Source organism: Amycolatopsis sp. NPDC003731, assembly GCF_053586895.1.
In genome coordinates this window covers 1-55,865 of record NZ_JBSFNC010000022.1, presented here as the reverse complement: position 1 = coordinate 55,865, position 55,865 = coordinate 1, and the positions used below count along the sequence as shown (strand labels likewise).

General features: G+C 69.0%; 56 protein-coding genes and 1 tRNA gene (1 of these 57 running past the window's edge). 31 read left to right on the top strand and 26 right to left on the bottom strand.

Annotation, left to right across the window (positions count from 1 at the left end):
* The 8 genes from ACWDN5_RS12195 to ACWDN5_RS12160 all read right to left on the bottom strand — a co-directional run.
* On the bottom strand, positions 1–1,023 hold the 5' portion of the coding sequence (locus ACWDN5_RS12195) for a toxic anion resistance protein (RefSeq protein WP_449676278.1). Its footprint begins 105 nt before the window's first position; only the first 1,023 of its 1,128 coding nucleotides appear in the window; it begins with the start codon at positions 1,021–1,023; its stop codon lies off the left edge, out of view.
* A 1-nt stretch (position 1,024) separates the two neighbouring features.
* A complete protein-coding gene (locus ACWDN5_RS12190) occupies positions 1,025–2,098 on the bottom strand; it encodes a hypothetical protein (RefSeq protein WP_449676276.1) in 1,074 nt (357 codons plus the stop codon).
* Between the two features lie 81 nt (positions 2,099–2,179).
* A complete protein-coding gene (locus tag ACWDN5_RS12185; RefSeq protein ID WP_449676275.1) occupies positions 2,180–3,673 on the bottom strand; it encodes a carboxylesterase/lipase family protein in 1,494 nt (497 codons plus the stop codon).
* Positions 3,673–5,094 (bottom strand): ATP-binding protein, encoded by a 1,422-nt coding sequence (locus tag ACWDN5_RS12180; RefSeq protein WP_449676273.1) that lies wholly within the window; start codon positions 5,092–5,094, stop codon positions 3,673–3,675. The genes ACWDN5_RS12185 and ACWDN5_RS12180 overlap by 1 nt, the downstream gene beginning before the upstream one ends.
* A complete protein-coding gene (locus tag ACWDN5_RS12175; protein WP_310975997.1) occupies positions 5,091–6,743 on the bottom strand; it encodes an FAD-dependent oxidoreductase in 1,653 nt (550 codons plus the stop codon). The genes ACWDN5_RS12180 and ACWDN5_RS12175 overlap by 4 nt, the downstream gene beginning before the upstream one ends.
* A 10-nt stretch (positions 6,744–6,753) precedes the next feature.
* A complete protein-coding gene (locus tag ACWDN5_RS12170; RefSeq protein ID WP_310975996.1) occupies positions 6,754–7,680 on the bottom strand; it encodes a ribonuclease Z in 927 nt (308 codons plus the stop codon).
* A gap of 13 nt (positions 7,681–7,693) precedes the next feature.
* Complete coding sequence (locus ACWDN5_RS12165) at positions 7,694–8,263, bottom strand: HdeD family acid-resistance protein (protein ID WP_449676272.1); 570 nt, start codon at positions 8,261–8,263, stop codon at positions 7,694–7,696.
* Positions 8,264–8,395: 132 nt separating this feature from the next.
* The gene (locus ACWDN5_RS12160; protein ID WP_449676270.1) at positions 8,396–10,573 is read right to left on the bottom strand and encodes an RICIN domain-containing protein; all 2,178 of its coding nucleotides are present in this window, start codon (positions 10,571–10,573) and stop codon (positions 8,396–8,398) included.
* A gap of 259 nt (positions 10,574–10,832) precedes the next feature.
* Here ACWDN5_RS12160 and ACWDN5_RS12155 point away from each other — a divergent pair.
* A tRNA-Ala gene (locus ACWDN5_RS12155) sits at positions 10,833–10,905 on the top strand.
* Positions 10,906–11,184: 279 nt separating this feature from the next.
* Here the strand turns inward: ACWDN5_RS12155 and ACWDN5_RS12150 are convergent.
* The 3 genes from ACWDN5_RS12150 to ACWDN5_RS12140 all read right to left on the bottom strand — a co-directional run bounded on the left by ACWDN5_RS12150 (position 11,185) and on the right by ACWDN5_RS12140 (position 13,323).
* The gene (locus tag ACWDN5_RS12150; RefSeq protein ID WP_449676269.1) at positions 11,185–11,502 is read right to left on the bottom strand and encodes an amidase family protein; all 318 of its coding nucleotides are present in this window, start codon (positions 11,500–11,502) and stop codon (positions 11,185–11,187) included.
* 227 nt (positions 11,503–11,729) lie between these two features.
* Positions 11,730–12,758 carry a hypothetical protein gene (locus ACWDN5_RS12145; protein ID WP_449676267.1) on the bottom strand — a complete coding sequence of 343 codons (1,029 nt, stop codon included), beginning with the start codon at positions 12,756–12,758 and terminating at the stop codon, positions 11,730–11,732.
* Positions 12,759–12,768: 10 nt separating this feature from the next.
* Positions 12,769–13,323 (bottom strand): RNA polymerase sigma factor, encoded by a 555-nt coding sequence (locus ACWDN5_RS12140; protein WP_449676265.1) that lies wholly within the window; start codon positions 13,321–13,323, stop codon positions 12,769–12,771.
* A 170-nt stretch (positions 13,324–13,493) separates the two neighbouring features.
* Here ACWDN5_RS12140 and biuH point away from each other — a divergent pair, with 170 nt between their 5' ends.
* From biuH to hpxZ, 4 genes are read left to right on the top strand one after another with little or no spacing between them, the layout of a single operon-like run.
* A complete protein-coding gene (gene biuH, locus ACWDN5_RS12135; protein ID WP_449676263.1) occupies positions 13,494–14,192 on the top strand; it encodes a biuret amidohydrolase in 699 nt (232 codons plus the stop codon).
* Between the two features lie 25 nt (positions 14,193–14,217).
* Positions 14,218–14,910, top strand: a complete 693-nt coding sequence (locus ACWDN5_RS12130) for a cysteine hydrolase family protein (protein ID WP_449676262.1) — start codon at positions 14,218–14,220, stop codon at positions 14,908–14,910.
* A gap of 22 nt (positions 14,911–14,932) precedes the next feature.
* On the top strand, positions 14,933–16,534 hold the full coding sequence (locus ACWDN5_RS12125) for a regulator (RefSeq protein ID WP_449676260.1): 1,602 nt from the start codon (positions 14,933–14,935) through the stop codon (positions 16,532–16,534).
* A complete protein-coding gene (gene hpxZ, locus ACWDN5_RS12120; protein WP_449676258.1) occupies positions 16,531–16,947 on the top strand; it encodes an oxalurate catabolism protein HpxZ in 417 nt (138 codons plus the stop codon). The genes ACWDN5_RS12125 and hpxZ overlap by 4 nt, the downstream gene beginning before the upstream one ends.
* A 31-nt stretch (positions 16,948–16,978) precedes the next feature.
* On the opposite strand, the gene ACWDN5_RS12115 is transcribed toward hpxZ, so the two are convergent.
* Together ACWDN5_RS12115 and ACWDN5_RS12110 are read right to left on the bottom strand one after the other, a co-directional pair.
* Entirely contained in the window at positions 16,979–18,130 is a 1,152-nt protein-coding gene (locus tag ACWDN5_RS12115; protein WP_449676257.1) for a 4-hydroxybenzoate 3-monooxygenase, read from the bottom strand.
* A 77-nt stretch (positions 18,131–18,207) separates the two neighbouring features.
* Complete coding sequence (locus ACWDN5_RS12110) at positions 18,208–18,984, bottom strand: helix-turn-helix domain-containing protein (protein WP_449676256.1); 777 nt, start codon at positions 18,982–18,984, stop codon at positions 18,208–18,210.
* Between the two features lie 584 nt (positions 18,985–19,568).
* Here ACWDN5_RS12110 and ACWDN5_RS12105 point away from each other — a divergent pair.
* Positions 19,569–19,724 carry a hypothetical protein gene (locus ACWDN5_RS12105; RefSeq protein WP_310975985.1) on the top strand — a complete coding sequence of 52 codons (156 nt, stop codon included), beginning with the start codon at positions 19,569–19,571 and terminating at the stop codon, positions 19,722–19,724.
* Between the two features lie 1,357 nt (positions 19,725–21,081).
* On the opposite strand, the gene ACWDN5_RS12100 is transcribed toward ACWDN5_RS12105, so the two are convergent.
* From ACWDN5_RS12100 to ACWDN5_RS12075, 6 genes are read right to left on the bottom strand one after another with little or no spacing between them, the layout of a single operon-like run.
* On the bottom strand, positions 21,082–22,164 hold the full coding sequence (locus tag ACWDN5_RS12100; RefSeq protein ID WP_449676254.1) for an aminotransferase class I/II-fold pyridoxal phosphate-dependent enzyme: 1,083 nt from the start codon (positions 22,162–22,164) through the stop codon (positions 21,082–21,084).
* The gene (locus ACWDN5_RS12095; RefSeq protein WP_310975983.1) at positions 22,161–22,904 is read right to left on the bottom strand and encodes a tyrosine-protein phosphatase; all 744 of its coding nucleotides are present in this window, start codon (positions 22,902–22,904) and stop codon (positions 22,161–22,163) included. The genes ACWDN5_RS12100 and ACWDN5_RS12095 overlap by 4 nt, the downstream gene beginning before the upstream one ends.
* A complete protein-coding gene (locus ACWDN5_RS12090; RefSeq protein ID WP_449676253.1) occupies positions 22,905–24,218 on the bottom strand; it encodes a SidA/IucD/PvdA family monooxygenase in 1,314 nt (437 codons plus the stop codon).
* Entirely contained in the window at positions 24,218–25,558 is a 1,341-nt protein-coding gene (locus tag ACWDN5_RS12085; RefSeq protein WP_449676251.1) for a B12-binding domain-containing radical SAM protein, read from the bottom strand. Before ACWDN5_RS12085 ends, ACWDN5_RS12090 begins: the two co-directional genes overlap by 1 nt.
* Before the next feature lie 24 nt (positions 25,559–25,582).
* A complete protein-coding gene (locus ACWDN5_RS12080; RefSeq protein ID WP_310975980.1) occupies positions 25,583–26,236 on the bottom strand; it encodes a P-loop NTPase family protein in 654 nt (217 codons plus the stop codon).
* Positions 26,233–26,637 (bottom strand): 2OG-Fe(II) oxygenase family protein, encoded by a 405-nt coding sequence (locus ACWDN5_RS12075; protein WP_310975979.1) that lies wholly within the window; start codon positions 26,635–26,637, stop codon positions 26,233–26,235. The genes ACWDN5_RS12080 and ACWDN5_RS12075 overlap by 4 nt, the downstream gene beginning before the upstream one ends.
* 544 nt (positions 26,638–27,181) lie before the next feature.
* Here ACWDN5_RS12075 and ACWDN5_RS12070 point away from each other — a divergent pair.
* The 16 genes from ACWDN5_RS12070 (at position 27,182) to ACWDN5_RS11995 (ending at position 43,643) form a co-directional block, all read left to right on the top strand.
* Positions 27,182–28,615 carry a hypothetical protein gene (locus ACWDN5_RS12070; protein ID WP_310975978.1) on the top strand — a complete coding sequence of 478 codons (1,434 nt, stop codon included), beginning with the start codon at positions 27,182–27,184 and terminating at the stop codon, positions 28,613–28,615.
* A 3-nt stretch (positions 28,616–28,618) separates the two neighbouring features.
* Positions 28,619–29,641, top strand: coding sequence for a tRNA pseudouridine(13) synthase TruD (truD, locus tag ACWDN5_RS12065; RefSeq protein ID WP_449676249.1), 1,023 nt, complete (start codon positions 28,619–28,621; stop codon positions 29,639–29,641).
* Positions 29,642–29,696: 55 nt separating this feature from the next.
* A complete protein-coding gene (locus ACWDN5_RS12060; protein WP_449676248.1) occupies positions 29,697–30,338 on the top strand; it encodes a 2OG-Fe(II) oxygenase in 642 nt (213 codons plus the stop codon).
* Positions 30,338–31,699, top strand: coding sequence for a diaminobutyrate--2-oxoglutarate transaminase family protein (locus ACWDN5_RS12055; protein ID WP_449676247.1), 1,362 nt, complete (start codon positions 30,338–30,340; stop codon positions 31,697–31,699). Before ACWDN5_RS12060 ends, ACWDN5_RS12055 begins: the two co-directional genes overlap by 1 nt.
* Entirely contained in the window at positions 31,696–32,541 is an 846-nt protein-coding gene (locus ACWDN5_RS12050; protein WP_310975974.1) for a hypothetical protein, read from the top strand. The genes ACWDN5_RS12055 and ACWDN5_RS12050 overlap by 4 nt, the downstream gene beginning before the upstream one ends.
* Before the next feature lie 26 nt (positions 32,542–32,567).
* Positions 32,568–33,122 carry an adenylyl-sulfate kinase gene (gene cysC / locus ACWDN5_RS12045; RefSeq protein WP_449676246.1) on the top strand — a complete coding sequence of 185 codons (555 nt, stop codon included), beginning with the start codon at positions 32,568–32,570 and terminating at the stop codon, positions 33,120–33,122.
* Complete coding sequence (locus ACWDN5_RS12040; RefSeq protein WP_449676244.1) at positions 33,119–33,943, top strand: phytanoyl-CoA dioxygenase family protein; 825 nt, start codon at positions 33,119–33,121, stop codon at positions 33,941–33,943. The genes cysC and ACWDN5_RS12040 overlap by 4 nt, the downstream gene beginning before the upstream one ends.
* A 251-nt stretch (positions 33,944–34,194) precedes the next feature.
* The gene (locus ACWDN5_RS12035; RefSeq protein WP_310975971.1) at positions 34,195–35,040 is read left to right on the top strand and encodes a TauD/TfdA family dioxygenase; all 846 of its coding nucleotides are present in this window, start codon (positions 34,195–34,197) and stop codon (positions 35,038–35,040) included.
* A gap of 104 nt (positions 35,041–35,144) precedes the next feature.
* Positions 35,145–37,133 (top strand): carbamoyltransferase C-terminal domain-containing protein, encoded by a 1,989-nt coding sequence (locus tag ACWDN5_RS12030; RefSeq protein ID WP_449676243.1) that lies wholly within the window; start codon positions 35,145–35,147, stop codon positions 37,131–37,133.
* Positions 37,134–37,140: 7 nt separating this feature from the next.
* Positions 37,141–38,178 carry a bis-aminopropyl spermidine synthase family protein gene (locus ACWDN5_RS12025; RefSeq protein WP_310975969.1) on the top strand — a complete coding sequence of 346 codons (1,038 nt, stop codon included), beginning with the start codon at positions 37,141–37,143 and terminating at the stop codon, positions 38,176–38,178.
* Positions 38,179–38,208: 30 nt separating this feature from the next.
* Positions 38,209–38,598: an adenosylmethionine decarboxylase gene (gene speD / locus ACWDN5_RS12020; RefSeq protein WP_310975968.1), complete on the top strand. Its 390-nt coding sequence runs from the start codon at positions 38,209–38,211 to the stop codon at positions 38,596–38,598.
* Positions 38,598–39,188 carry a (d)CMP kinase gene (locus ACWDN5_RS12015; protein WP_449676241.1) on the top strand — a complete coding sequence of 197 codons (591 nt, stop codon included), beginning with the start codon at positions 38,598–38,600 and terminating at the stop codon, positions 39,186–39,188. Before speD ends, ACWDN5_RS12015 begins: the two co-directional genes overlap by 1 nt.
* 34 nt (positions 39,189–39,222) lie before the next feature.
* Positions 39,223–40,470 (top strand): MFS transporter, encoded by a 1,248-nt coding sequence (locus tag ACWDN5_RS12010; RefSeq protein ID WP_310975966.1) that lies wholly within the window; start codon positions 39,223–39,225, stop codon positions 40,468–40,470.
* A 29-nt stretch (positions 40,471–40,499) separates the two neighbouring features.
* Positions 40,500–41,126, top strand: coding sequence for a 2OG-Fe(II) oxygenase (locus ACWDN5_RS12005; RefSeq protein ID WP_449676239.1), 627 nt, complete (start codon positions 40,500–40,502; stop codon positions 41,124–41,126).
* Positions 41,126–42,433, top strand: a complete 1,308-nt coding sequence (locus ACWDN5_RS12000) for an ATP-grasp domain-containing protein (RefSeq protein WP_449676238.1) — start codon at positions 41,126–41,128, stop codon at positions 42,431–42,433. Before ACWDN5_RS12005 ends, ACWDN5_RS12000 begins: the two co-directional genes overlap by 1 nt.
* A 43-nt stretch (positions 42,434–42,476) precedes the next feature.
* A complete protein-coding gene (locus tag ACWDN5_RS11995) occupies positions 42,477–43,643 on the top strand; it encodes an argininosuccinate synthase-related protein (protein ID WP_449676237.1) in 1,167 nt (388 codons plus the stop codon).
* A gap of 243 nt (positions 43,644–43,886) precedes the next feature.
* On the opposite strand, the gene ACWDN5_RS11990 is transcribed toward ACWDN5_RS11995, so the two are convergent.
* From ACWDN5_RS11990 to ACWDN5_RS11980, 3 genes are all read right to left on the bottom strand, one after another.
* Complete coding sequence (locus ACWDN5_RS11990) at positions 43,887–44,222, bottom strand: hypothetical protein (RefSeq protein WP_449676235.1); 336 nt, start codon at positions 44,220–44,222, stop codon at positions 43,887–43,889.
* A 518-nt stretch (positions 44,223–44,740) separates the two neighbouring features.
* A complete protein-coding gene (locus tag ACWDN5_RS11985) occupies positions 44,741–45,571 on the bottom strand; it encodes an SDR family NAD(P)-dependent oxidoreductase (protein ID WP_449676234.1) in 831 nt (276 codons plus the stop codon).
* 25 nt (positions 45,572–45,596) lie between these two features.
* Positions 45,597–45,947: a nuclear transport factor 2 family protein gene (locus ACWDN5_RS11980; RefSeq protein WP_449676232.1), complete on the bottom strand. Its 351-nt coding sequence runs from the start codon at positions 45,945–45,947 to the stop codon at positions 45,597–45,599.
* 78 nt (positions 45,948–46,025) lie between these two features.
* On the opposite strand from ACWDN5_RS11980, the gene ACWDN5_RS11975 reads away from it, so the two are divergent.
* Positions 46,026–46,820: a MerR family transcriptional regulator gene (locus ACWDN5_RS11975; RefSeq protein ID WP_449676230.1), complete on the top strand. Its 795-nt coding sequence runs from the start codon at positions 46,026–46,028 to the stop codon at positions 46,818–46,820.
* Between the two features lie 25 nt (positions 46,821–46,845).
* On the opposite strand, the gene ACWDN5_RS11970 is transcribed toward ACWDN5_RS11975, so the two are convergent.
* Together ACWDN5_RS11970 and ACWDN5_RS11965 are read right to left on the bottom strand one after the other, a co-directional pair.
* Positions 46,846–47,226 carry a DUF1304 family protein gene (locus ACWDN5_RS11970; protein ID WP_449676228.1) on the bottom strand — a complete coding sequence of 127 codons (381 nt, stop codon included), beginning with the start codon at positions 47,224–47,226 and terminating at the stop codon, positions 46,846–46,848.
* On the bottom strand, positions 47,223–47,708 hold the full coding sequence (locus tag ACWDN5_RS11965) for an SRPBCC family protein (RefSeq protein WP_449676227.1): 486 nt from the start codon (positions 47,706–47,708) through the stop codon (positions 47,223–47,225). The genes ACWDN5_RS11970 and ACWDN5_RS11965 overlap by 4 nt, the downstream gene beginning before the upstream one ends.
* 75 nt (positions 47,709–47,783) lie before the next feature.
* Between ACWDN5_RS11965 and ACWDN5_RS11960 the strand changes: the two genes are divergently transcribed.
* The 6 genes from ACWDN5_RS11960 (at position 47,784) to ACWDN5_RS11935 (ending at position 51,497) form a co-directional block, all read left to right on the top strand.
* Positions 47,784–48,470 (top strand): TetR family transcriptional regulator, encoded by a 687-nt coding sequence (locus tag ACWDN5_RS11960; RefSeq protein ID WP_449676225.1) that lies wholly within the window; start codon positions 47,784–47,786, stop codon positions 48,468–48,470.
* 115 nt (positions 48,471–48,585) lie between these two features.
* Positions 48,586–48,960 (top strand): YciI family protein, encoded by a 375-nt coding sequence (locus tag ACWDN5_RS11955; RefSeq protein ID WP_449676223.1) that lies wholly within the window; start codon positions 48,586–48,588, stop codon positions 48,958–48,960.
* Complete coding sequence (locus ACWDN5_RS11950; protein WP_449676221.1) at positions 48,957–50,189, top strand: RNA polymerase sigma factor; 1,233 nt, start codon at positions 48,957–48,959, stop codon at positions 50,187–50,189. Before ACWDN5_RS11955 ends, ACWDN5_RS11950 begins: the two co-directional genes overlap by 4 nt.
* Positions 50,190–50,298: 109 nt before the next feature.
* Positions 50,299–50,538 (top strand): hypothetical protein, encoded by a 240-nt coding sequence (locus ACWDN5_RS11945; protein ID WP_449676219.1) that lies wholly within the window; start codon positions 50,299–50,301, stop codon positions 50,536–50,538.
* Positions 50,539–50,590: 52 nt separating this feature from the next.
* A complete protein-coding gene (locus ACWDN5_RS11940; RefSeq protein WP_449676218.1) occupies positions 50,591–50,929 on the top strand; it encodes a hypothetical protein in 339 nt (112 codons plus the stop codon).
* A complete protein-coding gene (locus ACWDN5_RS11935; RefSeq protein ID WP_310975951.1) occupies positions 50,916–51,497 on the top strand; it encodes a carboxymuconolactone decarboxylase family protein in 582 nt (193 codons plus the stop codon). Before ACWDN5_RS11940 ends, ACWDN5_RS11935 begins: the two co-directional genes overlap by 14 nt.
* A 15-nt stretch (positions 51,498–51,512) precedes the next feature.
* Here the strand turns inward: ACWDN5_RS11935 and ACWDN5_RS11930 are convergent, their stop codons facing one another.
* Together ACWDN5_RS11930 and ACWDN5_RS11925 are read right to left on the bottom strand one after the other, a co-directional pair.
* Positions 51,513–52,358, bottom strand: coding sequence for a hypothetical protein (locus tag ACWDN5_RS11930; protein ID WP_449676216.1), 846 nt, complete (start codon positions 52,356–52,358; stop codon positions 51,513–51,515).
* A gap of 71 nt (positions 52,359–52,429) precedes the next feature.
* Positions 52,430–53,308: an AraC family transcriptional regulator gene (locus ACWDN5_RS11925; protein ID WP_449676215.1), complete on the bottom strand. Its 879-nt coding sequence runs from the start codon at positions 53,306–53,308 to the stop codon at positions 52,430–52,432.
* An 87-nt stretch (positions 53,309–53,395) separates the two neighbouring features.
* Between ACWDN5_RS11925 and ACWDN5_RS11920 the strand changes: the two genes are divergently transcribed.
* Positions 53,396–54,301, top strand: a complete 906-nt coding sequence (locus tag ACWDN5_RS11920) for an MBL fold metallo-hydrolase (RefSeq protein ID WP_449676213.1) — start codon at positions 53,396–53,398, stop codon at positions 54,299–54,301.
* 90 nt (positions 54,302–54,391) lie between these two features.
* Positions 54,392–55,807 (top strand): M1 family metallopeptidase, encoded by a 1,416-nt coding sequence (locus tag ACWDN5_RS11915; RefSeq protein ID WP_449676211.1) that lies wholly within the window; start codon positions 54,392–54,394, stop codon positions 55,805–55,807.
* Positions 55,808–55,865: the final 58 nt, after the last annotated feature.

The window sequence follows — 55,865 nt, the reverse complement described above, 5'->3', positions numbered from 1 at the left end:
GAACCCGTCGATCGCGTCGATCGAGGCGTAGATCCGGTCGAAGGACGCGCGGATCGTGTCGGTCGCGACGGCCGGGTCGCTGCTCGCCTTGCGGATCTCCGCGGACTGCAGGTCCAGCAGCTCGGTGTTGGCGCGGATCAGCCCGTCGGTGGTCGCCTGCAGCGCCGCGACCTCGTCGAGGACGTCCCGCTGGCTCGCCAGCGCGCCGCTGACCAGCAACGCGACCCGGAGCGCGGACACCGTCGTCGACACCGCGCGTTCGACGCCGCGGATCAGCTCGTCGTTGTTCTTGCGCACCAGGTCCAGCGCGAGGTAGCCCTGCGCGCTGACGGCGAGCTGGGTCAGCAGGTCCTGGTGCCGCTGCCGGATCGGGTACAGCACGTCCGCGCGCAACGCGTTGGCGCGTACGGGATCCGTCAGGTCGAAGACGCCGGCCTGCGCTTCGATCGCGCCGTCGACGGCCTCGGCGAGCGCGGCCGCTTCGGCGAGCTTCCCCATCACCTGCCACAGCCGCTCGCGTTCACCCTTGATCGAGGCGTTGTCGCGACGCAGGACGTCCTGGCGGCCGCGCAGGTCGACGACCAGGGCGTTGACCGGCTCGTTCGCGGCCCGGTAGCGGTCCAGCGCCCGCTTCGCGCCGGCCGCGGCCGGGAACACGCCCAGCAGCTTGCGGCCGGTGAGCGGCAGCTTCGCCGGGTCCAGCTCGGCGACGGTCCGGCGCAGGCTCGCGAGGCTCGTCGTGACGCCGTCCTGCGGCGACACCGCGCTGCGCAACGACCGGTCGAGCATCGTTCCCGCGACACCGGCCGCCGCGCGCATGTCGGCCTCGCCGACGGCGAGCAGCTCGTCCAAGAGGTCGGTGAACTCCGGTGACCGGACGTCGAGGGCTTCGAGCCGGGACGCGAACTCCGCGGCGCGAACGGAGACTTCCGACCGCGTTTCGGAACTGAGCGTGATCAGCCCGGCGGCGCGCTCGGCGGGGATCGCGGTGACCGGCTCGGGCGGGGTGAGCGCGAAGTCCATGTCAGTACTGCTTGCCGACGGCGTCGAGCAGCCGTTCCAGGGTCTCGAACGACGGCGGCTCGACGGCGTCCACCAGGTCGGCGGGCACGTGGGCCGGCGCGGCGACCTCGGCGAAGAGCTTCGGGTCGGTGGTGCGGAAGCCGAAGGTCGCGGCGAGCTTGCCCAGCTCGGGGTCGGTCGCGAGGAGCTGCCCGACCTTGTCCCCGTCGCCGGTCAACGGCACCAGCGTGTGCTTCGAGTAGACCGTCGGCGCGGTGTAGAGCATCCGCATGTCCGGCCGGATCGAGCCGTCGCCGCGCACCACGCGGTCGACGAACTGCGACTCGTAGATCAGCGCCAGCGGCGTCTTCCCCATGCCCGCGGACAGGTAGTCCTCGAACGGCCCTTCGGTGCTGTTCTGCGTGTAGCCCTGGTCGAGGAACAGCTTCGCCACCGACGGCAGCACCTTCGCTTCCTGGTCGGGCGTGCTCACGACGGCGTTCCCGTTGGCCACGAAGGAAACGATCGACAGGTACATCGCCGCGGAGTTCGACTCGCGCGGGTCGGTCGTGGTGACGAGGACGTTCTTGCGGGCCGGGTAGGCGGTGTTGCCGGGCAGCTGGTCCCAGCGCGTTCCGGCCTTCGCCAGGTCGAGGTACTTCGCGATGTCGAGGACGTCGTAGTCGCCGGCGCCCTTGTGCACGACCCCGTCGGCCCGCAGCAGGGAAACGATCGGTTCGAAGGAGGCGACGGCCATCGGCGACTGGAACGGCGTGTAGACGGTGGTCACCTTGCGGTCGCGCTGGATCTTCTGCGCCGCGGGCGACGACGACGGGAACGCGAAGGCGTACTTCCCGAGGTCGACGGTCTTCGCGATCTGCCGCGACCCGGCCGTGTCGACCTCGACCTTCAGGCCGTGCCGGGCGAAGGCGTCGACGACGCGCCGGTCGGTGAAGAAGGCCTGCTTCTCCGAACCGATCACCCCGCGCACGGTCGTGACGTCGGAAGCGGTCCCGTCGCCGCGGCCCCAGACGATGATTCCGACGACGGCCAGGACGAGCACCACGGCCAGTCCGATCGACACCCGGCGTTTCACGAGCCACTCCCCTCAGCCGCCTTCGCCCATTGGACGCGGGAGCGGGCCGGTTCGAAGTGAACGGCGGGTGAAGGAACGGTCTCAGGTCACCGGGAACCAGGTCCCGGACGCCCATTCCGTGTCGCCCCAGGCTTTCCGCTCGTCGGAGCGTGGATCGAGCACCAGGTCGGTGTCTTCCCGGAAAACCAGCACCGGCCGCAGTTCGGGGCCGTAGGGCGGCCATTCGGGACCGTCCGCGTCCGCGACGCCGTCCCGGATGAAGCGCACCCAGGCGCGGTGGATGAGCAGCGCCGCGCGCTCACGCTTCGGGTTCACCTGCGTCGCCTCCGCGAACAGCGGCAGCGGCGTCTTCCACGCCATGGTGGTTTCGGTGCCGTGACCGCCGTCGAGCTGCTCGGGCACGCCGGGCGCGGCGATGTCGATGCGGTAGCGGTAGACGGGCGCGTGCGCGGACTGTGCGTCGGCGAGCCGCTGCGTCGGGATGCCGTAGCGTTCGTCGCCCATGGCGGCGATCTTCGCGGCCTTGAGGTCGGGTACGCGGCGAAGGTACGTCTCGAGCAGCTCCGAAGCGCCGGAATCGCCGAAGATGCCCGTGAGCACACCGGAAGCCGGCGCTGTCACGACGTCGTCGCCGAGCATCATCGCGTACGTGCTGCCTTCGTTGCTGTTGCAGCCGATCAGGAGCGGGATCCCGGCCGCGCTCCCCCGCCGGATCGGCTCGATCGGGACCTCGGGCAGCACGCGGGGGTGCAGGGTCGGCCGCCAGAGCCACAGCGCCTGGAAGCCGGTGAGGATCCGTTCCTGCGCCTCGACGAACTCCTTGGCGGGCAACGCCCGGAGCGCCGCCGGGTCGTGGCAGCCGACTTCGTCCAGCAGCCGCCGGGCCAGCGCCGTCCCGGCCTCCGGCGTCGCGACGTGGTCCGCGCCGCCGGAGCTGCTGATGGCTTGGGCGAACAACCCCTGGCCCAGGGGGCTGCCCAGGAGGTTCCCGACGCTCTTCGCGCCCGCGGAAACGCCGTAGACGGTGATGCGCCCGGGGTCGCCGCCGAACGCGGAGATGTTGCGGCGCACCCACTTCAAGGCCTCGACCTGGTCGAGGAAGCCGCACACGCCGGCGTCCTCCTCCGCGGAGCCGAAGATCCCGGCGAGGTGCAGGAAGCCGAGCGAGCCGAGCCGGTAGTTGATGGTGACGACGACGATCCCGGCGCGGGCGAACTCCTCGCCGTCGCCCAGCTGCTCGCCGTGGCCGACGCGGTAGCCGCCGCCGTGCAGCCAGAACAGCACCGGCCAGCCACGCTCGGGCGCCGGGCCGTCCGGTGTGCAGACGTTGAGGTACAGGCAGTCCTCGTCGCACACGGCGGCCGGGTTCATCGGGTCCGGCGACTGCATCGCGTGCGGCCCGTACTCGGTCGCGACGTGCACGCCGCCGGACAGCGACGGCGGCTGCGGCGCCTTCCACCGCAGCTCGCCGACCGGCGGGCGGGCGTACGGGACGCCGCGCCAGACGCGGACGCCGTCGCCCGCCAGCCCCACCAGCGCCCCGAGTTCGGTCGTGACCGTCGGGACGGAACCCATCAGAGCGAGGCCTGCTCGACCGTCGGCAGGCAGACCTCGAACCGGGTGTTCCCGGGCTCGGATTCGACGCGCAGGTCGCCCTGGTGGCGCTCGACGACGATCTTCCACGAGATGTCCAGGCCCAGCCCGGTGCCCTCGCCGACCGGCTTGGTCGTGAAGAACGGCTCGAAGATCCGCGGCTTGATGTCGGCCGGGATGCCCGGGCCGGTGTCGCCGATCTCGACGCGGACCTGGTCGTTCTCCCCCCACGTCCGCAGCGTCAGCGTGCCCTCGCCCTGCATCGCGCCGAGGGCGTTGTCGATGATGTTCGTCCAGACCTGGTTCAGCTCGGCCGGGTACGCCGGGATCTTCGGCAGGCCGCGGTCGTACTCCTTGACCACGCGGACGCCGCCGCCGATCTTGCCGGACAGCATCACCAGCGTGGAGTCGAGGCCGTCGTGGACGTCGACCCACTGGTGCGGCGCCCGGTCCATCTGGGAGTACTGCTTGGCCTTGCCGACCAGGGCGGAAATCCGGGTGGTGGAGTCCTCGATCTCGCCCATCAGCATCTCGGTCTCGAGCGCGTAGGCGAGCCAGCGGACGGCGCCGTCGATGAAGGTGTCGCCGACCTGCTCCAGCACGTGGTCGAGGTCGGCCGTGGTCAGGCCGGCCCGGACGTAGATGTCGGCGAGGTCCCAGCCGCCGTCGATGCCGCGGTCGTCGAACCAGTCGCCGATCTCGTCCTCGCGGTCGGCCTGCTGCATGGCCGTCAGCTTCTCGGCCTGCGCGACCTGCTTGACCAGCCGTTCCTGGACGTCGATGAGCTGGTAGAGCAGCTCCGGTTCGATGTCCTTCTTGGCCAGGAAGGCGAGCTTGTGGCGCATGCCGGCGACGCGTTCGCGCAGGGCCGACGTCGCCCGGACGGCGGCAGCGGCCGGGTTGTTCAGCTCGTGCGTCAGCCCGGCCGAGAGCTCGCCCAGCGCCAGCAGACGCCGGCGCGAACCGATCACCGTGTCGCTGTTGCGCCAGCCGAGGTACATGCCTTCCAGCAGGTGCGTCGCCATCGGGAACCACCGGCGGAACTCGAAGGAGAACTCCTTCGAGGGCAGCGCCAGGAACGTGACGTCGGACAGCGCGCGCACCGTGGCGTTGTAGGTGTGCTCGGTCTCCTGGTGCACGAAGAACTGCGTCGCGCCGAAGTAGGCGCCGCGCTGGTCGGACCGGTTGGTCTCCACCTCCGTGCCGCTGACCAGCCGCGTCATCCGGATCGCGCCGTTCAGCAGGACGTAGAAGCAGGTCGCCTCGCCGCCCTCGCTGATGACGGTGGAGTCGGCCGGGTACTCCTCGAGCACGGCGTTGTCGGAGATCCAGTCGAGCTGGTCTTCGGAAAGGTGTTCGAACAGGAAGAGCCCGCGAAGCTCTTCCCGCGGCAGTGCGCTCATTGTTCCTCCAGGTACCGGTGTACCAGCGTCACGGCCATCGCGCCCTCGCCGACCGCGGACGCCACCCGCTTGACCGACTGCGACCGCACGTCACCGGCCACGAACACGCCCGGGATCGACGACTCGAGGTAGTGCGGGTCACGGTCGAGCGGCCAGCCCGCCGGCCGCTGCCCGGCGCTCAGCAGGTCCGGCCCGGTGCACACGAAGCCGTGGTCGTCGCGGTGGATCGCGTCGCCGAGCCAGTCGGTGCGCGGGGCGGCGCCGATGAAGATGAACAGGTGCCCGCTTTCGACCGTTTCGGTGACGCCGTTCTCGCACAGCGTGATCCGCTCGAGGTGGCCGTCGCCGTGCACCTGCTTGACAGTGGTGTGCGTCCGGACATGGATGTTCTCGATGCCGGCGATCTGCTCGATCAGGTAGTGCGACATCGACGCTTCGAGGGACTCGCCGCGCACCAGGATGGTGACGTCGCTGGCGTGCCGGGAGAAGAACACCGCGGCCTGCCCGGCGGAATTGGCGCCGCCGACGATGTAGACGTGCTCGCCCTTGCACTCGGGCGCCTCGGTCGCGGCCGAGCCGTAGTAGACGCCGCGGCCGGTGAGCTCCTCGATGCCGTCGGCCTCCAGGGCGCGGTAGGTGACGCCGCTGGCGAGGATCACCGAGTGCGCGGCGATCTCGCTGCCGTCGCCGAAGGTGATCACGCGCTGTGAGCCGCGGGCTTCGAGGCCGACGACGTCGCGCGCGGTCAGCACCTCGGCGCCGAACTTCTGCGCCTGGCGCCGCGCCCGGTCGGTCAGCTGGGCGCCCGAGACGCCGTCCGGGAAGCCGAGGTAGTTCTCGATGCGCGAGCTCGTGCCGGCCTGGCCGCCGGTGGCCTTCTTCTCGACGAGCACCGTGCGTAGGCCTTCGGAAGCGCCGTACACCGCGGCGCCGAGGCCGGCCGGGCCGCCGCCGATCACGACGAGGTCGTAGAACTCCTGCGCCGGCCGGGTCGACAAGCCCACCGCGTCGGCGATCTCGCTGCCGGACGGGTTCTTGAGGACGGTGCCGTCCGGGGTGACGACGACCGGGATGTCCTTGTCGGTCGCCTCGGCGGCCTGCAGGATCCGGCAGGCCTCGTCGTCGTCGACCGAGTACCAGCGGTACGGGACGGCGTTGCGCGCGAGGAAGTCACGCAGGTGGAACGACGGCGAGTTGTACCGGTGGCCGATGAGCTTGACCTCCTCGACCGGCCTGTCCCCGACCGCCTTCCAGGTCTCGACCAGGGCGTCGATCACCGGGTAGAGCTTCTCCTCGGGCGGGTCCCACGGCTTGAGCAGGTAGTGGTCGACGTCGACGACGTTGATCGCCTGGATCGCGGCGTCGGTGTCGGCGTAGGCGGTCAGCAGGGCGCGGCGGGCGTGCGGGAACAGGTCCATCGCCTTCTCGAGGAAGGCGATCCCGTCCATCTGCGGCATCCGGTAGTCGGCGAGGATGGCCGCGACGGCGTCGCCGCGCAGCTTGATCTCGCGCAGGGCGTCGAGGGCGTCCGGGCCGGAGTCGGCGCGGATGACGCGGTAGTCCTTGCCGTAGCGCCGGCGCAGGTCACGGGCGACCGAGCGGGACACGGCGGGATCGTCGTCGACGGTCATCAGGATCGGCTGGCTCACGAGGTGCAGCCTACGGCGCTTCCCGCCCCGGAGGCGAAGAACGTCGCTTCGGCACCTGGACCCGCTCCAGGTCCTGGGCCACGACGATCTCGCCGTCGAACTCCGCCCGCGCCTCCGCTTCGAAGCGTTCCGGATCGGGGTAGCGCTGCGAGAAGTGGGTCAGCACAAGCTGCCGGACACCGCACTCGGCGGCGACCCGGGCCGCTTGCCGCGCGGTCAGGTGGCCGAAGCTTTCGGCCAGTGAGGTGTCCTCGGCGAGGAACGTCGCCTCGATGACGAGCGTGTCGGCGTTTTCGCTGAGGGCGTACACCGCGTCGCACAGGCGGGTGTCCATCACGAACGCGAACCGCTGGCCCGGCCGCGGCGTACTGACGTCCTCGAGGCGGACGTCGCCGAGGCGGCCCTCGCGCTGGAGCTTGCCGACGTCCGGGCCCGCGATGCCGTGTTCACGCAGCTTCCCGGGGAGCATGGTGCGGCCGTCGGGCTCGGTCAGCCGGTAGCCGAACGCCTCGACGGGGTGACTCAGGCGCTTCGCCTCGAGCGTGAGCTTCCCGGTGGCGATCGGGCCGTCCTCGGCGATCGGGTGTTCCCGCAGGTCGGCCTGCTCGTAGAAGGCCGTCGCGTGCCGCATCCGCGCGAAGTAGTGCGCGCCGGACGCCGGGAAGTGGGCGTGGACCGGGTGCGCCACCTTGTCCAGCGACAGCCGCTGGATCACGCCGGGCAGGCCGAGGCTGTGGTCGCCGTGGAAGTGCGTGACGCAGATCCGCGTGACGTCCGTGGCGGCCACGCCGGCCCGCAGCATCTGGCGCTGGGTGCCTTCGCCGGGGTCGAAGAGGATGCCCTCGCCGTCCCAGCGCAGGAGGTAGCCGTTCTGGTTGCGGTGGCGCGTGGGCACCTGGCTCGCGGTGCCCAGCACCACCAGTTCGCGGGTCGACACCCCCGCACGGTACTCAGGCTGCCGGTGGGGCGCCGCCGAGTTTGCGCAGCCGGAAGGCCAGCACCAGGAGCACGATCCCGTACAGGAGCGCGTAGATCCCGACGAGCAGCGCGATGCCGTACGCGCCCGCGATCGGGTTGATCACGATGAAGATGCCGGCGAGCACGGAGATCGCGCCGGCCAGGATGAGGAAGGCCTCGCCCTGGATCTGCTTGCGCAGGCGGATCGCCGCGGCGATCTCGGCGATGCCGGTGATGATCGCCCAGAAGCCGACCAGCAGGGCCAGCAGCAGGACGGTGATGCCGGGCCAGACGAGGACGAGGATCCCGGCGACGATGCCGAGCGCGCCGAGGACGCCGTAGGCCACCCGGTGCCCGGTGTCACCCGGGCGGAACGCCTGCATCAGGCCGCCGATGCCGTCCACGATCGCATACACGCCGTACAGGATCGCCAGGACGAGGACGGTGGCGCCGGGCCAGATCAGTGCGAAGAGCCCGAAGAGCACAGCGAACACGCCGCGGACGGCGGTGATCGGCCAGGCCTTGCGGGGTTCGACGACGGAGAACGCTGCGAAAGAGGTCATCTGCCGCTCCCGGATCTAGGGACTCCCAGTATCGCGGCGATTACCCCGTTCGTCGCCCGGAACACCCCGTTCGGTGTATTCCACAAAGGACCGGCGTGCGCCGCGGCCGCCACCACGGCGCACGCCGGTTGCTCAGGGGTAACTCACCAGGTTGACGGCCTTGGTCCCGGACGGCGTGGCCGGGCCGGTGTTGTTGATCACGTGCGTGATCGTGCCCTGGTAGTTGAGCGACACGGTCACCATGTCGTGGAACCGGACACCCGGCGTGTTCGGCGCCTCGTACGCGTGCGCGCTGGCCACGGCCGGGTTGGTGCTGAAGTAGCAGTAGCTGCCCAGGCCCCACGCTTCGTGACTGGTGACGTTCGGGCCGACCTTGTAGGCGGAGAAGCCCTGCGTCGAGCCGTTCATCCAGCTCGCCTGGTTCGGCACGTCGTAGGGCATCTCGTTCTGGAAGAAGTAGGTGCGGCCGCCGTTGCCGTTCCAGACCACCTGCGTCTTCTGGTAGTGCTCGACGAAGAGGCCGTACATGGTGACGTCGTTGCCGTTGACGACCAGCCCGGTGTCGGCGGTGTTGGTGGTCCAGCCGACGTACTCGTTGCGCTCGGCGTGGTCGGCGCGCCAGATCCACATGTGGTCGCCGATGACGTTGCTGCTGTTGACGACCAGGCTGGTCGCCGCCTTGCCGACGGCGGCGCCGCCGATCCGGAAGAACACGTCGTGCAGCGACGTCGGGTTCGCGGCGTGGTTCGCGCTCGCACCGGCCGGGCCGACCTGCATGAGCGTGTTCGAGCTGGTCGTGCCGGCGTCGATCAGCAGGCCGGCGATCTTGACGCCGTCGACGTCGTCCACGGTCATCGCGGTGATGCCGTTGTCCGGGATCAGCGTGGCGATGCCGAGGCCGAGCACGACGGTGTCCGGCCGGGTCACCCGCAGCGTCTGGTTCAGGTGGTAGACACCGGGCGTGACCAGCAGGTTCTTGCCGGCGGCGAGCGCGGCGTTCAGGTCGGCGGCGGTGGCGCCGGGCTTGGCGATGTAGAACTGGTCGATCGGCAGGGAGGTGCCGGGAGCGGCGCCGTTCGCCCAGCTCGTGCCGGACGCGTTGGTCTTCACGCCCGGGACGAACACCTGGTACTTGCCCGCGCCGTCGATGTAGAGGAACGGCTTCTCGCGGGTCACCGGCGTCTGGCCGACGGTGGTGTAGGGCGGGCTCGGGAAGGTGTTCGCCGGGGCGCCCTGGACGCCCGCGAAGACCATGTTCCAGTTCGAGCCGTTCCAGCTGCCGAACTGCGAGTTGCGGGAGATCCACTGCTGCTGCGAGCCGGAGCGGACCTGGCCGTCGATCTTCGTGTCGGAGATCCAGCCGCCGCTGGCCCAGCCGCCGTCGTCGAGCTGCAGGTCACCGCGGACGTGCATGCGGCGGTAGGGGGCGGCCTGGCTGACGGCCCAGCGGTCGGCACCGCCGTTCGGCGTCACGGACAGGTTCTCGGCACCCCGCCAGAAGTTCTGGGTGGCGTTCTGCGGCGGGAACCAGTCGGCCTCGACGTGCACGGCGCCGTTGATGTTCACGGCGTCGGGGCTCAGGCCGAGGCCGAGGACCTGCGTGTAGAAGCCGACGTTGACGTCGTTGGCGTAGGTGCCGGGCTTGAACATGACGGCGTAGCGCTGGCTGCCGAACTGGTTGCGCTCTTGCTGGGAGAAGATGCTGTTGAGCCGGCTCTGGATGGTCGAACTCGGCATCGACGGGTCGAAGATCACCACGTTCGGGCCGAAGTCGGGCTGTCCGGGCTGGCTCGTGTTCACGGGCGTCAGCATGAAGGATTGGGCCCCGGTGCCGTTGCAGGTGTACTGCTGGAGCTGCACATCGCCGGTGGACGCCCCGGGGACGTCGAGGCACTTCCCGCTGTTGCGGCTGACGAAGTGGTACCGGCTGTTGCCCTCGTCGACGGCCTGCCACTGCTGGTTGGCCCCGCCCCCGTAGGTCCAGAGCTGCAGCAGGCCACCATCGGCGGCGGAGACGTCCTTGACGTCCCAGGCGGCGGCCGGGTTGGAGCGGGCGTTGACCCGGAAGTAGCCGTCCCCGGTGGACTGGAACTGCCACTGCTGCGAGGCGGTCTGGTTGCAGGCGTACTGCTGGACAACGGTCCCATCGGCCGTCCCGGCGCCCCGCGCATCGACGCACTTCCCGCTGTTGACGGCGGCAACGGTGTACCACCCGTCCGGCGTCACGGCGGCACTCGCCGTGGCCGTCGTCATGCTTCCGACCAGGACCGACGCTGCCGCGAGCAGCGTCATCACCCGCCGTCTCGTCATCGAAGCCTCCTCTGCCGCACCTGCGGCGTCATCGAGAGGTGTGCCCGGTGTTGAAGACGCGGCGTAACGGGCGGGGACCTCGGCGTCACAACCGCGCAAAATGTAACGGCGGCCACAGGGGGAGGTCAATACAGGACTAAAAATAAGGTGTGAACGTGCAGGTCAGGGGCTTCGCGGGGTTGTGGGTACCCCCGCGTGGAGGCCGTCTGGGCGGGGTGTACTGTATGGGCATACGAGATGCGGAGTTCACCTTCGCCTCGGGGCTATGGCGCAGCTGGTAGCGCACCTCACTGGCAGTGAGGGGGTCAGGGGTTCGAGTCCCCTTAGCTCCACAGTGACGAAACACCGCCCACCGGATCCAGAGATCCAGGTAGGGCGGTTTTTTCGTTGGTCCGGATCTTGAGTTTCGTCAAGAAGAAGTTCAGCTACCGACGAGTCCTGTCTCCCCGGACGCAGTCGGGCGGAGTTAGCAGCGACCACGACCCGTCGCGCACTTCGAGGCCGCCATGCAAATCGATGACCCACTTTGGCAGTCCGACGCCGAACCGCTCGGGCGACCAAGGCAGTCCGGGCCCCAACGGCTCCCCCGCCAGCTATACAGGCCAGCTCCTCTACACGCCGGCCGGCGCCGCCGATCTCGTCGCTGGCACCTGTTCCGGTGGCGCCACGAGGTTCTTCGCGGAATCAGCTTCCTCTCTGTCGCCTATGGAGCGATCCTGGACACGCACCACGACGCGACCCCTCACCACAGGCTCGGTCCAGTACGACATCTCCGGCAGGTTGGTCTTCGCCAACGGGATGCCGCCCGCGGCCCGCAGCCGTGCCGCGGCGGTGGCGTCGGCCTCCGGCACGTGATCGGCGAACAACGACGATCCCCGGGTGGTCCGCACACCCGCGGTGTCGAACGAGTCCTTGATCGCGAACGGCACGCCACCCAGCGGCCCAGCACGGTGACGAACGCGTTGACCCGCTCGTCCACCGCCTCGATGCGATCCAGATGCGCCTGCACGACCTCGACCGCGGTAACCTCGCCGACGGCTATCAGGCGCGCCAGTTCTGTCGCGTCGATGGGAGCCGGCCGCGGCGACGCACAGACAGAACTGTCTTGGGAGGGCCGTGATGATCCCGGCCCTCCCAAGACAGTCCGGTACGAGGATCAGATCTTGCCCGCGGCCACGTCGGCGACGGTCACGCGGAAGGCCTTGTAGTTCACCACGTAACGCTTCGACGATTCCGCCGAGGTGATCTCCTCACGGATCGGCAGGCCGTTGCCGGCGTTGATGATGAGGACGTCCGCACCGCCGCCCAGGATGGCGGGGGGTGCCGTGAGGGTCAGCGCGGCCTGGCCGTCGACGTTGGTCTTGCCGACGATCATGTCCGGGATGGTCGCGTACAGCTTCAGCACGCCCGCGCGGACCTCCGCATCGGCGGCGTTGGCGAACAGCGCGTGTTCGGCGTTGCTCCACAGGTGGTTGTCGATGAGGTTTTCCAGGTCCTTGCCCGTCGGACGCGGTTTGGGGGCGGGAACCGGCTTCCCCGCCTTGCGGAACATCTCCGCGGTCTCCGCTTGGGCGGCCGCCCAGGCCTTGTCGGCCTCGGTGGGGCTCAGGCCGACTCCGAGAGCGTTGTTGGACGCGGTGATCATCGCGATTCTGGCCTTGTCCACGTCGCCCTTCGCAGCGAGGCGGGCCGCCGCCATCACCTTCCCGTCGTACGGCGTGGCAGGCTCGGCGTGGCCCCCGGCGACTGCGTCCGTCAGGGACTTCGCCGAGTCGCCCGTGAACTGCAGGCCCTTGTCGGTGTAGAGGGTGTAGGAATGTTCCGGTTTGTCGTCGGGCCCGAACTTCGTGTTGATGATCAGCGACGCGTCTCCTGGCTGCATGCCGGCCGCCTGGACCGCGGAGGCCAGCTTCACCAGCGGCGCCTCGACCGCCTGCGACGCCGCGCCGGACGGGACGGCCGGGGCGTTGCCACCTGTCGTACCCATCACCACGGCCGCCGTTACGGCTGCCGCGCCCGCGGCGGCGACGCCGGCCTTGGGCCAGGAGAACCAGCGCTTCGGTCGCACGACCGTGGCCACGGGCTCCTCCATCGCCGTCTGCAGTGCCGTGCGGGCACGGTCATAGGCCTCGGGCCCGGGGGACGGCACGTCACGCAGCTTCTTCATGAGATCCATTTCGTCCATCAGTTGTCTTTCACGTTGTCGGGACTTGCAGCAGCGCGACGACTTCGGGGGCCTCACGCAACGCCTTGCGCGCCTGGTGCAACAGGCGGCGGGCCGTGCCGGCCGGCATGTCGAGCACCCGCCCCGCCTCGGCGACGGTCAGGTCCTCCCAGGCGACCAGGCCCAGCACTTCCCGCTCTTCCGGTTTGAGCCGGGCCAGTGCGCTGCTCAGCAGTGCCTGCGTGTCCACGCGGGCATCCACCGCCGGCCAGGGATCCCAGTCACTGGCCACGCCGGCCAGGTCCGGCGCCGGCTCCTCGGCCGGTGCGGACCGCCAGTGCCGGCGCAGCCTGTTCAGCGCGACCCCGTACAACCAAGGCCTGGCTTCGGGGTACGAAAGGTCATAGTTCGCGCGGGACTCGTAAGCCGCCACCCACACATCGCCGAGCACGTCCTCGGCGGCCTGCCGCCCCACTCTGCGCGCCAGATAGGTCCCGATCGCGGTCTCGTGCCGGCTGATCACTTCCGCGAAGGCATCGGTGTCTCCGCGCAGCGACCTGCCGATCAGTTCCGCGTCTGACGACATGAAGCTCCTCGGGTTTCGCTTGCCCTGACACCCCGTCTTTGCCAACGCGCGCCCGAAGCGTTCAAGTCATGTCACCCCACGACGACATCGCTGGTCAGAAGCCAGGCTGGTAACTGAGACGTAACTCACAACGGTCCTCCTTGAAACCCAACGGTCGACAATCGACGACTATGACCGCGCGGATAGGACCGGTTCCGGCAGATCCCTACCCCTGGCCGTACGACAGTGTGGTGCCGATCGACCGGGTCGCCTTGCTGTGCATCGACTGGCAGACCGACTTCTGCGGACCCGGTGGCTATGTCGAGCGGATGGGCTACGACCTCGAACTCACCAGAGCGGGCCTGCCCGGCACGCAGAAACTCCTTGCCCACGCCAGAGACGTGGGCATGTTGGTGATTCACACCCGGGAAGGTCACCTGCCGGACCTGACCGACCTGCCGCCCAACAAGCGTTGGCGTTCGGCGCGGATCGGGGCGGAGATCGGCAGCGCGGGGCCGGCCGGGCGCATCCTGGTACGCGGTGAACCGGGCTGGGAGATCGTCGACGAGGTCTCGCCGCTGCCCGGCGAGGTCGTGATCGACAAGCCGGGCAAGGGCGCGTTCTACGCCACCAACCTGGATTTGGTGTTGCGCGCCAACGCGATCAGCCACCTCATCCTGACCGGCATCACGACCGACGTGTGCGTGCACACCACGATGCGCGAGGCCAACGACCGCGGTCTGGAATGCCTCATCCTGTCCGACTGCACCGGCGCGACCGATCCGGGCAACCACGCGGCCGCGCTGAAGATGGTGACCATGCAGGGCGGCGTGTTCGGGGCCGTGGCCACTTCCGATGCCGTGATCGGGGCGATCACCACCGACGATTGACCGAAACGAAAGGGCTCGACAGCCGATGACCACTCCTCTCCGGGTCGACGCCGACCCCACATCGTTCCTGTTCGAGCCCACCACCACCGCGCTCCTGGTGATCGACATGCAGCGGGACTTCGTCGAACCGGGCGGGTTCGGCGAAACGCTCGGCAACGACGTGAGCCGGTTGCGCGGGGTCATCGCTCCGCTCCAGCGAACCCTCGCCGCGACGCGCGCCGCCGGCGTGATGGTGATCCACACCCGCGAGGGCCATCTGCCGGACCTGTCCGACTGCCCGCCGGCCAAACTCGAGCGCGGTCGCCCGTCGATGCGCATCGGCGATCCGGGTCCAGGGGGCCGCATCCTCATCCGCGGTGAACACGGCCACGGCATCATCGACGAACTCGCGCCCGTCGACGGCGAGCTGGTGATCGACAAGCCGGGCAAGGGCGCGTTCTACTGCACCGAACTCGGCACGGTCCTGGCCACTGCCGGCATCACCTCGCTGGTCGTGACCGGCGTGACGACCGAGGTCTGCGTGCACACCACCGTCCGTGAGGCCAACGACCGCGGCTACGAATGCCTGGTGCTGTCGGACTGCGTCGGTTCGTACTTCCCCGAGTTCCAGGACGCCGGTCTCGCCATGATCTCCGCGCAGGGCGGCATCTTCGGCTGGGTCGCACCGTCGGCCGCCTACCTCGCCGCGATTTCCGTTCTCGCCACCCCGGCCCGTTGAGATCCGCGGAAAGGTTCCGGTCATGTCCATCTTCGCGCGCTCCCGCAACCGCTCCGATTCCGATGTCGAACTGCCGTTGTGGGTCAGCGGTGACCTCAACGCGTTCTTCGGTCTCGGCTTCAACGTCCTGGTGAACGTACTGGTGCTCTCCGGGTTGTGCCTGGGCGTCGCGAAGATCTCTTCGGGCGACGTGTACGGCGTGATCCTGCCGGCCCTGGGCATCCAGCTGCTGATCGGCAACGTCTACTACACCTGGCTCGGCAGACGCCTGGCCTACAAGGAGCGCCGCACCGACGTCACTGCCATGCCCTACGGGCCCAGTGTGCCGCACATGTTCATCGTGACGTTCGTGATCATGCTGCCGGTGTACCTGAGCACGAATGACCCGATCAAGGCGTGGCAAGCGGGCCTCGCGTGGTCGTTCATCATCGGATTGATCGTGCTGGCCGGTGCGTTCGTCGGCCCCTACATCCGGCGGTTCACGCCGCAGGCGGCGATGCTGGGCACGCTCGCCGGCATCTCCATCGCCTTCATCTCGATGCGTCCGGCCGGTCAGATGTGGGCGGCCGCGTGGATCGCGCTGCCGGTGTTCGCGTTGCTGCTCATCGGTTTCTTCGCCGGCGTGAAGCTGCCGTTCGGCATCCCGATCGGCCTGGCCGCCCTGGTGGCGGGCACCGCCATCGGCTGGATCGGCGGCTTCATGCACCCCGCGGACGTGTCCGCGGCCGCCCGGGACATCGTGACCGGCCTGCCGTCGTTCCAGTTCGACCTGTTGTGGCACGGCCTGTCCGAGATCGGCCCGCTGCTGGCCACCGCCATCCCGTTGGGCATCTACAACTTCACCGAGGGTATGACCAATGTGGAGAGTGCCGCTGCCGCGGGCGACCACTTCAACCTGCGCAGCGTGCTGCTGGCCGACGGCATCGGCGCGATCGTCGGCTCGGCGCTCGGCTCGCCGTTCCCGCCTGCTGTCTACATCGGACACCCAGGCTGGAAGGAGGTCGGCGGCCGCACGGCGTACTCGATGCTGACCGGCGTCGTCATCGCGCTGATGTGCTTCGGCGGCCTGTTCGGCCTGCTCAGCGCGCTGCTGCCGGTGCCGGCGATCGTGCCGATCCTGCTGTACATCGGCCTGCTGATCGGCGCGCAGGCCTTCCGGGTCGTCCCGCGGCCGCACGCGGTCGCGGTGGTCATGGCCATCATCCCCAACGTCGCGGCGTGGGCGACCGGCCAGATGGACAACGTGCTGTCGGCGGCGGGCACCAGCGCGGCCGAGGTCGGTGAACCCGCCCTGGAGAGCGCGGGCGTCGTCTACCAGGGCCTGCACCTGCTCGGCGACGGCGCCATCCTGGCCGGACTGGTCCTCGGCGCGATCACCGCGTTCCTCATCGACAAGCAGTTCTGGTGGGCCGCCGGCTACGCGGCGGCCGGCGCGGTGCTGTCGTTCGTCGGGTTGATCCACGCCCCGCAGATCGGCTGGAACGCGGGTGGCGGTCAGGTCGCGCTGGGCTATCTGTTCTTCGCCGTGGTCTGTGCGGTGTTCGCCCTGCTCCACCGCGATTCGACGTCCGACGCCGAGCCGCGACCAGCCGCCACGGACATGATCGACGCATCCGCCTCATGAATTCCACCGACCGGGTCGCCGAGCTCGGGACCACCGGGCCCGTTGTCGACGACCCAGCCGTGCACGCCGAGGTGTCGGCGGCCTTCGCACGCTACGAAGCCGCACTGGTGGCCGGCGACCACGCCGTGCTGAACGAGTCGTTCTGGGCCAGCCCGGCCACCGTCCGGTTCGGCATCGCCGACCACCAGCAGGGCATCGACGAACTGCGCACGTGGCGCGCCACGCAGGGACCACTCGACGGCCGGGAAACCCACGACACCCGGATCACCACCTTCGGCGCCGACACCGCCGTGGTGACCACCCTGTTCCGCTACCCCGGCCGGCCGGTCGTGGGCCGGCAGAGCCAAACGTGGGTACGGATGCCCGCCGGCTGGCGAATCGTCAGTGCCCACGTCTCGGAGATCGGCCAGTAGGTACGTCCGTGGCGACGGTCCATGCGCGGGGTCAGTTCTTCGGCACGCGTGGCCGGAGGAGGTTTTCCAGGTTCGCTCGCGCGACCTGCTTGAGGAATTCTCCGCGGTAGGTGGCGTCACCGGAGTCGTGCATCGTGTCGGTCATCGAGACCGCGGCCGCCTGTCGTTCCCAGGTGTGGGTCAGGCAGGTGTCCGAGTAGCTCTCCAGCAGGTTCCCAGCGTTTTTTCCGACCTGGTGGATGATCGCTTGGGCGAGTTTTTCGGCGTCGTGCAGTGCGAGGCTCATTCCCTCCGCACTCATCGGGGAAATCAAGTGCGCCGCGTCGCCGAGGAGGTAGAGCCTTCCGTACCTCATCGGGCTGAACACCACACCGCGCAGCGGCACGACCTGCTTGGTGCCGATCGGCCCCCTCGGCACAGGTTCGCCGAACCGCGTGCCGAGCTCGCTCCAGACGCGTTCGTCCGGCCAGTCCTCGACGGTGTCGGTGACCGGGCACTGCAGGTAGACACGGCTCGCGTTCGGTCCGCGGGTGATCTGGGCGGCGAAGCCGCGGGAATGCACCGCCATCACGGCCGGCGGATCGGCGGGCACCTCCGTCATGACGGTCAGCCAGGCGTAGCCGAACTCGTGGGTGTGGCAGGTGAGGAAGCCGTCGGGGATGGCCGTCCTGGTGACGCCCTGGTGGCCGTCGCTACCGGCGACGAAGTCGCAGCCGATCACCGTGGTCGAGCCGGCGGTGTCCCGGTAGCGGACCCGGGGATGCCCGGTGCCGAGACCGTCCAGTGCGATGTCCTTGGCCTCGAAACGGAGGTCGCCACCGTCACGCAGGAATATCCTGATCAGGTTCCGGACCAGGATCTGCTGCGGGAGGAAGGCACCCTCGGCGTCCTCGTAGTCCATTTTCCATTCGCGCTCTTCACCGTCGACGATCAGCGGTATCGACTCGTCGGAGGAATTGTGACCGGGCCCTTCGACGGCCTCTCCCACGCCCCATTCGTGCAGCATGCGCACGCCGCGGGCGTCGAGCGACCCGGCCCGTTGCCGGTTCTCGACGTACTGGCGGCTGTGCTTTTCCAAGATGACGCACCGGATTCCGCTGCGCTGCAGGAAGGTGCCGAGCGCGAGCCCGGCGACCCCGCCGCCCACGACGACCGCGGTGGTGTTTTCTTCTGTTGGAGTCATGATCGCCACTGTGGCCGGGCCGGTGATTGCCGTCCACCGATATCCGGACGGGCAATAACGAAAACCCGCCAACATTCCTATTCGCCGCGGTCGCGCAGGCCGGCCTGGTAGCGCCCGGGGGTTTGCCCGACGACGGCGGTGAACGCTTCGATGAAGGTCGAGGGGTTCGACCACCCGCAGGTGATCGCGGTGTCGGTGACGGAGTCGCCGTCGGTGAGCCGGATGAGGGCGTGGTGGATGCGCAGGATGGTGCGCCAGCGGTGGAAGCTCATGCCGAGATCGGTGTGGAACAGGCGGCTGAGGGTGCGTTCGCTCGTCCCGGCGGCCCGCCCCAGTTCGGCCAGGGTCGTGTTCCGGCCGGGATCGGCGTGCAGGAGATCGGTCGCGGCGCGCAGCCGGTCGTCGCGCGGCTCGGGCAGGTGGAAGGACTGCTCGGGAATCTCGCCGAGTTCGTCGAGCACGACCGCGCGCAGCCGCCGGTCGGCGTCGGCGGATTTCGTCCGGTCGCCGGTCAGCGCCAGAATGCCCTCGCGCAGCAGGGGCGACACCGCGAACACGCAGGGGTGCTCGACCAGCTCCCCGCACTCGTCGGCGGGGACGGCGAGGATGCGGGCGTCGGTCCGGCCGTAGAAGCGGTGCGAGTGCTCGAAACCTGGCGGCGTCCAGGTGATCCGATCGGCGGGCGCGATCCAGGTGCCGTACTCGGTCGTGGTGGCGAAGGCCCCGGCTGCCGCGTACACCAGTTGCCCGTCGCGGTGGGAGTGGCTTGCGAGGTGATAGCCGTGCGGGAGCCAGCCCGCGCCTTGCGGCGTCCGCTCTTCCGGCGGCGCGGAAGATTGGCGGGTTTTCTGCATCGGAGGCCAGCTTACCGGTGGTACGGCACCTTCGGTAACGGACATGCCGCTGCTACTTTTCCGGTGGCCGGGTTCCGCCGCGTCGGTCAGCGCCGCAGACCATCGCCCTGCCATCCGCCGTGGGCCGGTAGCGTTTGCCCGGTCCGGCCGGATCTCCTCCAAAATCGCCGAGCTCCAGCTCGTTGGCCAAGAGGGTTCGGACGTGCCGGCCATCCCGCCACGACACACGCTCATGCCGAGGAGTGGACGTAGTAAGGCGTGCGCCATGACCCCGCCGCCGACGGGTGCACACCTGGCTTCGGCCGGGCTCGGCTGAGTCTGACCACTGAGTACTGACGACACGCCGATCGAGCCGCCGACCACAGGGCCGCGTTGCGTCGCGACATCGGCTGCGAGTCGGGTTTTCGTCAGGTCCGGCAGCGGCCGGCCGGGAAGACGGTCTGGGCCGAGATCGGCCCCACTGTCCATCCTTCCGGATAAGAACGCCTGTTTGACCGGCAGGGTGTCCGGGGTACCTCCGCGCTCGAAGCGAGCCGCCACCCGCTCAGGGGTGGCGGGTCCCCCGGAAAAGGAGTTCCCCCACCGTGATCGTCCTCGGCGTCATCCTGATCATCATCGGCTTCCTCATCGGCATCCCGGTGCTGTACACGATCGGCACCGTGCTCGCCGTCGCGGGCGTCGTCCTCGCGATCCTCGGCGGGACCGGCCGTAAGATCGGCGGCCGCGCGCACTGGTACTGAGCCCGGAACGGGCCGGAAGCCCTCGCTTCCGGCCCTTTCCGTGCGCGAACCGGCTCGGCGGCCACCACGGTCGCCAGCACGCGATCTCGCTCCAGGCAAGTGCTACGCAGCATCTGCGCAGGTCTTCGATTCAGCGAGTAAGTGCAAGGGGACTTTTTTCTGCCGGCTTGGTCCTCCAGAGTCGAGATACCCCTGGTACTCGTGGCATTCGGGGTTGAACTTGCCCGCAGCAACGGCCCGCTGCCCGCAGCCTGGCCCGTTGGAAGCACTCGACCGTTTCGTAGTGGATCGCGGAGGAGCGCTTGCTACCGATGTCGTCGGCGCAGATGACGTCGATGGCCAGCTTCCAACGCCTGCGCCCGTTGACTCGGTGAGGCCTCAGGCGTCATACACGGGAGTCGAGTTCAACGAACCCGACGTTATGATCCCACCTCGTCGATCATCGGATCAGTCTTGAGTAGCCGCAGAGCGTGCACCTCGGCAAGCGGCGCTCGGCAGCACAACGCAGGGACCGGCCGCGACTGACACAGCTCGTCAATGCGGGTTCCGGCCGCACGGCACCGCCCGACTCAATGCTGCTCGACTGGCTCCAAGCTCGGGCCGCGCTCCATCCGCACGTTTGTTCGTAACGAACGCTGGCGGGTCCTCTCACCAATTTCACTGGGGCAAACTCCCTGTTACAACTGCGCTGAACAGCACACAGTTGCCAGCGACGATGGTCAAGCGCATCATTTCACTAGGCGATTCTCTATCGCGCAGGTCAGAGCCATGATCGACCCTCACTGGCAGTGAGGGGTTCGAGTCCCCTTGGCTCCACATCGCAACGAACCCCTTCGTTTCAGTCTTCCAGGCTGGTCGGAGGGGTTTTCTGCGTTCCGGCTCGGATCTTCGGTGATCGGCTTACGGCGTGATCTTGTGCTCCTGCTGGGGCAAAACTGGAGCACTGCCCCACCCCCGTTCCGACGCTGAGACGGTCTCTCGATCGTCCGCGGATCGAGATCCAGCGACCGGAACCACCGCCTTGGCCACTCAGCCACCGTGACCGCGCTGCCGGCCGGATCGATCCACACCCGCCGACGCTGATCCACCTCCAACCCGGCGGCATAGACCCCAGCATCACGCCGCGAGCCAAATCCGGAGACCGAACGAACACCACTACCCAACCGTGGAGTTCCCCGGCGCAAATATCTCCAGCGTCCGCCCTCAACGACGATGCAGGCGCCGACCGGCATCCCAGATGCGCAGATCGCGACGACCGGTCTGTACAACACTCTCGTGCCGATGAGGGTGTGTTGCTGCCGTGGCCAGCAAATTGTCGCTCTCTACGGGGCTGGCTGAAGGGTTTCTGCGCCTTCCGCTATCGGTCCAGGACCGCGAGCAGAGGGTCGAGCGAATGAAGGAAACGCATGTGCTCCGGGCCGTGTCCCACGGTGAATCGCACGTGATGCTGAAGTCCCGGGGTGTCGCCCATGTCGCGGACGCGGAAGCCGCGGGTGCTCAGCTCGGTCGTCAGCTTCTTGGCGGTGAACTCGCTCTCGCACGGCACGTGCAGGAAATTGCCGCCGGATGGTGGTGCGTGGACAGCGCGACCGGCCAGCCATTCACGCGTCGTTTCGCGAGTTCCCGCGATGTCCGCCCATACCTGCTCGAACGCCCGGTGGCGGCCGGGGGTGGCGCACAACGCCTGGAGCATGAGCGTGTTGACGTGGGATTCCTGGCCGAAGGCACGCAAGAATCGAATGATGGCGCCGTCGGCGAGCGCAGTGGCGAGTCTGCCCCCGGCCAAACCGAAGCTTTTGGACCAGCTGAACAGGACGAGGCAGTTCGGCCCGGCCAGTTGTGCCAGCCGACGGTAGTCGCCAGAAAATCCCGCGTAGCAGCCATCGATGACCAGCAAGTGGCCGCGAGCCCGACACGAGGCCGCCAGCGCGGTCAGCTCGGCCCATGCCGGTAGGTGGCCGTCCGGGCCGTTTGGCCACGACACCGCGACGATCGAAGACACGGACGCTTCAGCCGCGACCCGCATCTCGTTGAGCCATCGCCTGGCGGGGTCCGAAGGCTTGCGGACCCGCGTCACCCGCCACCCGCCGGCCAACGCCGCCGCCGTGGTCCAAGCTTCGTAGTTCGGGTCTTGCAGCACGAGCCTGCCGCCGTAAAGCTCGCGAGCCGCCGAAACCAGCAATCTGATGACTGAGTCGGAGCCGGGGGCGAGCAGGATCTCGTCTTCCTCCCGCCCGAACAGCTTGGCTGCGGAATCCAATGCTCGGTCCTGAACCGGGTACCGGGTCAGCGTCCCCGGCCGGAAGTCCGCGACCAGACCGGCGACCAGGTCTCCGACAGCAGGGTGAATCAGCTCGTTCGAGCTGAAGTTGGCCCGCGGGTCGTACGTGCGCCGCGGTCGGACGACGGGGTCGGGCCAGCGTGGTCCCGGACTCGTCATGGTGCTCCCCCTGGCAGGGTCAGCCGGAGCGCCGCCCGGCGTGCGACCTGTTCATCGATCCCGAGCAGTGCGTGCCGGGCGACCGCGTCGGCCGCCAGCCTGTCGATCTCCGCCAACGTCCGGACGGGTACGGACGGAGGGAGGACCAGCCGACGCAACACCGCAACGGGGGGTTCGCCACGCGTCGACGCGTACTGGTCGACCCACTCCCCGGCAGCCGTGAAGAACCGCGCGGTCAAGGCGAAATCGCGAACTATCCACCGCGGAGCCACACCGAGCACCCGGAGCACGACCATCACCACCAGCCCGGTCCGGTCCTTGCCGAGCCTGCAGGTGACCACGACCGGCGAGGGATCGTCTGCCAGGATGCTCATGACCTCGCCCGCAACCTCGAACGCCCGGGGCAGGAGCCGTCGGTAGTGCGCGACGAAGTAGGCCGCGTCACGAGTGGCGCCTCCTCTTCCGCGATGCACCGGATCGCTCATCGTCAGCCGGCGCACCAGGATGCCCTGGTGGTCGGGTTCGTCGACCACCTCTCCGTCGCCGCGCAGATCGACCAGCCGGACCCGCCCGTGACGGGCGGCCAGGACCCTGGCGACCGGCGGAATCGCGGACGTGCCGGAACCGCACCGGATCAATGCGTCGAACGCGGTGCGACGGCCGTCCCGCAGCGGCAGTCCGCCGAGATCGCGCGTGTTGATCACCCCGGCGCCCGTCCAGCAGCGGCTTCGCACGTCCACTCAACGACCCCGGGGCGAGCCCACGGCGGACAGGCGCTTCTTGATCCCGGTGAGCAGCGTCTCCGCCCGCAGGGAAAGCAAGCTGAACGAACCCGCGTCGCCGAGGCCGTGACTGCTCTCACACAGACCGTTGAGGAACAACGGCCCCACTCCGGACGCCTCGTCGGCGGGCTGGACGAAGTAGTCCCGGTCCACCTGCAGCGTGCCCCGCGCGTCCGTGGCGAAGTCGCCCGCCAGCCCGTCGAGCACCGGAGGGTGCGGCTCCTGATCGATCGCCGGGCCGAGGTCGCGGAATCCGGTGGCCAGCACCACGGCGTCCACCACGACCACCTCCTGGTCGCCTCGGTGCCGTTCGCGCAGGGACAGTTCCACCTGGCTCCCGACCATCCTGGCTGCGGTCACCTCCCGATTACGGTAGGTGAACAGCCGCCTCGTACCGTCGATCTGGTCCTCGTAGCGGCGAAGGTAGAGCGCGTCGATCACGTCGCCGTCGACAGCCGAGTAGTTGGTTCCACGCAGCTGCGAGTCCAGATCCCGCTTGCTCTCCGCCGAAGCGTCGAAGTAGTAGTCGGTGAACTCGGGGAGGAACGCTTCCTCGGAAAACGGGCTGGTGTCCTTCAGTCGCGGGCCGAAGCCCCGCATGATGCTGAGAATCGCACCTCGCGGGAAACCGGAGTGCAGGTCGAGGGTGATCTCGACGGCGCTCTGGCTCGCGCCGATCACTGCGACTCTCGGTGCCTCCTCGCGCTCACGCAGTTCGGCCACTCTCCAGCGGTATTCGTTGCTGTGGAAAACATTCGTACCGAGAAGAGGAGTGAACAACTCCGGGATGTACGGTGTGCGCCCCGTTCCGACGACCAGCGAATGCCCGCGGTAGCTCTGCCCCGACCGGGTTTCCACCACGTAGTGCCGGTCCGGCCCCGGCGCCCGGGTCACCCGCACCACCTCGCGCTCGTACTCGACGACGTCACCGAGTTGCTCGCCGGCCCAGCGGACGTACTGCGCGTAGTCACGACGAAGGGGGAAGTGCGCCGGAACGTTGAGGAACGCCAACAGCCTCCCCTGCTCGTGCAGGAAGTTGACGAAGGTGAACCGGCTTCTCGGATTGCGGAGCGTGGCCAGATCCCGGATCGGGTTGTTCTGGATGTCGGAGCCCCTCAGGAGCATCCCGGGCTGCCAGCTCACTTGCGGACGCGCTTCGAGAAACCGCATGCGAAGTTCCGGTGCTTCCTCGGCGGCGGCCGCGGCGAGCGCGATGTTCGCCGGACCGAACCCGATGCCGACGACGTCGTGGATTTCCTCCTGGCCGCCCATCACCGGGTCCGTCCGAACGCCAGTGCCGCGGGAACGCGCTCGGTCGACGGTGTGCGGTAGCCGTCACCGCCGAAGATCAGCTCCAGATAGTCGGCGGGCGTGTGACCGCGGAGGGTGATCTCTGACGGCGTCACGAAGGTTTGCCGGTTGAAGGCGCTCAGCTCTCGCTCTGTCATGTCACCGTGCATCTGCTCGTAGGGCGTGTACAGCGTCGGCCGGACTCTGGCGCCGGCCGCGCGGATGATCTCCATCGTGCGCCGGGTTCCGACCGGAGTCGTCCCCGGCAAGCCGACGATCACGAAGCAGTTCAGCTCGATCCTGTGCGTCCGGCACCAGCCGACGACCTCTTCGAAGCGCGCCCGGGCCAGCTGCTTGACTCGGGGAAGTTCCCCGGCGGCGGCCTCCTCGAACGTTTCGACGCCCACGCTGATCCGCACACACCCGGCCGCGGCCATGTCCGCGATCATTCCTTCGCTCAGGTGGTGGAGGGTGGTCGCGCACTTCCAGGCATAAGGCCGTGGTTCCGCGCGGAGCGCCCCGCACAGCTCGGCCACCCACTTTTTGTCCAGCGTGAACGTCGGCGCGTAGAAAGCCACGTACTCGAAGGGGTGGGCGGCGAAGGCGTCTCGGATGTAGCTCGCCGTCGCTTCGACCCCCAGCCGTCGTTCGCCGCGGCCCTGCATCGACGGCACGTCGCAGAAGGAACAGCCCACCGGGCAACCGCGAGCGACCGGCACCACCAGTTCGCGCCGTTCGGGAATGCCGCAGAACTTGTTCTGGTCGCGGCGATAAAGACTTTCATAGGCCGCATAGGGGATCTCGGACACGTCCGGCAGAACCCACTCGCCGACGGCGAGCCAGCGACCCGGCCCGCTCGGGTCCAGCCAGTCCCCGCCTTGGCGCACGTACACCCCCGGTAACCCTCTTCCCACGCGTTCGCCCGCTTCCGCCCACCGCAGCGCTTCGGCCACGCCCGCTTCGTAGTCGCCACCGGCCACGATCGCGTCGAGGTCGAGGGTCCGGAAGAACCCGGGGTTCTGATAGCCGAGCCTGCCGACTGTCACCAGGGTGGCCTCCGGGCACAACGCCCGGCAGTAGTCCGCGGCCCGGCGCACCCCTTCCACGACGTCGAACTCGTTGACGATCACCACCGCGTCGAACCGGCCCGAGAACACGAAGTCGGCGAACTCCTTCCACGAGAAGTTCAACGCACCCGCGTCGAGTGCCGCCACCTCGTGCCCTTGTCCGCGCAAGTAGGCGGCGATCGTGAAGGTGGGCAGGTGGTGGCCGGCGTTGAAGTAACTCGGCACATGCGGTGGCCAGGTGACGAGTACTCGCATCCACTGCTCCTTTTCGACTGGTTGTCACACCTGCCGGGCCGGCACGGCCCAGCCTTCGATCAGGTCCGCGACTTCCGCGGTACCGACCGTCCGAGCTTCGATCTCCCGGCGCCGCAGCGCCTTGCGCACGTTCTCGGCCCGGTCCCTCCCCCGGCTCGGCGTCACCGCCAGCACCAATCCGGCGTCCGGGTTGGTGCGGGCCGCGTCGACGACCGGCCATCGGCCGCGGAACCGGAAAAGGAGAACCAGCCACAACAAGGCACCCAGATCACGGGTCGCCTTCACTCGTGTACCCCTCGCGGCTTCGGCCGCCACGGCGGTCGGCAGACCGCCGAGATCACCGCGCCGGATCCGCCACGCCCGCGCGACCACCCGGTACAGACACCGGAACGTGCCGGTGTCGACGACCACCACCACTTCCGCGCGCGCCGCCCGGATGGGGATAGTGGGCAGGTAGTTGCCCTCGATGATCCACCGGTCGTTCGAGACGATGGTTTCCTGCCGCCGTTTCCACCACACTGGGTCCGGTCGGGTCCAGCCTGGCCCCCAGTGCTCGTCGTCGAGCCGGTGGAGCGGCAGCCCGGTCCGGCGTGCCAGCACGGTCGCCAGCGTCGACTTGCCCGAACCGGGGCAGCCAAGCACCAAGATCCGCGACACCGTTGCGCCGAAACCGTTCATCGCCGGCCGTGCACCAGCAACGAAGTGCGGTCGACTGGGGGCGCCCCGCGCACCCTGCTCACCTGGTGCCAGGAGTTGTCGGCACGGGCCAGCAGGGCGGAAGCTCCGAGTTCGGGGACGACCCGGCCGGCGACCGAGGCCGGATCGTCGCCCTCCAAGATCTCCAAGCAGCCACCCCATTCGGCTCGCCACCCCCTGGTGAAGTAGAAGATGTGGCTGAACAGCTTGTCCGCACGATCGGTGTGCGGGCTGAGCCAGTCGCCGCCGGCGTGGCGGACCAGCCGGATCTCGAGTCCGGACGCGACCGGTTGCCGCAGCAGCGCCGCCACGTCCCGCAGGTAGGTCCCCTCGGTGAGGTCGGCGATCAACCGGCGCCACACCTCCGTCAGATCGGACGGCACCGAATGTTCCCGGGTGACCAGGGGGCGGCTGAAATTGCGATAAGTCTTGTCCCTGTTCGCACCAGTCACGTCCATTCGAGTGAATTCTCCGGACGGGAATTCCGCCGCCAGACGCTCGGCGACCTCGGCCCCGAACAACTCTCCAGGAGCGGTTTCGAGCCAAACATAAGGTTCACACCTTGGTTCTCGGCGCGCCCAATCAGGATTCAATACAGACATTGCAGGCCCCTTGGTACGCGACTCTTCACTCGGCGCGCAACGGCACACACCGGACACACCGGACACGGCGATTCGCCAGCGCAGCACCGCGGCACGCGAATCGCCCACTTCACCCACCGTGAACAGGCACGATGCGACCCAGTGTCGCCGCGGCACAATGCCAGACCTTCGAAGCCGGTGCGTAATCAGCGCGCGTCTATGACGTCGAATCAATCTGGACTGCCGCTGAACGCTGCCCCACCTTAGCGAGCGCCCTCCCAGCGCGATCCGTAGTACAGCACGGCGCAAATGAGGGCGTCAACCCCTTGATCCACCTCATTGGTTCGTGTACTGCTTGAGAAGCAAGCCTTCGGGGAGGGGGGCCAAATTGTGTGCCTTGCGTAGCGTGCTCACAGCAAATCAAGCCGACACCGTATTGACCGTCAATGGCGGGCGCCGGATCGCCGGCGCGGTGGCGACACAGGGCTTCAAGCATTCACTGGTGACCGTGGTCGCCGCCGCGCTCGCGGGGCAAGCACCGGTCTCGGTGGCGAACTGCCCGGACGTCTCGGAAACGCAGGTGCTTGCCGGGCTGGTGAACGCGCTCGGCGGTCGTGCGCACCTGTACGGCCGCACCCTCGTCGTCGACGGCAGCGGTGTCGCCACCGCGGCGCTGGACCCGGACCTCGCGAGCCGGATCCACGGCAGCGTCTACCTCGTCCCGGCGCTGCTAGGACGTTTCGGAGCCGGCTGGATCCCCAACGCGGGCGGCTGCCGGATCGGCAACGATCCCGGTGGCGGCAGGCCGGTCGAGCAGTACGCCGACGTGTTCCGCCGGTTCGGCGCGATGGTCGAGCCCAGCCCGATCGGCGGTCTCGATGTCACCGCCGATCGGCTGACCGGCTGCCGAATCGACCTGCTGGACTACACCGCCGATCGCCGGTTGCGCAGTGGTCCGCTGTACTCCGGCGCCACCAAGACGGCGCTGTTGACCGCCGCGGTAGCGCACGGCACAACGGTCTTGCGGCACCCGTACCCCAAACCGGACGTGACCGACCTGGTCGATGTGCTGCGCGGGCTCGGCGCGGACATCGACGTGGCCTCGCCGGAGCAGATCGTGGTGCACGGCCGCGGCCCCGACGTCCTCCGGACCCCGCTGTCGCACACCTTGGTGCCGGACCTGATCGAGGTCGTCACGTGGATCTGCGCCGGCGCGGTGCTCGGCAGCGCTCCGCTGCGGGTCACCGGACGCGGCATGGCACGCGCCACGCGGGCACTCGCCCCGGAGTTCGCGGCGTTCGAGCAGCTGGGCCTGCGCATCGACCTCCAGGCGGACGCGGTTGTCGCCCACCCGGCCGAGGGGCTGAAGCCGATCGACCTCGTCGTCGGCTCGCACGGTGTGTTCAGCGACAGCCAGCCGTTCCTGGCACTGCTCGCGGCACACGCCACGGGCCGCTCGACCGTCACCGACACGGTGTGGGCCAACCGGTTCGGCTACCTCGACGGGCTACGGACACTGGGTGTCGACGCCCAGCTGAACCGGCGGTCGCTACGGCTGACCGGACCCTGGACGCCGAGTGCCGCCGAGCGGGCGATCCACGCCACAGACCTGCGGGCCGCGGCCGTGCTCCTGCTGGCGGCGCTCGCAACACCCGGGACCACCAGGGTCTCCGGCACGGATCATCTCGTGCGGGGCTACGCCGACCTGCCCGGCCGTTTGCGAGCGCTCGGTGCCGACGTAGCCGCCGAACCTGCCAAGCCCGTCGAGGAAGGAAATTAGCCCATGCTCGACACGGCCGTGCTCAAACACCATCCCGCCGACTTCCTGGTTCGGGAGAACCTCGTCACCGCGCTCGTCGACCACGCCGACGCAAGCCACCACTACCTGCTGTTGCGCAAGTCCGGCTACACCACTATGGAAGCCGTCCGGCTCATCGCCGACCGCCTCGGGCTGCCGGCCACGGACATCACGTACGGCGGCCTGAAGGACGAAGACGGCGTCACCGAGCAGCTCGTCGCGTTGCCCGTGGGAACGTTGACGGGCCAGGACATCGAGCCGTCGATCTCCACCGATGAGGGGGAGCTGAGCCTGCAGCACTACGGCTACGGCGCGGACCCGTTGCGCATCGGCGGGCTGGAGGGCAACGGGTTCCGGGTGGTGGTGCGCAACCTACCCGAAGGGACCGCAGCGGAGCTGGCCGATCGACGGAAGATCAACCTGTTGTTTCTCAACTACTACGACACCCAGCGGTTCGGCGTCCCCGGCGGCCCCAAACGGACGCACTTCGTCGGCGCGGCTCTGCTCGAAGGCGACTACAGCACCGCGCTCCGGGAGCTTGCGGAGCTGCGGGCTCCGGAAAGCGCTTCCGCACGGGCGTGGACCGGCGAGGCCGCCGCCTACTTCCACCACGAACTCGATCCGCGCACTGTGGCGTTCTACCTCGCAGCACACTCGTCTTCTTTGTGGAACAAGACCTTGCAGAACCTCGTCGAAAGCACCTGCTCCGGTTGGATCCGGGTCGAGCAGGAGGGGTTGCCCTACCTGTATCCGACCGGACGCGGCTCCGGTGCCGCGGTCATGGCCGTGGCCCCCGATCTTCCCTACCGGCGCTACACCTTCGAGAACGGCGTGCCGATCGGGACAGCTTCAACCAGGCCTACCGTGGTTCAGACCGTGGTGGCGGTATCCGGCCTCGAAGCCGACCCGTTCCACCCCGGCCGGTTCGCTATCACCGCGCGCTTCTTCCTGCCCTCCGGCTGCTACGCGACGGCCGCCATACGCCAGCTCCTGGCGCACCGGGACTGAACCCGCACGCTTCCACCCGTCCGTCGGCCCACCGGTCGTGAAGGGATAACCAAGCATGCTCGACACCGACCGCGGATTCGCTCACAGCACGGATCCGTTCACCATCCATCTAGCCGAAAACGTGCTCTCTCCTGACTCGGTGGCCAAGCTCGAAGACTCCGCGCCCACCGAAGGGTTCGAACGCATCGAGGTGCTCGACCCCGAGCACGAGAAGCAGTACGCGATGAACCTGCTCTACCTGCAGAAGGACAGCGAGCTGTGCCCGGCTGCCGCCACGGTACCCGCCCCGTGGGCCGAGTTGATCACCTCGCTGCGGTCGCCGGAATTCGTGACCTGGCTCGAGGCGGGGACCGGCCTCGGGCTGCGGGCGCTCCCGACCGACATCGGCGTGTACACCCACTTCGACGGTGACTACATTTCCGTGCACAAGGACAAGCCAGACAAAGCGCTCACCGCCATCCTCTACCTGAACCGGAATTGGCCCGAGGAACTGGGCGGTCTTTACGAGGTACGCGCCTCCGAAGATCCAGCCGTCCCCCCGGTGCGCAGCATCGCCCCCCGCGGCGGGCAGCTGCTCGCTTTCCCGCCAACGGCCACTTCCTGGCACGCGGTGTCCGAGGTGCGCACGGGCGGCACGCAGACCCGGCTGACTGTACAACTGGAATTCTGGCTCGACAACCGCGGGAGGCGGCACTAGTGCTCGCTGTCGACCGGGTTCCTTCGGTGCGGACCGAACTTCCGGGCCCGCGCAGTCGGCGGTTGCTGGACCGCCAGCAAGAGCGCGAGTCCGCCGCTCGTTCCTATCCTCGGCGCCTCCCGATCGCACTGAAGCGCGGATCCGGCTGTTTCGTCGAAGATGAGGACGGGAACGTCTTCATCGACTTCTTGAGCGGCGCCGGCGTACTCGCACTCGGCCACAGTCATCCCGAACTCGTCGCAGCCGTGCAGCAGCAAGTCGCCGTATTGGCGCACGGCTTGGACTTCCCCACCGCGGTCAAGGACGACTTCACCGGCAAGTTGCTGGATGTCATGCCGACGTCGATGCGCCAGGACCTGAGGCTGCACTTCTGCGGGCCGTCCGGTGCCAACGCGGTCGAGGCCGCGATCAAACTGTGCAAGAAGGCCACCGGACGTGGTGAGGTCGTCGCGTTCCAGGGCGGCTTCCACGGGATGACGCATGGCGCCATCGCCGCCTCGTCGGAAGGCGCCTTACGCACGAACCTGGCCGATGTCATGCCCGGCGTCCACTTCCTGCCCTTCGGCTACTGCCATCGCTGCCCGATTGGCTTGACGCCGTCGACCTGCGAGACGAACTGCGCGACCTACGTCGAGCGCGCGCTCTCCGGTTCGCACACGGGCATCGGCAAACCCGCCGCGGTGCTGCTCGAGCTCGTGCAGGGCGAAGGCGGCAATGTGGTGGCACCCCGTGCGTTCGTCCGCCGGGTCCGCGAGGTCACCGCGCGGCTGCAAATCCCCCTCATCGTCGACGAAGTGCAGACCGGGTGCGGCCGCACCGGCCGGTGGTTCGCCTTCGAGCACTACGACATCGAGCCGGACGTCGTGGTGCTGTCGAAAATGCTGTCCGGCGTCGGCATGCCCGCGGCGGTGATCGCCTACCACCGGCGGCTCGACACTTGGCGGCCGGGTTCGCACACCGGCACCTTTCGCGGCAACCAGCTCGCTTTCGCGGCCGGCGCAGCGTTCCTCGAGCTCGTGGAGCGGGACGGGGTGCTCGGCAACGTGCGGGACCGGGGCAGGCAAGCCCTCGAGTCGCTGGCATCCGTCCGGCGCGCGCACTCCGGCCTCATCTCCGACGTGCGGGGGCTCGGGTTGATGATCGGGGTGGAGTTCAGCCGCCCGGACGGCGAGCCGTGGGCGGAAGCGGCGGCGTTGGTGCAGCGGAACGCGTTGCGGCGCGGGCTCATCTTGGAGATCGGCGGGCACGGCGACGGCGTGGTCCGCATGCTGCCGCCATTGATCGTCGACGAATTCATCATGGCGAACGCTATGGCCCTGTTCGGTGAAGCTGTCGATGCCGCCGCGAAGGAGCTTCGATGACCTCGATCGCCGTGGACCTGTCCCGGGTCTACCGCCACCGGCTCGTGCTCGTTTCACCGCCGAGGACCGGCTCGACACCGGTGGCCAGGCTCCTTTGGCAGCACCCGGCGATCGGTTTCCACTGCCACGAGCCGTACGAAGCCCGCTACTGGGGCGGTCAGGGCGCCGAGTCGGTGGCGACGTGCCTGCGAAACCCGATGTCGATCGCCGGGGGACAGCGTGTGCCGCTGCGCCAGGTCCCCGGTGGGAGCGGCCTGCTGGTCAAAGAGATGAGCTTCCAGCTCAACGAAGACCAGTTCGCCGAGCTTGCTGCGGTGGCCACCGCACCGATCGTCTTCGTGCTCCGCGACCCGCGGAAGTCGACGGTGTCGCGACTGCGAATCGTGCGCGAGCTCTACGACGGCGACCGGTTCCCGGCGTTCGAGAGTGGCTGGCCGTCGCTGGCCACCCAAGTCACGTGGTGCCGGAGGAACGACGTGCGCTACGTGCTGATCGACTCCGACGACCTGCGTGCGGCCCCGGCGGGAACGTCGGCCGCGCTGCTCTCGGCGCTCGGTCTGGCGGAGTCCGGGCCGGTACACGTCTGGGAACCCCGTCCGGGGCTGCAGCTGGTCTCGCCGGAGGTCGGCACGTTGATGAGCGCCGCTCGCACGGCGGACGACCCCTTCTATCGCCGGGTTCTCGCCAGCCGGGGCATCGAGCCCCCGGATCACCCGGAGCCGGAGGTCGAGGACGTCTTGATCGAGAAAGCCGGAATGGCCGACGACGTCGCAGCCTGGGCGAAGCTGCACGCCAGCCTGCGCCAAGACCCCAACTTGCTGGTCGCCGGAGGTGCGACATGACGGCGACAGACTCAAGCGGACGCGGCGTGACGGCCTGGCTCACCGGCCTGCCGAGCGCGGGTAAGTCGAGCATCGCGGAGGCCACCGCGACGCTCGCCGCCAGTCGTGGCCTCGCCGTACAGGTCCTCGACGGCGACGAACTGCGCCGGACCCTCTGCGCCGGACTCGGGTTTTCCCGCGAAGACCGGATCACCAACGTCCGGCGAATCGGCTACGTGGCCGAGCTGCTGGCCCGCAACGGCATCATCGCGCTCGTCGCCGTTATCGCACCGCACCGGGTGGCGCGCGACGCGGTCCGGGCCCACCACGAGCGCGCGGGAACCCGCTTCTTGGAGGTCCACGTCGACGCACCGGTCGAGATCTGCTCACTGCGGGATCGCAAGGGCCTCTACGCGCGACAGCGAGCGGGCACCCTGACCGGGCTCACCGGCGTGGACGACGGCTACGACCGCCCGGAAGCGCCGGATCTCCGGCTGTTCACGGCGACTCGCACTGTCGACGCTTGCGCGCGCGAGGTGCTCCAACTGGTCACCGATCGCGCCCAGGTCGCGGCCATCTCGGGGAAGGGACGTCCGTCATGACCGAGCCACGGGTTCGCCAGGTGACCGCGGCCGAAGTAGCAGCTTTCCGCGAACACGGGTGGGTGTTGCTGCGCGACTTCGTCCGCCCCACACAGCTCGCCGCGCTCGCGGCGGAAATCCGCCGGCTCATGGGCACGAACGCGCAGCGGCACAAGGACGGCAAAGGCTGGCTGTCTTCGATCTGGCGTACCTACGACGAACCCGGCCACGAAAGTGAACGGCTCTGGGAATTCGCCACGTCAGCGGAAGTCGGGCGCATCGGTGCCCGTTTCCTGCGTGACCGCCCGGTGCGCTTCCTGCGCGACGAAGTTTACGTGAAAATGCCGGCCGAAGAAGGCGGAGGCCAGCCGACGCCGTGGCACCAGGACTTCGCTTACGCCAATCGCGACCGGTCCGAACAACTGAACTTCTGGATAGCGTTGGCGGACATCCCAGCGAACGGGGGCGGGATGCGCTACCTGAGCGGTTCGCACCGGGCCGGCCTGCTCGGGCGGTCGTTCGACGGCGAAGCCGACGACACGGTCACCCGCCATCCCGAACTTGTCGACGAATACCCCGTCTCACCTCAAGTGGCCTTGCGTGCCGGCGACGCGTACGCGCACCACGCCATGTCGGTGCACGGCGCTTGGGCGAACACCTCCGACGCGATCCGCTGGAGCTACACCGTCGTGCTCTTCGACGCCGACGCCCGCTACACCGGCGTCCCGTGGGCCGCGAGGCTCGCGGAAAAGATGAAGACCATCAAGATCAACGATACTTTCGAACATCCGCTCACCCCCATTGTGTGGCCGACGGGAAACTGTGGTCAGAATGAGATTTGAAGTGTGGCAACATCGTTTTTCAACCTTGACGATGACCAGGCGATTCAGTAACGTCGAGAGTGGTGTCGAATCGGCACTGGCGAGACCGGGGGAAATTACCACGAATCTGGCCAGATTTCTCGTCGAGCTCCCGGATTTTCGGCGTTCCGAGCATCTTTTCCGACACCAGTCATTTACCCGCGCGTCGTGGCGCGGTGCGTCGCCAACAAGACGATATCGCAAAACACGCGCACTCTGAAAGGGGAAAGGAAATGACCGCTGTCTGGGACACCCGTCCACAGACCGAGGTGGTGCGCACAGTTCCTTACACCGGGGACGGCACCGGCGTCGCCACACCCGATGCCATCGAGACCGTCCGTTCGGCACTGCGGGAAGAAGGCATCGTCATCGTGCGGGGCTTCCCCGCCGAAGCGGCCTCGCTGGTCGCCTTCTCGAAGCAGCTGGGCAAGCCGGAACCCGGCGTGCTGGACGACGGCTCCCTGAAGCCGGACGAGCCGATGTACTGGATCAACGACATCACCCACCAGAAGAAGGGCGGCGGCGAGCTCACCATGCACACCGCCGGCTCGCACGCGGCCGCCGAGCCCCGCATCCACCTGCTCCTGATGGTGGAGAAGAGCGATCTGCCGGTGACCGAAGGCGAAACCGACAACGGCCAGTCGCAGTTCGCTCGCGTGGACGACGCGGTGGCCAGGATGTCCGACATGTTCGGGAGCGAGGCAGCTGAGGCCGCGCTCTCGGTGCTGCTGCGGACACCGATCAGCACGGAGTTCCCCGAGGACGCGCCCCGTGTCGACCCGTTCCTGACCAGGGCGACCGACGGTACGTGGAGCTTCCGCTACTGGCGGCGGATCAAGCAGCACGCGGCGAACGCGGACTTGACCACCGAGCAGATCGAAGCGCTGCACATGTTCGACCAGGCGCTCAACGCCGAGAAGTTTGAGTTCGCTCTCGAGAAGGGTGACCTCGTCGTTCTCGACAACCACCGGACCGCGCACGGTCGCCGCGAGTTTCCCGCCTACGCGCAGGACGCCGACGGCAACCAGCTCGTGTCCAAGCGGCGCATCTTCAACATGCACATCGCAGCGGAGATCTGACTAGAGAACTGCCTCGGGCAGTGAGCGTCACCCTGCCGGCTCGGCCAGCGACGGCCGGGCCGGCAGGGCTGGGGTGAACAACGACGACATCAAGGAGGTGGCCGATGCAGGACGGTTTCTACCTTTCGACGTACCTCAACAGCGCCGGCCTGAATCGGCTTGTCAACGTCGCCTACCGGCACGACAACAACGTCTCGCTGTGGCGGAAGCACGGCCGCGCGGTAACTCTGCTCGGTCACTGGGAGCTGGAACGCCTGACCGGGCAGAAGCAACACCGCACGCCGTTCGCCCACCTCGACGACGCGCGCTCGTTCCTGAACGTCCTGCTCGCCGACTTCGACCTGACGCTCGACGACATGACCGAGATCTGGGGCACTCCGGGGCTCGCCACCGTCGACGACTACCACCTGGTCGCGGAACACCCGGATCTCGCATACCACAGCCTCGGCCACCTCTACAGCGCCATGCTCCTCGACAGCGACGTGTTCTTCGACGGCACGGTTCTCGGCATGGCCGTCGACCGCGGGCCCGATCGGCTGCTCGACCGCCGGTGGAAGACCTGCTGGTTCGCGGGGGCCGTCGCCCGTGCGGGATCCGTCGAATTCTTCCCGATCGAGTCGCCGGGCCCCCTCTATGGATCGGCCAAGGACCGGTTCCGGCTGCGCGAAGGCACGCTGATGGCGCTCGCGACGGCCACCGATGCCGAGGGAAACTGCGACCGAGAGGCCATCCTCGACGAGTTCGCGTTCAGCGGTTTCGAAAGCATGGCCCAGGCACCGGCAGCCCTCGACCGCATCCATGAGCAGGTGCGGGACACCGCGGGAGGCGACCCGCGGTTCACCGAAGAGGAAAGCCTGATCAGCGCCGTCATGAAGGAGGTGCAAGGCATCTCAGTCATGATCATGGAGCGCAACGTTGATCGCGCCGTGGACCGCTTCGCCCTCGACCCGGGTACCACGCATCTCGCGCTAGCCGGCGGCTATGCGCTCAATTGCCCGACCAACAGCCACCTGATGCTGAAGTACGGCTTCGCCGGTCTGCTGGCGCCGCCGTGTGTCAGCGACGGCGGCCAGTCGATCGGCATGGCGCTCGCCGCGTTCCACAAGAAAACCGGCGGTGCCCGGTTCGACTTCACCTTTCCGGGCGCCTACCTCGGCCGCGCCGACGACGATGTCGACGAGGCGCTGGCCGAGTTCGCCGACTTCATCGTCGACGTCTCCCCGGCCGGTCCCGAGGTCGTGGTCGACGACATCCTCGACGGTCCGGTCGCCTGGTTCGCGGGACGTTCGGAAACGGGACCACGCGCACTGGGCAACCGCAGCCTGCTGGCGGATCCCACCTCGCCGGCCGCCAAGACTGCGCTCAACGAACTCAAACGACGCGAGTGGTGGCGCCCGGTCGCGCCGGTGGTGCTGGAAGAGCACTTGACCGACTGGTTCGCCGACTCCCGGCCGTCGCCGTACATGCTGGAGACCTTCACCATCCGCGACGACCGGCGCACCCGCATCCCGGCGGTCGCCCACCTCGACCAGTCGGCCAGGGTGCAGTCGGTCAACCCGGCCCAGAACCCGCGGCTGTACGCCCTGATCGCGGCGTTCCACCGGCGGACCGGGGTACCGATGCTGTGCAACACCTCGCTCAACGACAAGGGCGAGCCGATCGTCGACACCATCGCCGAGGCGGTGACCTTCTGCTTGCGCAGACGAGTCCCGATCGCGTACTTCAACGGGCGGCGGGTGGTGTTCACCGATTTCGAAGCCTTCCCGGCTCCCGGGCCGAGGCCGCGAACAAGAGAGCCGTTCGTGGCGTCTCCCGTCGAACGTTCGGCAGCGGTCCGAGCGGAGGCGAACCCCCACGGCCTGCCCGACTTGCACCTCTACCTGCTCCTGCGCGATTTCGAGCTCGGGGCACGCTTCGACATCAGGACCGAGCAAGGCGCCGCGGGCGCGTTCGCGACCGTGGAACACCGTTTGAACAACGAACCCGGATTACGCGAGCACGCCGAACACGCGATGCGGCGGAGCGCGCTGCAGTTCGCCGACTTCGGGCAGGAGCACATCTTCGACGCCGGCCACGCCGCGGCACACCGATAGGGGAACGATGACCATTCAGCAGACGACCACCACGAACGACCTGGAGCGGCGGGAACAGCTCGAGCAACTCGCCAAGATCGTCGCCGTCCTCGACCGGCTGGGCCCGTCCACCATCCCTGAGCTGCTAAGGCACACCATGCGTGCGGACCGCCAGCTCATTCCGCTGCTGGCGCTCGGCATCGAACGCGGCCAGGTGTCCCGCGACGGCGATCACTACCGCACGCCGCAAGCCACCGCGCCGGAGATCGGCAAGCTTGCGGCGACACTGTTCAACCCGCACGAGGCCTTCCTGCACAGCGGGCAGGGCCGGGCCCTGCTGGACCGGCTCGCCGACGTCGCTCAGGGTAGGCCGAGCGAGGAACACGAGTTCCAGCAGCGGCACGTCTCGCTGCGGACCTCGCTCCTGCGCGCGCTCTACCTCGCCTACCGGGGCGACGTGCACGGCAAGAAGATCGTGCTGCTCGGCGACGACGACCTGACCGGTCTCGCGTTGTGCCTGATCGGCGGCTTCGCGCAGCTCGTGGTGCTGGAGGCAGATCCCCAGCTGGTCGCGTTCATCACCGACCGGGTCGCCCGGCTGGGTGCCGAGAACGTGGAAGTGCGAGTCTACGACGCCCACGACGAAGTCCCCGCTGATCTGGCCGGCGCCGCAGACACCTACTTGTGCGATCCCACGCGCAAGCTCTACCAGGTCTTCCTCGAACGCGGTATCGCTCTCCTGCGCCCCAGCGGAGTGCTGTACTCCTTCGTCAACCCCAGCCACTCCCACCCGGTCGGGCAGTTCATCTTCCAGCGCGCCGCGCTGGACCTGGACTGGGTCTTGACCGACGTCGTGCCCGCGTTCAACGAATACCGGAGGCAGCCGGGATCGCTCACGCCGGAGGAGGAAGCGTTCTATTCGCCTGAGGACGACGACGAGGCGGTTTCGTTCACGGAATCGCTCGTCCGGTTCGTCAAAGGCGCCGGCCGCGAGGCCGAAGCCGAAATGATGAAGTGGGTGGACAGCGGCAAACCGGCGATGTTCTACCGACCCGGCCCGGCCTGACCACGCAGGAAGGGGAGTCCCATCATTCACATGGTCTACGACGTCACCGGCTGCGAACTCACAGGCCTCGGCACGACCGAACTCGTCGGCGCCATGCGGAAGACGGCCGCGCTGCTCGGTTGCACGGTGCTGGGTGAGCTGCCGGTCCAATTCCAGCCGCACGGGGCGACCGCGGTGATCGTGCTCGCCGAATCCCACATCACGGTTTCCACTTGGCCGGAAATCGGGCTTGCGCACATCGACGTGTTCACCTGCCGCGCCGACGCCGAAGTGGACGACGCCGTGGCACCCGTGCTGGCCGCGTTGCGGGCCGGTGAGGTGAAGGTACAAGAAGTAACACGTCTTGGCCCGCCGACGTCGTCGCGATCGACGGTCGAATCGGGAGCCTCGGGAAACTGTAGGATCGCGCAATGCAGCTAGTGAACTTCGACGACCCCCTGCCCATCGACCAGCCCCGCCGGTTCACGGTCGCGGGCCCCTCCGGTTCCGGCAAATCCTCACTCGCCCGGACCATCGCCGCACGGCTCGAAATTCCCTACGTCGAACTGGACGCGCTCTATCACGGTCCGGAATGGACGGTCAGAGAGACCTGGCAGGAAGAGGTGCTCGATTTCATCGCCGGTCCCGAATGGGCCATCGAATGGCAGGGCGAAGAGGTCCGCGAGCAGATGACCGGACGGGCTCAGGTACTGGTGTGGCTGGATCATTCGCGCGTGACGGTGACATCACGGGTGGTCCGCCGCACCGTGCGCCGCAGGTTCGGGGGCTCGCCACTGCCCAACGGCCTTCAGGAAGGACCGCTCCGCACGTTCTTCACCGACCCCGACCACATCATCAAGTGGTCCTGGCGCTACCACGAAAAGATCCGGAACCGGGTGAAGCGCGTCATCGCCGAAGACAACCACCCCGGACTGGTGATCGTCCGTCTGAGGGGTCAGCGGGAGGTCGACGCCTGGCTTCGCGGTCCTTTCGCAGCGGCCACGTCGAGCGGCGAGCCGCAGCGTCGGTAGGTACAGACCACATCATGGGGGAGATTCCGGTTCGGTGAGCGACGAAACGAAGCTGTGGAATTCACGCTTCTTGCTCCTGCTGGGCGGTTTCGCGCTGTCCGCCGTCGGCGACGGCATCTACTTGATCGCGATGAGCTGGTGGGTGCTGGAGCGGACGGGTTCGGCGAGCGCACTCGCGGTCGTCACCATCTGCACGACTGTCGCCATCCTGCTCACCGGACCGTGGGCCGGGGTGCTCATCGACCGAGGCGACTTGCTGCGGCTGCTCGTCATCGCGGACGGCTGGCGAGCGGCTGTACTCGGCGGCCTCCTGGCCATCGCGGCGGCCACCGGATCGGCCGGGCTCGCGCTGCTGGCCGGAGCCGGGTTGCTGATGGGAATCGGCACGGGGATCGCCAAACCAGGGGTACTCGCGCTGATCCCCCGCATTGTCAGCCGGGTCGACGTGCCCCGCGCCAACAGCGTCTTCGACACCGTGCGCACGACCGCGATGCTGGCGGGTCCGACGCTCGGTGGGATCGCGGTCGCCGGATTCGGCCTGTCCGGCGCGCTCGTCGTCGACATCGGCTCGTTCCTCCTCTCCGGTACGGCGGTGCTGCTGCTGCGCCGGCTCGACTCCCGGACGATCGGAGCGCCGGTCAACCGTCAGAAGAAGGCGCGGCTGAGCGAATGCCTGGTCGTGCTGCGGCGCTGCAAACCAGCCCGGGCCAGCATGCTGATCACGGGTGTGGCCAATTCGGCGTTGTCGATGTATTCACTCGCCATTCCGGTGCAAGCCGCGGTGCTGGGCCGAGAAGGCGGCGCGGTCCTCTACGGCCTGTCGCTTTCTGCGTTCCAAGCCGGCATGCTCGTGGTCGGCGTGATCACAGCCAGCAAGCTCGGACGCCGTCTCCGCATCCGCACTTGGGTGATGTGCTGCACGTTGGGCTGCCTCGCCGGGGGCGAGCTGCTCGCCTCGCTCGCCGACGCGCGAACCACACTGCTGGTCGCCGGCTTCCTAGTCGGCGCCGGGATCATGCTCACCGCGGTTCTCGCCGACAGCCAGGTGCAGATCGCCATCCCCCTCGACATGCAGGGCCGGGTGCAGGGGGTGGTGCAATCCGTGTCCACCGGGCTGCGGCCGGTCGGGACCGCCATCGCGGGTGCGCTCGCTGAGGCGCGTGGTCCCGGGCTCGCCCTCTTGGCCGCCGCACTCGCCACGACCGCACTCGCCGTCTTCGTCGGGCTGACCCGGGCCTACGACCAAGTTGTCACTGACGGCACGTTGACCACCGAACCGTGAAATCCATCGCGAAAGATCAGGAGTGAACGATGATCAACACGGGAATCAGCCTCGAACGTTTCGACAAGCCCTTCCTGCACTACCTCGGAGAAGGCCTGGTCTCGCCGGAGGACATCAGCGCGTTGAACGCCGTCCTCCCCGATCGGGACATCTACAGCCGGGAAATCAAGACTGGCTCTGAACACCGCAAAGAGTACCGGATGTGGCGTTCCGAAGTCGCACTCGAGAGCGTGCGGGCACCGGTCGCCGACCGGCTCGCGCCTCCGTGGTCGAAGCTGGTCGACAGTGTGTTGAGCTCCGACTTCCGGCATTGGCTGTCCGAGAACGTCAAAATCGACCTTGCCCCGTGCCCGCAGACCGTGGGGCTCTACGTCTTCGAAGACGGTGACTACACGACCATCGACACCGGGAAAGAAGAGAAGGCTCTGACCTTCGCGTTGTACCTCAACGAGTTCTGGGAGGAGGGTTTCGGCGGGAACTACCAGCTCTACTCCGCCAAGGAACCCGCGGCGTCGCCGGACCGGCAGATCGTCCCGATCGGCGGCCGCTGCACGACCATGACCCCCGGCCCCTCGACCTGGCACCGGATCCAGCAGGTCGATTCGGGCGGGCGCGCCGATCGGCTGGTCATGATGCTGGAATTCTGGCGCCCCTGATGGCGCACGTGCTCTTCGGCGATGCGACGCAGGCCGGGTTGCACACCATCCGGCGAGCTGTCGAAAGGGGCCACTACGTCACGTTCGTGCGCGGGATGTCGGTGCACTACTACGCCGTCGACGACGAGTTCCGGGCACTGCTGGACCGGGTCGGGGAAGTCATCGAAATTCCCGACGCCTTCGACGCAGACGCGCTGACCGATGCGATCGGGAAAGCACACGCTCGACGTCCGGTCGACGGGGTTGTCGGGCAGTACGACTCGGTGCTGCCGGCGCTTTCCGAAGCGTGCGAGCGCTTGCAACTTCCCTTCACCAGCACCGCAGGTGTCCGCAATGTCCGGAACAAGGCGTTGGCCAGGCAGCTGCTGAACGAAGTCGGACTCGCCTCCGCCCGGTTCGCCGTCGCCCGCAACACCGATGGCGTCCTGCGTGCGGCGGAGAAGATCGGCTACCCCGTCGTCGTCAAGCCGGTCAGCGGTACGGACAGCATCATGGCGTCCCGGGCCGATCGGCCCGCCGAGGTCCGCGCAGCGGCGGAGGAAATCTTCGCCGCCGCGGCGGACCGGCGCACACCCGAACTCGTGCGGCGGCTGCTCGACAACGGGGTCCTCGTCGAGGAGCACGTCGAGGGAGAGCTGGTCTCCGCCGAGCTCGGCGTTCTGCGGGGGAAGACCTGGCGTTTCCTGATCACCGGGCGGTCACGAGCGGCGGAGAACGACTGCATCGAAATGGGTGCGGTCCTGCCTGCCCACCACGCTTCCGTGGACGAGGAAGCCTGCTTCGCGTACGCAGAGCGGGTCTGCCGCGCGGTGGGGCTCGACCACGGCGTGTTCCACGTCGAAATGATCGTGACCGGTGAGGGACCGGTACTCGTCGAGGTGAACCCACGGGCAATGGGAGGGGTGATGGCTCGGCTCTACAAGCTGCTCACCGGCACGGACTTCTGCGACTACATCCTCGACATCCACTTGGGAAAGCACCCCCGCCCGGGCTCCGTCCCGCGGCACCGAACGATCACCGCGCGGCGGCTCATGCCCCGCCGGAGCGGAACCCTCCCGGACCAGCTCGACTTGGCAAGCCTCGAGCGGCTCACCTGCACACTCGACAACTTCGAGAACTTCCGCATCCGGCCCGGTGCCGCAGTCGAACGGCAGCAGGTACTCGGCCGCTTCGCGGTTCTCGGCGAGGACTGGGCCGACGCGATGCGGCGAGCGGACGAGCTGATCCCGAGATTCGAAGAGCGACTGGGCATTCCGCTGATCCGCCCGGCCTTCGCGACCGCGGGGACCGGACTCGACGAGGCGTAGCCTCCGCTCCTTCCCGTCATCAGAGCCAAGTCAGGACGTGAACATGTCGATCGTCCCCACCGTCCGACGCGTCGAGGACCTCACCGTCGAGCTCGACGTCTCGGCACCGGTCGTCACCCTGTTCAGCGGCGGCCTGGACAGCAGCCACCTGCTGTTCATGCTGGCGGAGCGAGGTTTCCGGGACATCACCGCACTGGTCGTCGAGCTCGGCGACTTCGTCGACACCGAGAAGGCCGCGGCACTTTGCGAGCAGTTCGGTGCCCGGCTGGAGGTGATCGACCGGCGCGCGGAGCTGGTGAGCGAGTTCGTGTTCCCGGCGATCCAGGCACAAGCGATCTACCTCGGTCTCCATCCGATCAGCTCATCACTCACCCGTCCGTTGATCGCCCGGGAAGGGGTGCGGCTCGCACGGCAGGTCGGCGCCGAAGCCATCTTGCACACGGCTAGCCGCTCGCAGAACACGTTGCGCCGGATCAACGGCGCCATCGGAACCCTCGGCTTCATGGGCAAGTTCGGATCCCCCTACGACGCGTCGGCCGTCCAGCGCGCTCAAAAGCAATTCGACTTGAAGAGCGCCGGCATCGATCTGTTCTCCGACCGCGCGCTCAGCTCTGACTGCAATCTGTGGTGCCGCGAATTCGAGTCGGGATTGCTCGATGACCCCGAAGGGTTCGCCGCTCCAGCTGAATTCTACAAGTGGAGCCGCGCGGATCCGGCCGCCGGCGACCAGATCATCTCGCTTTCCTTCCGAGAGGGCATCCCCGTTGCTTTGGATGGCGAAGCCGTCGGGGGGATCGAACTGATCGACCGACTCAACCGGATCGCCGGCGCGTTCGGACTCGGCCGGTACAGTGGCCTGGAACACCTGGACTCCGGAGCAAAGGTGCTGGAAGTGCGCGAGATGCCCGCGGCCGAGGTTCTTCTGCGGGCTTACCGGCACCTGGAATCGGCGACAGTCGAAGCGGAGACCATCCGCGAAAAGATGGCCTTGGAGCAGATTTGGGTCCGGGAGGCGCTCGAAGGCCGATGGTTCGGCAGCCTCCGGCACGCCGCCCAAGCCTTCATCTCTTACGTCCGGATGGCGGTGACGGGCACGGTGATGTTCGAGCTTTCCGGCCACGGCGCGGAAGTGGTATCGATCCGCGCCGAGCGCCCATTGTACGTGAGAAACCGTGAAACTTGGGAAGCGACCTCGGTGTCCGCGTGGTGATGCCGAGATCAGCCAAATACCGTGGCCAGTGAAACTGAGTGCCGCGGATCGCATGCACGCCGCCGGGCATGAGGTCGTCAGGCCCGACTTCCACGCGTGCCAGACCGCGTCGCCCCCTCAACGGGGCTTCCGGTTGAAGGACGGAGTGATCGGCTGGGCCAAACATCGAGCAGCGTGCGGGTCACGCCGTGCGCGACCCGCCGGCTGACAAGCTGCTGGCTGGCACGTCGATGGGTGCGGTGTTCAGCGCGTTGCTGACGCACCGACCCGACGCTGCGGGGCGTAGTTCGTTGGACGACGCCGAGCAGCAGCGACCAGGAACGGCGGGAGCGCGATCGTCCGGGCGGAGGCCCGGGTCTTCGGCGGCCCCAGCCACCGCATGGACCCCGACTCATGAAGCGCACCCACCAGCGGATCGATCACGATCACGCCGCGTCGGAGGTCGACGTTGTCGCGGTGCAGCCCGGCGAGTTCGCCCCACCGGCAACCGGTCCACGCCGCCGTGATGATCAGCAGCCGCGCGATCGGGCCGCCGAGCAGACCGGTCTGCTCGGCGATCCGCACCACCTGCTCCGGCATCGCCCAGATCCTCTCCGGTACCGCCCGCCGCGACCGTCGACCACGACGCCTCCGCCGACACCTGATTGAACGGGATTAGCCGCTCATCGGCCGCGTCGGCCAGCGGCATCGACAACAGGTTCAGCTGCGAACTCGCCGTCGACGGTGCGGAACCGGCTCGCTCCAGCTCCCGAGCCCACTCGGTCACACCCAGCGCCGTGATCGCACCCGACGGCAGGCCCCCGAACTTCGGCAAGATGTGACACCGCAGCCAACTCCGATAGCTCTCGATCGTCCGCCGATATCTCACGCGTCACGACCTGCTGCCGCGCTGCTCCACCCACGCCACAACGACCTCCCACACCAGGCTGCGAACAACGAGGCGTTGACCCCAACGGTGGTGCCACCGCCGGCCAGCATCCAGATGCACAGACCCACCACGACCGGTCCGTACGCATTCTCATGCCGACCAGCGGCTGCAACAACGGATCGACCATTCATTGCAGCGCACCCGCGCAGCCCCGACCTTGAGACTCGGTCTAGAAGTCCGTGCTGCGTGAAAGCTTCTCGTTGGCGCGTAGCTCCACGAGGGCGTTCTCGTGCATCGCGGTGACGACGTCGTAGCCGGAGTTGCCGAGCACGATCCGGCGCGGCGGAACGGGTGCGTTCATCGCGCTGATCACGGCTTGCACTCCCCGCACGGGATCGCCCTCTTGCTTGCCGTTGTGGTCCACGAACGCCGCCTTGACGCTCTCGACCATCGGCACGTAAGCGTCGACGACCTCGTTGACGGGCTGGTCCTGGAAGCCGGCGAAGGCCTTGGTGCGGGTTGCTCCCGGCTCTACGACGAGCACCCGCACACCGAACGGCTCGACCTCGAGCCGCAGCGTCTCCGACAGTCCTTCGACCGCGAACTTCGCCGCCGAGTAGTAGCCGAACCCCTGCGCGCTGACGAGGCCCGCCACCGACGACATGTTCACGATCCAGCCGCCGCCGCGTGCCCGCATACCCGGCAGGACCGCACGCACCACGTCGACCACGGCGAACAGGTTGAGGTCGAACGTGCGGCGGATCGTCTCGTCAGGGGCCCCTTCGATCGAGCCGAACCAGCCGCGGCCCGCGTTGTTGACGAGCACGTCGATTCCTCCGAACCGCTCCTCCGCCGCCTTGACCGCCGCACGCACCTGCTGGGCATCGGTGACGTCGAGCTCGAGAACCAGCACGCGGTCGCCGTAAGGCTCAGCCCATTCCCGCAGCTCAGCAGGCCGACGCGCGGTCACCGCGACTCGATCGCCCTGGTCCAGTGCGGCCTCGGCGTAGACCAGACCGAACCCCCCGGGCGTCCCACCAGTGATGAACCAAGTCTTCATGATTTTCTCCATTCAAGATCGACGGTCAGGCGGTGTGGTTGGCGATGACGAGTTCGGCGATGAGGCCGTCCCGCAACGCGAACCGGTAGTCGAGCTCGGCGACGCCACCCGGGAAAGTGCCTTCGAGCCGCACGGTCACCACCCAGTGGGCGTCGTCGACGCGGCGAGCGCCGATCTGCTCGGTCGTGTACTCGAACTCGGATCCGGCGTCCCGCAGGAACGCGCGGGTCTTCTCCCGGCCGCGGAAGGTTTCGCCCTGGTCGACGAGCACCGCGTCCTCGGTGAGGAACGACGAGGCGGTGCCGGCGTCGCGGGCGATGTGGGCGGCGAGGAACTCGCGCACGGTGGCCGGGAGCAGATCAGTGTGCTGTGTCATGAATCCATCGTGTGAGCTCGCGGCGCGGGAGGGTCAAGCCGTGGACTCTCCCCCGGGGAGAGAGTCCAGGATGGAGGCATGCTGAGCATCGGCGAGTTCTCGCGGCTGACCCACTTGAGCGTGCGGACCCTGCGCCGGTACCACGAGGCGGCCCTGCTGGAGCCCGCCGTGGTGGACGAGGCCACCGGTTACCGCTACTACGGCCTCGACCAGATCCCGATCGCACAGGTGATCCACCGGCTCCGCGAACTCGACGTCCCCTTGAACGACGTGCAGCGCATCCTGCGGACCCCCGACCCCGGTGTCCGCGCGGCCCTGGTCGCGGACCACCTGCAACGCCTCGAGAACGTGCTCGACCGCACCCGCGCGGCGGTCGTGTCGCTGCGGCGCCTGCTCCAGCCCGACCCGGCGCCGATCGACGTCGAACTGCGCGCGGAGCCCGCCCGGACGGTCGCGGCGGTCGAGGCCGTGGTCGGGCACGGCGACGTCGAGGCCTGGTTCGCCGGCGCGATGGCCGAGCTGGAGGCGGCCGTCGGCGACGCCGTGACCGGACCGCCGGGCGGCTGCTACGACAACGCCCTCTTCGAACAGGAGCGCGGTCACGCGCTCGTCTACCTGCCGACCGCCGCGCCGCCCCGCACCGGGCGCGTGCACCCCGCGGTCCTTCCGGCCGCGGAACTGGCCGTCACCACCCACGTCGGCGAGCACGACGGCGTCGAGGTCACCTACGGCGCACTCGGGACCTGGGTGGTGGAGAACGCGATGTCGGTGGCCGGGCCGGTGCGGGAGGTCTACGCCGTCGGCCCTCGTGACACCGGCGATCCCGCGGCGTGGCGCACCGAGATCGGCTGGCCGGTCTTCCGCGTCACCTGAAGACGCGGTTCGCTTCCCGGGCGGCTCAGGTCATCAGGGCGACGAGGATGGCCAGGGCGGGGGCGCCCTGGCCGATCAGGCCCTTGATCCGCGCCCGGCGGGGGTCGAAGGCGATCAGTGCCACGCTCGCCGCGAGCATGGACACACCGGCCGCCAGGACGAGGGCTCGGCCCGCCGCGAGCGCGCCCGCGTGGGCCGCGGTCAGCCCGGCGAGCACCTGCAGGGCCAGGAGTGCGTTGTAGCAACCCTGGTGGAACGCCCAGGGGCGGACGACGTCGAGATCCGCCGCGCGCACCTCGAACATGGCGTGCACTTCGGGGCGGCCGAAGCGGACGCTTTCCATCGTGAAGATCCACAGGTGCGTCAGCGCCGCGGCCAGCGCGAACAGCTGGGCGGGGAGGTTCATCGGGAGCGAGTCAGCCGCAGGGGCGCGTCCGGGAGCAGCGCGCCGGTCTCGTCCAGTTCGGCCAGCAGGGCGGGCACGCCGACGGTGAGCATCTTGGTGCGGACCGCGCCGAGCAGCTTGGCCATGGCGAACCCGCCGACGCCGGTGAACCCGGTGTGGTCGTAGGTGAAGCGGGTTCCTCCGGCGGTGGGTTCGAGCCGGTAGCGGACGTGGCTGGGTGGCTCCCCTTCCGCGCCGACCCAGGTGTAGTGCAGCAGTTCCCGCGCGCGGGCCTCCAGCACCTCGCAGTCGACGATGCCGCGCCAGCCGGGCATCGGCTTGGCGACGAACTGGAACTTGTTCCCGGCCACCGGTTCGAACCCGACGGCGCGGGCGCCTTTCCCGGTCGAGGTCCAGTACGGGATCAGGTCCGGGTCGGTCATGGCGCGCCAGACCTTCAGGGCCGAGTGCGGGTAGTCGCAGACGATGTGGATCTCGGACATGGCCGGCTCCTTAACTTCAGTGGCTATAAAATTACTGTAGCAGAACTTTTCGTGTGGCTGAAGTAGGATGACCGTGTGACGACAACGGGGACCGGCCGGCCGGCCGTCGAAGGCCTGCGGGAGCGCAAGAAGCGCATGATGCGCCGGCAGCTGTCGGACACCGCCGCGCGGATGTTCCTCGAACGCGGCTTCGACGCCGTCCGGGTGGCCGACGTCGGCGCGGCGTGCGGAGTGTCCGAAAAGACCGTCTTCAACTACTTCCCGAGCAAGGAAGCGCTGCTCCTGGACCGGCTCGAAGCCACGGCCGACGCGTTGCGCACCCACCTGCCGGACCCGGCGCTGACCCCGGTCAGCGCGATGCTGACCATCCTCGACGACGAACGGGACAGCCTCGCCGAGGGTCTCGCCGCCGACCCCGATCAGGACCGCGCGCTGGCGCGGTACCGCAAGTTCGGCGACCTGATCCGGAACACCCCGTCACTGCGCGCCTACCAGAGCGACATCGCCGACCGGTTCGTCGACATCGCCGCCGAAGCACTCGCCACCCGGACCGGGCTGCGCCCCGACGACCCCGAACCCCAGCTCGCCGCGGCAACGCTCCTCGGCCTGTGGCGGGTCCAGTTCCGGGCCCTCCGGACCCACGTGCGCCCCGGCCACCCCCTACCGGCCGCGATCGACGCCGTCAGCCGCGAGGTCCGCCGCGCTGCCCACCTGGCCGAAGCGGGACTGGCCACCTTCCCGGCACCCGCGAAACCAAGCTGACCGGCCGGCAGCGCACCGGAGACCCGGCGACGGCCCGGGCGGCGCGGCTGTCGAGTTCCGGGCGATCCGTTCGTCATCCTCTTCAAGGCACCCGGCACAACGGCCTGGAGGACACGTGCAATACATGCTGCTGATCTACAACTGCGACCGGCCCGAACCCGGCGACCCCGCCTTCCCCGAGGCGTTGGCCCGGGTCAACGCCTTCGCCGAGGAATGCCGGCGGCGTGGTGCGTTCGTCTCCGGCCACCCGCTGCAGGGCGAGCACACCGCCACCACCGTCAGCGTCCGCGACGGCAAGACGCTGATCACCGACGGCCCGTTCCCCGAGACCCACGAACACCTCGGTGGCACCTACGTCCTCGACTGCCGCGACCTCGACGAAGCCCTCGAGCTGGCCGCGCTCTGCCCGATGGCCGCCGACGGCACGATCGAAGTCCGGCCGATCGCCGGGGTTCCGGACCTCGACCACCGCCCGTCGACGGGCGCATGACGGCCGCGGCCGTCCTGTCGACGACCTACCGCGAGCACCGGACGAAGATGCTCGCCGCGCTGGTTCGCGTGCTGGGCGACTTCGAACTCGCCGAAGACGCGCTGCAGGACGCCTGCGCGCTCGCCCTGCGCCACTGGGACGACCAGCCACCCGACGACCCGGTGGCCTGGCTGCTGACCGCGGCCCGCAACAGCGCGATCGACCGCCTGCGGCGGGCCCGCACCGGCCGGGACAAGCTCGCCCGGCTCGCGCCACCACCGGAGGCGGCGACCGTGGACTTCGACGAACAGCGCCTGCTCGGCGTCGGCGACGAGCGGCTCAGCCTGCTCTTCACCTGCTGCCACCCGGCCTTGGCCGAGGAAGCGCGGGTCGCTCTGACGCTGCAGGCCGTGGCCGGCCTGACCGCCGGGCAGATCGCCCGGACCTTCCTGATCGCCGAGCCGGCCCTGGCCCAGCGGCTCGTGCGGGCCAAGCGCAAGATCCGCGACGCGGGCATCAGCCTCGACGTCCCCGCCGACCACCTGCTGCCCGAGCGGCTCTCCGGCGTCCTCGCGGTGATCTACCTGATCTTCACCCGTGGCTACACCGCCGGCGGCGACCAGCCCGAATACCGCGCCCTGCAACAGGAGGCGATCCGCCTCGCCAAGCTCGTGGCCACCCTCATGCCCGACGAACCGGAAGCCCTCGCCCTGGTCGCGCTGCTGCTGGTCCACCACGCGCGCTCGGCCGCCCGGTACACGCCGGCCGGGGACCTGGTCCTGCTCGAAGACCAGGACCGGTCCCGCTGGGACCGTGCCGGGATCGCCGAAGCCGTCCGGCTGCTGGACCGGGCCCTGCGGTTCGGGACGTCCGGGCCCTACCTGCTGCAGGCGACCATCGCGGTCCTGCACGCCCAGGCGCCGACGGCCGAGGAGACGGACTGGTCCGCGATCGCCGCGGTGTACGAGCAGCTGCTCGCCGCAACGCCGTCGCCGGTGGTCGCGCTCAACCACGCCGTCGCGATCGCCATGGCCACCACCCCGGCCGAGGGGCTGGCCTCGATCGACCGGATCGACGGTCTCGACGGCTACCACCTGCTGCACGCCGCCCGCGCCGATCTCCTGCGCCGCCTCGGCCGGACCGGCGACGCGGTCGCGGCGTACCGGCGCGCTCACGAGCTCGCCACCAACCCCGCCGACCAGCGGTACCTCGCCGGCCGCATCCGAGCGCTCGAAAACTCCACGGGCTGAGCTGTCGAGAAGCCGGACAGCCGTTCGTCCTCCGGTGAGTCCACCGACGACGCACCGAAAGGATCCACTCCCATGAGCAGCACCTCGGTTCAGGCCGGCATCGTCGTCGATGTCCGGCGGCACCGGGTACGACGTCGGCTCCGACGGCAGCCGGTGCGCCTGGGCGCGCGTCCTCGTCTGCGTGCCGCCGGAGCGGCTGGTTCTCAGCTGGGACATCAGCCCGCGCTGGTCGCTCGACCGGCACGGCGAAGGCTGGGAAAGCGTTGCCGGCCTCGGCGCCGGCTCGGGGTGGCCGCGCTACTTCGACCGGTTCCGCGCCGCGGCGCACCGGGATGCCGCGCGGAACTGAAGCCGATACCGTCCACACCGGACTCGATCCCAGCAGCTGCGGAGAGGCCACGATGAGCACAGGACCCGGCGATTCACACCGCCGTCGCGCGGAAACGCTGCGCACGGCGATGACCGGCGACACCGGAATCACCGAGGCAGCGCTGCGGACCGCCGTCGCGGCCCGCGCGGCGGGTGGGCCGCCCGTCGCCGAACCGTACGACGAGCTGGCCCGGCAGGTCGGGGCCGCCTCCTACCGGGTCACCGACGCCGAGGTCGACGCCGTGCGGCAGGCGGCCGGCAGCGACAAGGCCGCGTTCGAGATCGTCATGTCCGCCTGTGTCGGCGCCGGCCTGGCCCGGTGGGACGCCGCCGCGCGGGTGATCGCGGAGGCGACCGATGCGCCTGCCTGAAGTCGAACGCGGCGACGGTCTCCGCAGCAGGATGCTGATCCGGGTCATCTCACTGGCGCTGGGCGCGCGTCTCCCGGACGCGGCCCGGGTTGCCTTCTACCACAAGGGTTTCGTCGGGACGGCGCTCGGCGCGTGGACGCAAGCGGCGATGCGCGGGCCGAGCGGATGGTCCGTCGCGGAGCGGGAGCTGATGGCCGCGATGGTCGCCAAGTGGAACTCGTGTCCCTTCTGCGTCGGGGCGCACCGGGCCATCGCCGTGCGCGGGATGGACACGGCGGTGGCCGACGCGGCCCTCGCCGACCACCACTCCGCGCCCCTCCCGGATCCCCTGCGCGCCACGCTCGCCGTTCTGGAGACCATGACGCTTCGCCCCGACGAGCTGGGGAGCGGGCAAGTCCGAGCGGCGCTGGCTGCGGGAGTGACGCGGCGGCAGCTCGAAGACGCGGCCGCGGTCGCAGCCGTGTTCAACATCGTCACCCGCTACGCCAACGCGCTGGGCTTCGCCATCCCGTCCGACGCCGAGTTCGACAAGGCCGCGGGCATGATGCTCAAGCGCGGCTACGCCTGACCTGAACCCGCGCGCTCACGCAGCGGAAGTGCTGGGCTCCGTCCGGTGGCCGGCCGCGTAGTGGGCGGTGCCGATCGCTCCGGCGACCGACAGGACGAACCCCGCCACGGCCGCGGCGGTGAAACCCTCGCGGACGCGGTCGTTCAGCAGCGCCACGCCGATCAGCGAGGACACCGCCGTGTTGGTGGTGAACATGATGGCGGTGACCGCGGTCGCCCGGCCGCGTTGCAGGGCCATCGCGAACGCCACCGCCGCGACGAGCCCGTTGGCGATCATCGCCCACAGCGCCGGTTCCACGGCGAGGTGCCAGACCGGCCCGGACGCGTCGAGCGTCCGGGCCGCGACCCCGACGGTGCTGAACCCCAGCCCGGCGCAGAACCCCAGCACGATCGGCGCCCAGCGGCCGTCCCCGCGCTGGGCGGTGAACGCGATCGCCGCGATGACCACCGCCACGCCCACCAGCAGCAGCTTCCATCCGGGCGGCAACAGGCGCGCGGGGCCCGGGTCCGCGGACAGGCCGAGCAGCACCAGGCCGGTCGCCCCCACGCCGAGCGCGGCCCACCCGGCGCCGGCCAGCCGGACACCGAGGATCGCGGAGATCGTCGCGGTCACGCCGACGCTGAACGCGAGCACCGACTGGACCAGGAACAGCGGCAGGCGGTGCAGGGCCGCGGCGGCGAAGACGAACCCGAGCAGATCGACGCCGACCCCGAGGAAGTAGAGCGGCTGCCGGCGCAGCGCGACCAGATCCTGGGGCGAGCCGCCGAAGGCACCGGCCCGCCGGACCCCGGCCGACTCCAGGATGGAACCGCTGCCCGAGGCGACGGCGGCCAGCACGGCGAGGACGTATCCGAGGATCACCGCCTGAGTGTGCCAGCCCGGCCCCGGCCGGCCGGGCCGGTGCCCCGCACCGACGTGCCGACCGGCGACGATCAAGTCCGGCCGACGCCCCGGAATCCGCCCGGCGCGGTGCCGAACTGGCGCTTGAACGCGTGCGAAAAGGCGAACGGCGAGGCGTAGCCGACCTTCGCGGCGATCGACGGCAAGGCCAGGTCGGTGTCCTGCAGCAGGCGGGCCGCGGTGGTGAGCCGCCACCAGGTCAGGTACGCCATCGGCGGCCGGCCGGTCAGCGCGGTGAAGCGGCGGGCCAGGGTGGCCCGGGACAGGCCGACCCGGGCGGCCAGGTCTTCGATCCGCCACGGCGCTTCGGGGTGCTCGTGCAGCGCTTCCAGTGCGGCCGCGACTTCCGGGTCCCGCAACGCCCGCGGCCAGCCCGGGTCCGGGTGGTCGGTCAGCCAAGCGCGGATCAGGTAGACCAGCAGCACGTCCAGCAGGCCGGTGAGGACCGTCGCCGAGCCCGGCCGCCGCTCGCTCACCTCGACCCCGAGCAGGTCGATCGCCGCGCGCAGCTCGGGGTGGCGCCCGACCTCGGCGGGCAGGTGCGCGACCTCCGGCAGGCTCGCGAGCAGGGGGTGCTGCCGCGCTTGGGACAGCCGGTACTTGCCGCACAGGAACTCGGTGCGCCCGGCCGGCTCGGCCACCGCCGTTTCGAACGGCACCGCGCCGGCCGCGTCCGGCGTCGAGGAGAGGACGTGCGCGCTGCCGTGCGGCACCAGGACCGCGTCGCCGGGACCGAGCGTCACCGGCTCCCCGTCGTCCGGGACCAGCCAGCCGCTGCCGCGCAGCAGCACGTGGAAACCCGCACCCTCGTACGGCGCGAAGCGGTAGCACCAGTCCGGACCGGCCCGCAGCCGGTTCGACGTGGGCCGGCCGACCCGCACCGCGGCGATCGCGTCACTGAGCACGTCCACGCCGACAGCGTAACCCTGAGACGATCGAGCATCGGAACAAGCCGATGACGCATGGAAAAGCTCGCTTTGCCGTCCTAGCGTGGCGTCATGCACATCGGTGAAGTCGAAGTCGTCAAGGTCGTCGAGTGGCAGGGCGAGATCGCCCCGGTGCAGACGATCATCCCGGGCAGCCCGCCGGAGCTCTGGACCGCCAACGCCGGCTGGCTCGCCCCCGACCACTGGAACCCGGAAACCGGCGGCTACCGCGGTGCCGTGCAGACCTGGGTGCTCCGCAGCGAAGGCCGCGTGATCCTGGTCGACACCGGGGTCGGCAACGACCGGGACCGGCCGCAGATCCCGCTGTTCGACCACCTCGCGACACCGTTCCTCGAGCGGCTGGCCGCGGCCGGCGTCCGGCCCGAGGACGTCGACGTCGTCGTGAACACCCACATCCACTACGACCACGTCGGCTGGAACACCGAGCTGCGCAACGGCGACTGGGTGCCCACCTTTCCCCGCGCCACCTACTTGATCCCCCGCGTCGACCAGGTGTACTTCGCCCCGGGCAACGCCCATCGCCGTCCCGCCCCGCGCACCCCGCACGAGCAGCTTCGCCGCGAAGGCAGCCTGCTCGTCTACGCCGACAGCGTCGCGCCCGTGCTCGGCCGGGCCGAGCTGTGGGAAGACCACCACCGCCTCGACCGCAACCTCACCCTCGAAGCCGCGCCGGGCCACACCCCCGGCTCGTCGGTGCTGCGGGTGTCCTCCGGCGCGGACCGGGCGGTGTTCGTCGGGGACCTGCTGCACAGCCCCGCCCAGATCGTGGCCCCGGAGCACAGCAGCTGCTTCTGCGAAGACCCGCGGCAGGCCGCCACCACCCGGCGCGCGATCCTCGAACGCGCGGCGGACACCGGCGAGCTCGTCGTCCCCGCGCACTTCGGGGGACCGGGTGCGGCCGAGGTCCGCCGGGACGGCAGCCGGTTCGCCGTCCACCGCTGGGCCGCGGAGGACTGAAGCAGCTCAGCGTCCGGCGCGTGGCGTTCGGTTGATCCGGGTGCCGGGTCGGACCTACGCTTCAGCGTCGATGATTGCCGAGGAGGATCGATGCGAGGCGTCTGCCGCGGCCGTGGTCAGTTGTTGCTCGTCTCCTGTGTCCTGTCCGCCGGGTTGGTGGCCGCGACGAGCCCGGCGGCCGAGGCGGCGCCGGTGTTCTCCCCCGGTGCGCCGGGCGCCGGCGACCCGTACTTCCCCGACATGGGCAACGGCGGCTACGACGTCGGCCACTACGACATCCGGCTCGCGTACGACCCCGGCACCCAGGCGATCGACGCGACCACCACGATCTTCGCCACGGCCACCCAGAACCTCTCCCGCTTCGACCTGGACTTCCAGGGCCCGCTGACGATCAGCGAGCTCTCGGTGAACGGCCGGAACGCCGCCTTCACCCGCAGCGGTGCCCAGGAACTGGTGATCACCCCGCCGTCCGGGTTGCGGAAGGGCACCCCGTTCGTCGTGTCGGTGTCCTACGCCGGCGTGCCGCAGAAGATCGACGACCCCGCGCTGGGCCTCTCCGGCTGGGTCGCCACCAAGGACGGCGCCGTCGCGCTCAACCAGCCGATCGGTGCGGCGACCTACTACCCGGTCAACGACACCACCGACGACAAGGCGACCTACACCCAGACCATCACCGTGCCGGCCGGGCTCACCGTGCTGGCCAACGGCGAACCCGGGCCCACCACCACCCGCGATCACCGGACCACCTTCCGCTGGACCATGAACCGGCCGATGGCCAGCGAGCTGAGCATGCTCGCGATCGGCGATTACCACGTCACCCGCGGCGTGGCGGCCGGCGGCCTGCCGAACATCACCGCGATCGGCCGGTCGATCGACACGAAACCCGGCCAGGGCAAGGTGTTCAACCAGACCACCGCGCAGATCGTCCAGTGGGAATCGTCGGTGTACGGGACCTACCCGTTCGACTCGACCGGCGGCATCCTCGCCGACGTCGGCGTCGGCTACGCCCTCGAGACGCAGAGCCGGCCGGTCTACGACCACAAGACCAGCGAGGTCGACGGCGACCTGCTCGCCCACGAACTCGGCCACCAGTGGTTCGGCGACAGCCTGACCCCGGTGCACTGGTCGGACATCTGGCTCAACGAAGGCTTCGCGACCTACTCGGAGTGGCTCTACCAGGAGAAGTTCAACGGCGTCCCGGTGCAGCAGACGTTCGAGAAGACCTACGCGGACGAAGAGGACTGGAGCGGCCAGGTCGCCGACCCGGGCCGTGACCACATCTTCGACGACCTGGTCTACAACCGCGGCGCGATGACCCTGCACGCGCTGCGCACGAAGATCGGCGACCGCGCCTTCTTCCGGGTGCTCAAGGAGTGGCCGTCGGCGAACCGGTACACCAACGTCTCGACGCGGCAGTTCATCCGGTTCGTCGAGCGGCTGACCGGCCGCGACCTCGACTCGTTCTTCCGGACTTGGCTCTACCAGCCCGGCAAGCCGTCCCTCTGAGCCGGTGTCGGCACCGCGGGCCGCGAGGGTCGCGGCGGTGAGCGCGGTGGCCAGGGTG

Excerpts from the sequence above, each read along its gene's own strand:
- ACWDN5_RS11935 (WP_310975951.1), top strand. The coding sequence starts at position 50,916 with ATGCGCCTGCCTGAAGTCGAACGCGGCGACGGTCTCCGCAGCAGGATG.
- ACWDN5_RS11940 (WP_449676218.1), top strand. The coding sequence starts at position 50,591 with ATGAGCACAGGACCCGGCGATTCACACCGCCGTCGCGCGGAAACGCTG.
- ACWDN5_RS12125 (WP_449676260.1), top strand. The coding sequence starts at position 14,933 with ATGTCCATCTTCGCGCGCTCCCGCAACCGCTCCGATTCCGATGTCGAA.
- ACWDN5_RS12025 (WP_310975969.1), top strand. The coding sequence starts at position 37,141 with ATGACCATTCAGCAGACGACCACCACGAACGACCTGGAGCGGCGGGAA.
- ACWDN5_RS12145 (WP_449676267.1), bottom strand. The coding sequence starts at position 12,758 with ATGGACGAAATGGATCTCATGAAGAAGCTGCGTGACGTGCCGTCCCCC.
- ACWDN5_RS11970 (WP_449676228.1), bottom strand. The coding sequence starts at position 47,226 with ATGAACCTCCCCGCCCAGCTGTTCGCGCTGGCCGCGGCGCTGACGCAC.
- ACWDN5_RS11945 (WP_449676219.1), top strand. The coding sequence starts at position 50,299 with ATGTCCGGCGGCACCGGGTACGACGTCGGCTCCGACGGCAGCCGGTGC.
- ACWDN5_RS11985 (WP_449676234.1), bottom strand. The coding sequence starts at position 45,571 with ATGAAGACTTGGTTCATCACTGGTGGGACGCCCGGGGGGTTCGGTCTG.
- ACWDN5_RS11920 (WP_449676213.1), top strand. The coding sequence starts at position 53,396 with ATGCACATCGGTGAAGTCGAAGTCGTCAAGGTCGTCGAGTGGCAGGGC.
- ACWDN5_RS11915 (WP_449676211.1), top strand. The coding sequence starts at position 54,392 with ATGCGAGGCGTCTGCCGCGGCCGTGGTCAGTTGTTGCTCGTCTCCTGT.
- ACWDN5_RS12005 (WP_449676239.1), top strand. The coding sequence starts at position 40,500 with ATGATCAACACGGGAATCAGCCTCGAACGTTTCGACAAGCCCTTCCTG.
- truD (WP_449676249.1), top strand. The coding sequence starts at position 28,619 with ATGCTCGACACGGCCGTGCTCAAACACCATCCCGCCGACTTCCTGGTT.
- ACWDN5_RS12050 (WP_310975974.1), top strand. The coding sequence starts at position 31,696 with ATGACCTCGATCGCCGTGGACCTGTCCCGGGTCTACCGCCACCGGCTC.
- ACWDN5_RS12160 (WP_449676270.1), bottom strand. The coding sequence starts at position 10,573 with ATGACGAGACGGCGGGTGATGACGCTGCTCGCGGCAGCGTCGGTCCTG.
- ACWDN5_RS12090 (WP_449676253.1), bottom strand. The coding sequence starts at position 24,218 with ATGGGCGGCCAGGAGGAAATCCACGACGTCGTCGGCATCGGGTTCGGT.
- ACWDN5_RS12100 (WP_449676254.1), bottom strand. The coding sequence starts at position 22,164 with ATGACGAGTCCGGGACCACGCTGGCCCGACCCCGTCGTCCGACCGCGG.
- ACWDN5_RS12140 (WP_449676265.1), bottom strand. The coding sequence starts at position 13,323 with ATGTCGTCAGACGCGGAACTGATCGGCAGGTCGCTGCGCGGAGACACC.
- ACWDN5_RS11950 (WP_449676221.1), top strand. The coding sequence starts at position 48,957 with ATGACGGCCGCGGCCGTCCTGTCGACGACCTACCGCGAGCACCGGACG.
- hpxZ (WP_449676258.1), top strand. The coding sequence starts at position 16,531 with ATGAATTCCACCGACCGGGTCGCCGAGCTCGGGACCACCGGGCCCGTT.
- ACWDN5_RS11975 (WP_449676230.1), top strand. The coding sequence starts at position 46,026 with ATGCTGAGCATCGGCGAGTTCTCGCGGCTGACCCACTTGAGCGTGCGG.
- speD (WP_310975968.1), top strand. The coding sequence starts at position 38,209 with ATGGTCTACGACGTCACCGGCTGCGAACTCACAGGCCTCGGCACGACC.
- ACWDN5_RS12040 (WP_449676244.1), top strand. The coding sequence starts at position 33,119 with ATGACCGAGCCACGGGTTCGCCAGGTGACCGCGGCCGAAGTAGCAGCT.
- ACWDN5_RS12185 (WP_449676275.1), bottom strand. The coding sequence starts at position 3,673 with ATGGGTTCCGTCCCGACGGTCACGACCGAACTCGGGGCGCTGGTGGGG.
- ACWDN5_RS12115 (WP_449676257.1), bottom strand. The coding sequence starts at position 18,130 with ATGACTCCAACAGAAGAAAACACCACCGCGGTCGTCGTGGGCGGCGGG.
- ACWDN5_RS12080 (WP_310975980.1), bottom strand. The coding sequence starts at position 26,236 with ATGAACGGTTTCGGCGCAACGGTGTCGCGGATCTTGGTGCTTGGCTGC.
- ACWDN5_RS12035 (WP_310975971.1), top strand. The coding sequence starts at position 34,195 with ATGACCGCTGTCTGGGACACCCGTCCACAGACCGAGGTGGTGCGCACA.
- ACWDN5_RS11990 (WP_449676235.1), bottom strand. The coding sequence starts at position 44,222 with ATGCCGGAGCAGGTGGTGCGGATCGCCGAGCAGACCGGTCTGCTCGGC.
- ACWDN5_RS12180 (WP_449676273.1), bottom strand. The coding sequence starts at position 5,094 with ATGAGCGCACTGCCGCGGGAAGAGCTTCGCGGGCTCTTCCTGTTCGAA.
- ACWDN5_RS12030 (WP_449676243.1), top strand. The coding sequence starts at position 35,145 with ATGCAGGACGGTTTCTACCTTTCGACGTACCTCAACAGCGCCGGCCTG.
- ACWDN5_RS11980 (WP_449676232.1), bottom strand. The coding sequence starts at position 45,947 with ATGACACAGCACACTGATCTGCTCCCGGCCACCGTGCGCGAGTTCCTC.
- ACWDN5_RS11995 (WP_449676237.1), top strand. The coding sequence starts at position 42,477 with ATGTCGATCGTCCCCACCGTCCGACGCGTCGAGGACCTCACCGTCGAG.
- ACWDN5_RS12000 (WP_449676238.1), top strand. The coding sequence starts at position 41,126 with ATGGCGCACGTGCTCTTCGGCGATGCGACGCAGGCCGGGTTGCACACC.
- ACWDN5_RS12110 (WP_449676256.1), bottom strand. The coding sequence starts at position 18,984 with ATGCAGAAAACCCGCCAATCTTCCGCGCCGCCGGAAGAGCGGACGCCG.
- ACWDN5_RS12060 (WP_449676248.1), top strand. The coding sequence starts at position 29,697 with ATGCTCGACACCGACCGCGGATTCGCTCACAGCACGGATCCGTTCACC.
- biuH (WP_449676263.1), top strand. The coding sequence starts at position 13,494 with ATGACCGCGCGGATAGGACCGGTTCCGGCAGATCCCTACCCCTGGCCG.
- ACWDN5_RS12130 (WP_449676262.1), top strand. The coding sequence starts at position 14,218 with ATGACCACTCCTCTCCGGGTCGACGCCGACCCCACATCGTTCCTGTTC.
- ACWDN5_RS11965 (WP_449676227.1), bottom strand. The coding sequence starts at position 47,708 with ATGTCCGAGATCCACATCGTCTGCGACTACCCGCACTCGGCCCTGAAG.
- ACWDN5_RS12165 (WP_449676272.1), bottom strand. The coding sequence starts at position 8,263 with ATGACCTCTTTCGCAGCGTTCTCCGTCGTCGAACCCCGCAAGGCCTGG.
- ACWDN5_RS12085 (WP_449676251.1), bottom strand. The coding sequence starts at position 25,558 with ATGCGAGTACTCGTCACCTGGCCACCGCATGTGCCGAGTTACTTCAAC.